53 protein-coding genes and 3 tRNA genes (2 of these 56 cut by a window edge) are annotated in these 55109 nt (G+C 63.5%); 30 read left to right on the top strand and 26 right to left on the bottom strand.

The window, feature by feature from the left end; translation table 11 throughout:
* On the bottom strand, window positions 1-464 hold the 5' portion of the coding sequence (locus tag QMG80_RS04725; RefSeq protein ID WP_245299895.1) for a DUF1134 domain-containing protein. It extends 142 nt beyond the left edge of the window; the window shows 464 of its 606 coding nt (coding positions 1-464); the start codon lies at window positions 462-464; its stop codon lies off the left edge, out of view.
* 57 nt (window positions 465-521) lie between these two features.
* Window positions 522-1379 (bottom strand): 3'(2'),5'-bisphosphate nucleotidase CysQ, encoded by an 858-nt coding sequence (gene cysQ / locus QMG80_RS04730; protein ID WP_349775650.1) that lies wholly within the window; start codon window positions 1377-1379, stop codon window positions 522-524.
* Window positions 1380-1476: 97 nt separating this feature from the next.
* Here cysQ and QMG80_RS04735 point away from each other — a divergent pair, with 97 nt between their 5' ends.
* From QMG80_RS04735 to QMG80_RS04750, 4 genes are all read left to right on the top strand, one after another.
* A complete protein-coding gene (locus QMG80_RS04735; protein WP_085771772.1) occupies window positions 1477-1959 on the top strand; it encodes a DNA polymerase III subunit chi in 483 nt (160 codons plus the stop codon).
* Complete coding sequence (locus QMG80_RS04740) at window positions 1926-2648, top strand: class I SAM-dependent methyltransferase (protein ID WP_085771773.1); 723 nt, start codon at window positions 1926-1928, stop codon at window positions 2646-2648. Before QMG80_RS04735 ends, QMG80_RS04740 begins: the two co-directional genes overlap by 34 nt.
* Window positions 2649-2741: 93 nt before the next feature.
* Window positions 2742-3164 carry a putative toxin-antitoxin system toxin component, PIN family gene (locus QMG80_RS04745; protein ID WP_085771774.1) on the top strand — a complete coding sequence of 141 codons (423 nt, stop codon included), beginning with the start codon at window positions 2742-2744 and terminating at the stop codon, window positions 3162-3164.
* Window positions 3161-3412 (top strand): toxin-antitoxin system HicB family antitoxin, encoded by a 252-nt coding sequence (locus QMG80_RS04750; protein ID WP_085771775.1) that lies wholly within the window; start codon window positions 3161-3163, stop codon window positions 3410-3412. The genes QMG80_RS04745 and QMG80_RS04750 overlap by 4 nt, the downstream gene beginning before the upstream one ends.
* A gap of 158 nt (window positions 3413-3570) precedes the next feature.
* On the opposite strand, the gene ettA is transcribed toward QMG80_RS04750, so the two are convergent.
* The gene (gene ettA / locus QMG80_RS04755) at window positions 3571-5223 is read right to left on the bottom strand and encodes an energy-dependent translational throttle protein EttA (RefSeq protein ID WP_085773680.1); all 1653 of its coding nucleotides are present in this window, start codon (window positions 5221-5223) and stop codon (window positions 3571-3573) included.
* A gap of 179 nt (window positions 5224-5402) precedes the next feature.
* Here ettA and QMG80_RS04760 point away from each other — a divergent pair.
* The 5 genes from QMG80_RS04760 (at window position 5403) to rfbA (ending at window position 9434) form a co-directional block, all read left to right on the top strand.
* Window positions 5403-5487: transfer RNA gene (locus tag QMG80_RS04760), tRNA-Tyr, on the top strand.
* 412 nt (window positions 5488-5899) lie between these two features.
* The gene (rfbB, locus tag QMG80_RS04765) at window positions 5900-6949 is read left to right on the top strand and encodes a dTDP-glucose 4,6-dehydratase (RefSeq protein WP_085771777.1); all 1050 of its coding nucleotides are present in this window, start codon (window positions 5900-5902) and stop codon (window positions 6947-6949) included.
* A 150-nt stretch (window positions 6950-7099) separates the two neighbouring features.
* Window positions 7100-7654, top strand: a complete 555-nt coding sequence (gene rfbC, locus QMG80_RS04770) for a dTDP-4-dehydrorhamnose 3,5-epimerase (RefSeq protein WP_085771778.1) — start codon at window positions 7100-7102, stop codon at window positions 7652-7654.
* Between the two features lie 5 nt (window positions 7655-7659).
* Entirely contained in the window at window positions 7660-8541 is an 882-nt protein-coding gene (gene rfbD, locus QMG80_RS04775) for a dTDP-4-dehydrorhamnose reductase (protein WP_085771779.1), read from the top strand.
* Window positions 8542-8561: 20 nt separating this feature from the next.
* Window positions 8562-9434 (top strand): glucose-1-phosphate thymidylyltransferase RfbA, encoded by an 873-nt coding sequence (rfbA, locus tag QMG80_RS04780; protein WP_085771780.1) that lies wholly within the window; start codon window positions 8562-8564, stop codon window positions 9432-9434.
* A gap of 59 nt (window positions 9435-9493) precedes the next feature.
* On the opposite strand, the gene rfaE1 is transcribed toward rfbA, so the two are convergent.
* The 7 genes from rfaE1 to QMG80_RS04815 all read right to left on the bottom strand — a co-directional run bounded on the left by rfaE1 (window position 9494) and on the right by QMG80_RS04815 (window position 16739).
* Window positions 9494-10942 carry a D-glycero-beta-D-manno-heptose-7-phosphate kinase gene (gene rfaE1 / locus QMG80_RS04785; RefSeq protein WP_085771781.1) on the bottom strand — a complete coding sequence of 483 codons (1449 nt, stop codon included), beginning with the start codon at window positions 10940-10942 and terminating at the stop codon, window positions 9494-9496.
* Between the two features lie 28 nt (window positions 10943-10970).
* A complete protein-coding gene (locus tag QMG80_RS04790) occupies window positions 10971-12158 on the bottom strand; it encodes an AGE family epimerase/isomerase (RefSeq protein WP_085771782.1) in 1188 nt (395 codons plus the stop codon).
* Window positions 12159-12331: 173 nt separating this feature from the next.
* Window positions 12332-13864 carry a hybrid sensor histidine kinase/response regulator gene (locus QMG80_RS04795; RefSeq protein WP_085771783.1) on the bottom strand — a complete coding sequence of 511 codons (1533 nt, stop codon included), beginning with the start codon at window positions 13862-13864 and terminating at the stop codon, window positions 12332-12334.
* Between the two features lie 208 nt (window positions 13865-14072).
* Window positions 14073-15335: an MFS transporter gene (locus QMG80_RS04800; RefSeq protein ID WP_281926166.1), complete on the bottom strand. Its 1263-nt coding sequence runs from the start codon at window positions 15333-15335 to the stop codon at window positions 14073-14075.
* Complete coding sequence (locus QMG80_RS04805; protein ID WP_085771784.1) at window positions 15332-15661, bottom strand: hypothetical protein; 330 nt, start codon at window positions 15659-15661, stop codon at window positions 15332-15334. Before QMG80_RS04805 ends, QMG80_RS04800 begins: the two co-directional genes overlap by 4 nt.
* Window position 15662: 1 nt before the next feature.
* A complete protein-coding gene (locus tag QMG80_RS04810) occupies window positions 15663-16229 on the bottom strand; it encodes an isochorismatase family protein (protein ID WP_085771785.1) in 567 nt (188 codons plus the stop codon).
* 57 nt (window positions 16230-16286) lie between these two features.
* Complete coding sequence (locus QMG80_RS04815; RefSeq protein WP_085771786.1) at window positions 16287-16739, bottom strand: MarR family winged helix-turn-helix transcriptional regulator; 453 nt, start codon at window positions 16737-16739, stop codon at window positions 16287-16289.
* Window positions 16740-16923: 184 nt separating this feature from the next.
* On the opposite strand from QMG80_RS04815, the gene QMG80_RS04820 reads away from it, so the two are divergent.
* From QMG80_RS04820 to QMG80_RS04830, 3 genes are all read left to right on the top strand, one after another.
* Window positions 16924-17013, top strand: a tRNA-Ser gene (locus QMG80_RS04820).
* Window positions 17014-17287: 274 nt separating this feature from the next.
* A complete protein-coding gene (locus QMG80_RS04825) occupies window positions 17288-18400 on the top strand; it encodes a DUF3734 domain-containing protein (RefSeq protein WP_085771787.1) in 1113 nt (370 codons plus the stop codon).
* A gap of 63 nt (window positions 18401-18463) precedes the next feature.
* Window positions 18464-20236, top strand: a complete 1773-nt coding sequence (locus tag QMG80_RS04830; protein ID WP_158658727.1) for an outer membrane protein assembly factor BamB family protein — start codon at window positions 18464-18466, stop codon at window positions 20234-20236.
* Between the two features lie 135 nt (window positions 20237-20371).
* Here QMG80_RS04830 and QMG80_RS04835 read toward each other — a convergent pair whose 3' ends face one another.
* The 5 genes from QMG80_RS04835 to QMG80_RS04855 all read right to left on the bottom strand — a co-directional run bounded on the left by QMG80_RS04835 (window position 20372) and on the right by QMG80_RS04855 (window position 24313).
* The gene (locus tag QMG80_RS04835) at window positions 20372-20707 is read right to left on the bottom strand and encodes a chorismate mutase (protein ID WP_085771789.1); all 336 of its coding nucleotides are present in this window, start codon (window positions 20705-20707) and stop codon (window positions 20372-20374) included.
* Window positions 20704-22200 (bottom strand): Asp-tRNA(Asn)/Glu-tRNA(Gln) amidotransferase subunit GatA, encoded by a 1497-nt coding sequence (gene gatA, locus QMG80_RS04840; RefSeq protein ID WP_085771790.1) that lies wholly within the window; start codon window positions 22198-22200, stop codon window positions 20704-20706. Before gatA ends, QMG80_RS04835 begins: the two co-directional genes overlap by 4 nt.
* A 149-nt stretch (window positions 22201-22349) precedes the next feature.
* The gene (gene gatC, locus QMG80_RS04845; RefSeq protein WP_085771791.1) at window positions 22350-22637 is read right to left on the bottom strand and encodes an Asp-tRNA(Asn)/Glu-tRNA(Gln) amidotransferase subunit GatC; all 288 of its coding nucleotides are present in this window, start codon (window positions 22635-22637) and stop codon (window positions 22350-22352) included.
* A gap of 83 nt (window positions 22638-22720) precedes the next feature.
* Entirely contained in the window at window positions 22721-23509 is a 789-nt protein-coding gene (locus QMG80_RS04850; RefSeq protein ID WP_085771792.1) for a M48 family metallopeptidase, read from the bottom strand.
* Window positions 23510-23665: 156 nt separating this feature from the next.
* Window positions 23666-24313, bottom strand: coding sequence for an SCO family protein (locus QMG80_RS04855; protein WP_085771793.1), 648 nt, complete (start codon window positions 24311-24313; stop codon window positions 23666-23668).
* Between the two features lie 324 nt (window positions 24314-24637).
* On the opposite strand from QMG80_RS04855, the gene QMG80_RS04860 reads away from it, so the two are divergent.
* Window positions 24638-25669, top strand: a complete 1032-nt coding sequence (locus QMG80_RS04860; protein ID WP_085771794.1) for a nickel/cobalt efflux transporter — start codon at window positions 24638-24640, stop codon at window positions 25667-25669.
* A 46-nt stretch (window positions 25670-25715) separates the two neighbouring features.
* Here QMG80_RS04860 and QMG80_RS04865 read toward each other — a convergent pair whose 3' ends face one another.
* On the bottom strand, window positions 25716-26603 hold the full coding sequence (locus QMG80_RS04865) for an SDR family oxidoreductase (protein ID WP_085771795.1): 888 nt from the start codon (window positions 26601-26603) through the stop codon (window positions 25716-25718).
* Window positions 26604-26643: 40 nt separating this feature from the next.
* The gene (locus tag QMG80_RS04870; protein ID WP_158658728.1) at window positions 26644-26925 is read right to left on the bottom strand and encodes a hypothetical protein; all 282 of its coding nucleotides are present in this window, start codon (window positions 26923-26925) and stop codon (window positions 26644-26646) included.
* Window positions 26926-27254: 329 nt separating this feature from the next.
* Between QMG80_RS04870 and purS the strand changes: the two genes are divergently transcribed.
* Both purS and purQ read left to right on the top strand, forming a co-directional pair.
* The gene (gene purS, locus QMG80_RS04875; protein WP_085771796.1) at window positions 27255-27491 is read left to right on the top strand and encodes a phosphoribosylformylglycinamidine synthase subunit PurS; all 237 of its coding nucleotides are present in this window, start codon (window positions 27255-27257) and stop codon (window positions 27489-27491) included.
* Window positions 27492-27503: 12 nt separating this feature from the next.
* Window positions 27504-28190, top strand: a complete 687-nt coding sequence (gene purQ, locus QMG80_RS04880) for a phosphoribosylformylglycinamidine synthase subunit PurQ (RefSeq protein ID WP_085771797.1) — start codon at window positions 27504-27506, stop codon at window positions 28188-28190.
* Between the two features lie 302 nt (window positions 28191-28492).
* Here the strand turns inward: purQ and QMG80_RS04885 are convergent, their stop codons facing one another.
* The gene (locus tag QMG80_RS04885) at window positions 28493-29638 is read right to left on the bottom strand and encodes a serine hydrolase domain-containing protein (RefSeq protein WP_085771798.1); all 1146 of its coding nucleotides are present in this window, start codon (window positions 29636-29638) and stop codon (window positions 28493-28495) included.
* Between the two features lie 294 nt (window positions 29639-29932).
* Window positions 29933-31789, bottom strand: a complete 1857-nt coding sequence (locus QMG80_RS04890; protein ID WP_085771799.1) for an extracellular solute-binding protein — start codon at window positions 31787-31789, stop codon at window positions 29933-29935.
* Window positions 31790-32106: 317 nt separating this feature from the next.
* On the opposite strand from QMG80_RS04890, the gene QMG80_RS04895 reads away from it, so the two are divergent.
* The 5 genes from QMG80_RS04895 to QMG80_RS04915 all read left to right on the top strand — a co-directional run bounded on the left by QMG80_RS04895 (window position 32107) and on the right by QMG80_RS04915 (window position 38461).
* On the top strand, window positions 32107-32787 hold the full coding sequence (locus tag QMG80_RS04895; RefSeq protein WP_085771800.1) for an invasion associated locus B family protein: 681 nt from the start codon (window positions 32107-32109) through the stop codon (window positions 32785-32787).
* 385 nt (window positions 32788-33172) lie between these two features.
* Window positions 33173-33385, top strand: coding sequence for a hypothetical protein (locus tag QMG80_RS04900; RefSeq protein WP_158658729.1), 213 nt, complete (start codon window positions 33173-33175; stop codon window positions 33383-33385).
* A 79-nt stretch (window positions 33386-33464) separates the two neighbouring features.
* On the top strand, window positions 33465-34889 hold the full coding sequence (locus QMG80_RS04905; protein WP_085771802.1) for a bifunctional enoyl-CoA hydratase/phosphate acetyltransferase: 1425 nt from the start codon (window positions 33465-33467) through the stop codon (window positions 34887-34889).
* Between the two features lie 5 nt (window positions 34890-34894).
* Window positions 34895-36085, top strand: a complete 1191-nt coding sequence (locus QMG80_RS04910; RefSeq protein ID WP_085771803.1) for an acetate/propionate family kinase — start codon at window positions 34895-34897, stop codon at window positions 36083-36085.
* Between the two features lie 18 nt (window positions 36086-36103).
* Complete coding sequence (locus QMG80_RS04915) at window positions 36104-38461, top strand: DUF3141 domain-containing protein (RefSeq protein WP_245299896.1); 2358 nt, start codon at window positions 36104-36106, stop codon at window positions 38459-38461.
* Window positions 38462-38519: 58 nt separating this feature from the next.
* Here QMG80_RS04915 and QMG80_RS04920 read toward each other — a convergent pair whose 3' ends face one another.
* From QMG80_RS04920 to QMG80_RS04935, 4 genes are all read right to left on the bottom strand, one after another.
* The gene (locus tag QMG80_RS04920; protein WP_085771804.1) at window positions 38520-39632 is read right to left on the bottom strand and encodes a M14 family metallopeptidase; all 1113 of its coding nucleotides are present in this window, start codon (window positions 39630-39632) and stop codon (window positions 38520-38522) included.
* A gap of 166 nt (window positions 39633-39798) precedes the next feature.
* A complete protein-coding gene (locus QMG80_RS04925; protein ID WP_085771805.1) occupies window positions 39799-40377 on the bottom strand; it encodes a GNAT family N-acetyltransferase in 579 nt (192 codons plus the stop codon).
* Window positions 40374-42746: an Orn/Lys/Arg family decarboxylase gene (locus QMG80_RS04930; protein WP_085771806.1), complete on the bottom strand. Its 2373-nt coding sequence runs from the start codon at window positions 42744-42746 to the stop codon at window positions 40374-40376. The genes QMG80_RS04925 and QMG80_RS04930 overlap by 4 nt, the downstream gene beginning before the upstream one ends.
* Window positions 42747-42803: 57 nt before the next feature.
* Complete coding sequence (locus tag QMG80_RS04935; protein WP_158658730.1) at window positions 42804-44147, bottom strand: glycosyltransferase family 4 protein; 1344 nt, start codon at window positions 44145-44147, stop codon at window positions 42804-42806.
* Window positions 44148-44382: 235 nt separating this feature from the next.
* Between QMG80_RS04935 and gph the strand changes: the two genes are divergently transcribed.
* The 3 genes from gph (at window position 44383) to QMG80_RS04950 (ending at window position 46031) form a co-directional block, all read left to right on the top strand.
* Window positions 44383-45057, top strand: a complete 675-nt coding sequence (gene gph, locus QMG80_RS04940; RefSeq protein WP_085771808.1) for a phosphoglycolate phosphatase — start codon at window positions 44383-44385, stop codon at window positions 45055-45057.
* Window positions 45058-45292: 235 nt separating this feature from the next.
* Window positions 45293-45826: a hypothetical protein gene (locus tag QMG80_RS04945; RefSeq protein WP_085771809.1), complete on the top strand. Its 534-nt coding sequence runs from the start codon at window positions 45293-45295 to the stop codon at window positions 45824-45826.
* Between the two features lie 130 nt (window positions 45827-45956).
* Window positions 45957-46031: transfer RNA gene (locus QMG80_RS04950), tRNA-Val, on the top strand.
* A gap of 62 nt (window positions 46032-46093) precedes the next feature.
* On the opposite strand, the gene QMG80_RS04955 is transcribed toward QMG80_RS04950, so the two are convergent.
* Window positions 46094-46363: a hypothetical protein gene (locus tag QMG80_RS04955; protein WP_085773682.1), complete on the bottom strand. Its 270-nt coding sequence runs from the start codon at window positions 46361-46363 to the stop codon at window positions 46094-46096.
* A 653-nt stretch (window positions 46364-47016) separates the two neighbouring features.
* Here QMG80_RS04955 and QMG80_RS04960 point away from each other — a divergent pair.
* Window positions 47017-47571, top strand: a complete 555-nt coding sequence (locus QMG80_RS04960; protein WP_085771810.1) for a hypothetical protein — start codon at window positions 47017-47019, stop codon at window positions 47569-47571.
* Between the two features lie 105 nt (window positions 47572-47676).
* Here QMG80_RS04960 and QMG80_RS04965 read toward each other — a convergent pair whose 3' ends face one another.
* Complete coding sequence (locus QMG80_RS04965) at window positions 47677-48096, bottom strand: hypothetical protein (protein WP_158658731.1); 420 nt, start codon at window positions 48094-48096, stop codon at window positions 47677-47679.
* Between the two features lie 441 nt (window positions 48097-48537).
* Here QMG80_RS04965 and QMG80_RS04970 point away from each other — a divergent pair, with 441 nt between their 5' ends.
* From QMG80_RS04970 to QMG80_RS04995, 6 genes are all read left to right on the top strand, one after another.
* Window positions 48538-50178 (top strand): inorganic phosphate transporter, encoded by a 1641-nt coding sequence (locus QMG80_RS04970; protein ID WP_085771812.1) that lies wholly within the window; start codon window positions 48538-48540, stop codon window positions 50176-50178.
* Window positions 50179-50446: 268 nt separating this feature from the next.
* On the top strand, window positions 50447-51127 hold the full coding sequence (locus tag QMG80_RS04975) for a phosphoribosylanthranilate isomerase (protein WP_085771813.1): 681 nt from the start codon (window positions 50447-50449) through the stop codon (window positions 51125-51127).
* 101 nt (window positions 51128-51228) lie between these two features.
* Window positions 51229-51390, top strand: coding sequence for a hypothetical protein (locus tag QMG80_RS04980; protein WP_158658732.1), 162 nt, complete (start codon window positions 51229-51231; stop codon window positions 51388-51390).
* Entirely contained in the window at window positions 51387-51881 is a 495-nt protein-coding gene (locus tag QMG80_RS04985; RefSeq protein ID WP_085771814.1) for an NUDIX hydrolase, read from the top strand. Before QMG80_RS04980 ends, QMG80_RS04985 begins: the two co-directional genes overlap by 4 nt.
* A 124-nt stretch (window positions 51882-52005) precedes the next feature.
* A complete protein-coding gene (locus QMG80_RS04990; RefSeq protein ID WP_085771815.1) occupies window positions 52006-52263 on the top strand; it encodes a zinc-finger domain-containing protein in 258 nt (85 codons plus the stop codon).
* Window positions 52260-53450: an FAD-dependent monooxygenase gene (locus QMG80_RS04995; protein ID WP_085771816.1), complete on the top strand. Its 1191-nt coding sequence runs from the start codon at window positions 52260-52262 to the stop codon at window positions 53448-53450. Before QMG80_RS04990 ends, QMG80_RS04995 begins: the two co-directional genes overlap by 4 nt.
* Window positions 53451-53475: 25 nt before the next feature.
* Here QMG80_RS04995 and QMG80_RS05000 read toward each other — a convergent pair whose 3' ends face one another.
* Window positions 53476-55109 carry the 3' portion of a carbon-nitrogen hydrolase family protein gene (locus tag QMG80_RS05000; protein WP_245299897.1) on the bottom strand. The gene runs 307 nt beyond the window's last position, so only the last 1634 of its 1941 coding nucleotides appear in the window; the start codon falls outside the window, past its right edge; its stop codon occupies window positions 53476-53478.

Consider the following 55109-nt stretch of genomic DNA (forward strand, 5'->3'; position numbering starts at 1 on the left):
ATGAAGAAAGCCGAGCCGTCGATGCCGGCGAAGCGCTGGTGAATCGCCTCGACCGCCGGGAGGTTATAAACGAGCATCATCGTGCGGTCGCCGTCGGCGCCCGCGTCGAAGCCGAGCGACGGGCCCTCCCAAAACACGCGCCGCCGGCCTGCGTTGCGGGTGTACATCTCGCCCTCGCCATAGCGCAGGCCGCCGATAAAGGCGCCACCCGCCTCCTGGCCGAGAATATAGGCGTTGGGGCGCCCCCACTTGCTCGTCAGGGTCTCGACGCCCTCGCCGAGGCCGCGCGAGATCGCGCCGAAGAAGCGGTGGCCGCTGTCGACGACCTCATTGTTGGAAAAGCTTTCCGGCTGCGAGGACTCGGCCATTGCGAAAGCCCGCGGCGCCGAGAAGGCGAGGCCGCCGGCCGCCAGACGCAGCATCGAGCGACGCGAGAAGGACGAAGAGGAATCAGGCTTGCTCATGTCGATGGCCTCTCGGCGCGGAACGCGCCGCCTTTGCGCGAGCTTGGTCCTCGAAGGTTAAAAAAATCTTGCGATGCTCCTGTCGCCGCAGGCGACATAGGGGCCGTTGCAGTAGTTTTGCGCGGCCTTGCCGTAGACGAAGGGGTCGCCTCCGGGCGTCAGAACCGCGCCGCCCGCGGCGCGCAAGACCGCGTCTCCAGCCGCCGTGTCCCATTCATGGGTCGGCCCGAAGCGAGGATAGACGTCGGCGAGCCCCTCCGCGATGCGGCAGAATTTCAGCGAGGAGCCCGCTTGCATTTGCGCCTTGATCGGCAGGCGGGCGAGAAAGCTTTCTGTCGCGGCGTCGAAATGCGAAAGGCTCACCATCGCGACGAGGCCGTCCTTCGGCTCTGGGCGTGCTGCGAGCCGCCGCCATTGCGCGGCTTCGGGCAGCGCTTCGCCGGGCTGCGCCCTGACATGAAACGCCGCCTCGCCCCCAAACCAAAGCTCGCCCAGCGCCGGGGCATAAACGGCGCCGGCGCGCGGCTCGCCTTGCTCGACGAGCGCGATGTTGATCGTGAACTCCAGTCTTCTGGCGACGAATTCGCGCGTGCCGTCGAGCGGGTCGATCAGGATGAAAGCGCCATTTTGCGTTGGCGTCTCCCCGCGCGCGGCGCTCTCCTCGGCGATGCAGGGCGTGTTCGGCATAAGCCGCGCGAGCTCGGCGAGAAGATAGGCTTCGACGGCTTCGTCCGCCTCGGTGACGGGGCTCGCATCGTCCTTGAGGCGGGCGCCCTGATCCTCGCGGTTGAAAACGTCCATCGCGAGCGGACCGGCCGCAAGGCAGAGCTTTGCGAAAAGGATTGCGACCGCAGAGCGGTCGTAGGGCGGGAGCAGGGGGGGGATTGCGGCGTCCTTCGGATTGCATTTCGGCAGAGCGGGTGCGTTCCTTCCATAGCGCGCAGCCCTTGAGACGACCAGAGGCCGACCGCAAAGGCATGACCCGCGTGTTTCCCTTCAATAAGATGTCGCCATGCTCGAAGTCCGATTCTACCATCTCACGCGCCGCAGCCTCGAGGAGGCGCTGCCCCGCCTGCTCGAAATGTCGCTCGAGCGCGCGTGGCGCGTTGCGGTGCAGACAGGCGACGGGACCCGTCTCAAAGCGCTGGACGATCACCTGTGGTCATACGATCCCGAAAAATTCCTGCCGCACGGAACCAAGAGCGACGGGGAGCCCGAGACGCAGCCGATTTATCTGACCGCCGAGGGCGACAATCCGAACGAGGCCGATGTGCGCTTCTTCGTCCATGGCGCCTCCGCCGTCCCGCTCCTCGGCGATCCCGCGGCGGCGCCGAGACTGCGCGCCGTCGTGATGTTCAACGGCTCGGATTCGCAAGAGCTCTTGGAGGCCCGCGCGCAATGGAAGGCTTTGCGCGAGACGCGCCATGAGCTTGTGTATTATCAAGAGGACGAGAACGGAAAATGGATCGAGAAGTCCCGCCACAAGAACGCTTGACGCCCGATTTCGCAGCGCGCCGCGACGCCGCGCGCGCGCGGCTCGACGCGATCGACCCGCATCGTCGGGAGGGCGGGGCTGACGCCGATCCGCTGCGGCGGGATTGGTTCGAGGCCGTCTATCGCCTCGCGGAAGGCGACGCCGCTTGCGTGCCCTGGGGCGACCTGGCGCCGCATCCGCTGCTCGTCGACTGGCTCGCGGGGCAGGGATCGCTCGCGGGCTTGCGCGCGCTCGATGTGGGCTGCGGGCTCGGCGACAATGCGGAACGGCTTTCCGCGGCCGGCGCGAAGGTTGTGGCCTTCGATTTCGTGCCGACGGCAGTCGACTGGGCGGAGCGGCGCTTTCCGACAAGCGCCGTCGACTATCGCGCAGCTGACCTCTTTGCGCTTCCCCCTGAATGGCGCGGCGGTTTCGACCTCGTGCATGAATGCTACACGCTGCAGGCGCTGCCCGAGGCGCTGCTTGGGAGAGCGGCGGAGGCTCTGGCCTCGACGGTCGCGCCGGGCGGGCGTCTGCTCGTCATCTCTCGGGCGCGGGACGAAAGCGAGAAATTTTCCGGCCCGCCCTGGCCGCTGACGCGCGCGCAAATCGAGGCGGTGGCGATGGGCGGGCTGAGGCTCGCGTCGGTCGAGCCGCGTTCGGCGAGAGGAGACCGGCCGCATTGGCGGGCGGTGTTCAAGAGGGACTGATTCCATCGCTTCGTAGTGTTAAGCTGGAGTCCTAAGTAACGCCCAGCTCCGGCTCCAAGGGCTTGAGCGGAAATTGCGCAGTGAAGGAATGTTGTGAGGCTGGTTCTCGACACGAGCGTCGTCGTTGCTGGGCTGCGAAGCCCAGCCGGGGCGTCGGCGGAGTTGCTACGACGCGCGCGGCGGAGCCAGTTTCAGCTCCTGGCCAGCGTCCCCCTTGTCATCGAATATGAGGCCATCTGTGGACGCGAGGAGCATCGGCTGGCCGCGGGGCTGTCAAAGAACGACATGCAGGAATTTCTGAACGCGATTGTTGATCTTGTGGAGCCGGTCGAAATCTGGTTCCTTTGGCGTGCTGGACTCAAAGATCCCGATGACGAGTTCGTCGTCGAAGCGGCAGTGAACGGACGAGCCGAAGCGATCGTGACCTTCAACGTTCGAGACTTCGGCCCGGTGAAAACGTGGTTTGGGATCGATGTCATGACGCCTGGAGACCTTCTGGCAAGGCTGAAAAAATGAAAACGGAAATGTCCACGCATGAGCTGCTGCTGCCCGCCTCGATCAAGGCCGAGGCAGAAAAGATCGCGGAGGAATGCGGGACGACGTTGAACAACTTCGTCGCGAGCGCGGTCGCCGAAAAGGTTTCGGCGATGCGCGCGGCGAGCTTCTTCCTGGAGAAAAAGGGCAAAACCGATTGGACGGCGTTCGACCGGATCATGGGTCGGTCCGGCGGGGAGGCTCCGCAGGCAGGAGACGAGGTGGTCTAAATTGCCATTCTGAGTTGCATTAAGGCAAAGAGTGGTGAGGCCATAATCATAAAATGGCTTGGAATGGCGGCCCAGACGAAGCTGTTTTCGAGCACGAAAAAGCTTCTATAGTGATCTGAGGGCGTTAGCGTAGAACTGCCAACGCCCCGAACCGACGGTTATCGGCTGAACTTCTTATACTTCAGCCGATGCGGGATCACGGAATCCATCCCCAGGCGCCGCTTCTTGTCCTCCTCGTAATCCGCGAAGTTTCCTTCAAACCACTCCACATGCGAGTCGCCCTCATAGGCCAGCATATGCGTGGCGATGCGGTCGAGGAAGAAGCGGTCGTGCGAGATCACCACGGCGCAGCCGGCGAAATCGACGAGCGCTTCCTCCAGCGCGCGCAGGGTTTCGACGTCGAGGTCGTTCGTCGGCTCGTCGAGTAGCAGCACATTGGCGCCGCTCTTCAGCATCTTGGCGAGATGCACGCGGTTGCGCTCGCCGCCCGACAGGCTCCCGACCTTCTTCTGCTGATCGCCGCCCTTGAAGTTGAAGTTCGAGCAATAGGCGCGCGAGTTGATCTCGCGCTTGCCCAGATAGATGACCTCATTGCCGCCGGAGATTTCCTCCCAGACGGTTTTCTTTCCATCGAGCGAGTCGCGGGACTGATCAATGTAGCCGAGATGCACGCTCTCGCCCACCGTGATCGAGCCCTTGTCGGGCTTCTCCTGGCCGGTGATCATGCGAAACAGCGTCGTCTTGCCGGCGCCGTTCGGGCCGATCACGCCGACGATGCCGCCCGGCGGCAGCTTGAAGGAGAGATCGTCGATGAGCAGCGCGTCGCCATAGCCCTTCGACAGATGCTCGAAGTCGATGACATTGCCGCCGAGCCGTTCGGCGATCGGAATGATGATCTGCGCGCTGGTCGGCGCCTTCTCGCTCGACTTTTGAACGAGCTCCTCATAGCGCTGGATGCGCGCCTTATTCTTGGCCTGGCGCGCCTTGGGCGAGGCCGCGATCCACTCGGACTCGGCCTCCAGCGCGCGCTGGCGGGCCTTGTCTTCGGAGGCCTCCTGCATGAGCCGCTTCTGCTTCTGCTTCAGCCAGCTCGTGTAATTGCCCTCATAGGGAATGCCCTTGCCGCGATCGAGCTCGAGAATCCAACCCGTGACATTGTCGAGAAAGTAGCGATCGTGGGTGACGATCAGGATCGCGCCCGGATAGTTGCGCAAATGGCCTTCGAGCCAGTTGACCGTCTCGGCGTCGAGATGGTTCGTCGGTTCGTCGAGAAGCAGGAGATCGGGCTGCTCCAGGAGCAGCCGGCAGAGCGCGACGCGGCGCCGCTCGCCGCCCGAGAGCTTGGTCACGTCGGCGTCGTCCGGCGGGCAGCCGAGCGCCTCCATCGCCTGATCGACCTGGCTGTCGAGGTCCCAGAGGTTCTTGGCTTCGATCTCGTCCTGCAACCGCGTCATCTCGTCGGCGGTCTCGTCGGAATAGTTCATGGCCAGTTCGTTGTAGCGGTCGAGGAGATCCTTCTTCTCCTTGACGCCCAGCATGACGTTGCCGCGCACGTCGAGCTCCGGGTCGAGCTGCGGCTCCTGCGCCAGATAGCCGACGCGCGCGCCCTCGGCGACGAATCCCTCGCCGACGAACTCCTTGTCGATCCCCGCCATGATGCGCAGAAGCGTCGATTTGCCCGAGCCGTTGATGCCGAGCACGCCGATCTTGGCGTCCGGGTAGAAGGAGAGATTGATGTTGTCCAAAACCTTTTTGCCGCCGGGCCAGGTCTTGGCGAGGCCTTGCATGTGATAGATGAACTGACGCGCCATGAGATTGTGGGTCCCGCCGTTGAGAGAATCTTGGCGGCTCTTTAGCGCCTTTCCTCGCGCCAGGGGAAGGGAATTCGCCGCTTGGCGCGGGCTTGCAGAGCTCGGCTTTTCGGCCGGCTTGACAGCACCGGGGCTCATTCTCCATAAGCCGCGCTTCATGGCCCGCTCGCGCGGTCCTTGGGGGAATGTCCCGAGCGGCAAAGGGGGCGGACTGTAAATCCGCTGGCTAAGCCTTCGTAGGTTCGAGTCCTACTTCCCCCACCATCCGGCTCCCGGATTTTGGCGCGCTTGTCCCTTTTAGATTCGGAAATCGGGAGGCGGAGCCGCGCCCGGTCGTTCGTCCGCGAGCGGCCCATGCGACAAAGCCGAGCCAGGGCCATAGTTTAGCAGGCGTTCGGGAGGCGGCCGACGTTGACGATCGGCTCGCAAGACAGTTTGGGCGCGGCCCGAGCGGATTTTGATAAAACGAATTGACTCTAATTGCCGATTGATCACAAGAAAGGCGTCAAATCGATGGCGCATTCGTAGAATAGCCGAAACGTCCATATCATCGTCGAGGCGATCTTCACGGCGGGTCGTCTTGAGGATCTGTCGTCATGAGGATCTCATGGAGCCGCTTGAGACGCCTCCCTCGTCTCGAGCGGTGGGGTCCACTCGAACCTTTTAGAATGGACACATGCGCATTCTGATCACCGGCGGCGCCGGGTTCATCGGCTCCGCCGTCACCCGCCGCATAATCCAGCAGACGGACGACGAGGTCTGCGTTGTCGATAAGCTCACCTATGCGGGCAATCTCGACTCGCTCGCGCCCGTCGCCGAGAGTCCACGCTACGCCTTTCGGCGCGCCGACATCTGCGACCGCGAGGCCATCGACGGCGTCTTCTCCGAATTCGAGCCCGACGCCGTCATGCATCTTGCGGCGGAAAGCCATGTGGATCGCTCGATCGACGGTCCTGCGGCCTTCATCGAGACGAACGTCATCGGCACCTTCACCATGCTCGAAGCGGCCCTCGCCCATTGGCGCGGCTTGGACGCCGAAAAAGCAAGACGTTTTCGATTCCACCATATCTCGACCGACGAAGTGTTCGGCGCCTTAGGGCCTGACGGGCTTTTTCGGGAAGATACGCCTTACGCGCCGAACTCGCCCTATTCGGCGTCGAAAGCCGGGTCCGACCATCTCGTGCGAGCCTGGCGCGAGACCTATGGCCTTCCGACAATCACCACCAACTGCTCGAACAATTACGGCCCCTATCACTTTCCAGAGAAGCTCATTCCCCTGACGATCCTTAACGCGCTGGAGGGAAAGCCCCTGCCCGTTTATGGGCGCGGCGAGAACGTGCGGGATTGGCTCTTCGTCGAGGACCATGCGGCCGCGCTGATCCTTGCGCTCCGCCAAGGCGTCGTCGGCGAAACATATAATGTCGGAGGCCGAAGCGAGCGGCGCAACATCGACGTCGTCACGACGATCTGCGATATTTTGGATGAAATCCTTCCGTCCGCGGTTTCTCGGCGGGAGCTCATCACCTTTGTCACCGATCGGCCCGGCCATGATCTCCGCTATGCGATAGATTGCTCCAAGATCGAGCGTGAGTTGGGCTGGCGCGCGCAGGAGACCTTCGAGTCCGGTCTGCGCAAGACGGTGCAGTGGTACATCGACAATCCCGCCTGGTGGGGCGCGATACGCTCCGGCAAGTACCGCGGCGAGCGCCTGGGCCAAATCACTTAGCGCGCTTCCCGCCCGAACGGAATCGTTCGAGCGATAAGGAATCGCGCTAAAACAAAAGGGTGGAGCATGTCCTGACCGGAAAACCGCTTCGCACTTTTCCGGGACATGCTCTAGAGAGCGATCCTCTCGCAACTGAAATCGGCAGGTTCCATGATCGTTGAGGATACAGCGCTAGACGGGGTCAAAATCATCACGCCGAAGAAATTTGGCGACGAGCGCGGATTTTTTTCCGAGACCTACACGCAGTCGAAGTGGGATGCAGCCGGACTGCCCTTTCGTTTCGTGCAGGACAATCACTCGCTCTCGGCCGCGATCGGCGTGATCCGCGGCCTTCACTTCCAGAGCGCGCCTTTCGCGCAGGACAAGCTCATACGCGTCTTGCGTGGAAGAATATTGGACGTCGCCGTCGATATTCGCCGTTCATCGAAGACTTTTGGAAAGCATGTGGCGCTGGAGCTCTCCTCTGACAATTGGCGGCAATTGCTCGTGCCGATTGGATTCGCCCACGGCTTTTGCACGCTGGAGCCGAACACAGAGGTCTTTTACAAGGTCACCAATTACTATTCGCCGCAAAACGACAGAGGCCTCGCCTTCGACGATCCGGACCTCGGCATAGAATGGCCTTTCCCGATCTCTGACGTTCAAGCGAATGCGCGCGATCGCAGCTGGCCTCGTCTGCGCGATCTGGTCGACATGTTCGAGTGAGCGAGATGCGCGTCGTCGTCACAGGACGCCAAGGCCAGGTCGTGACCTCGCTGCTCGAACGCGCCGCGGAGCGGGCGGAAGTCATCGCGCTCGGCCGGCCCGATCTCGACCTCGAGGACGAAAAGAGCGTTTTGGCCGCGCTCGAGAGCGCCAAGGGCGACGTCATCGTCAACGCCGCCGCCTATACCGCCGTCGATAAGGCTGAGCAGGAGCCGGAAAAGGCGATGCGCGTCAACGCGGCGGGCGCGGGTTTTGTCGCGGCGGCCGCGGCGACGCTGAATACGCCGCTCATTCAGCTCTCCACGGATTACGTCTTCGACGGCGCTCTCACGAGGCCCTATCTCGAGAGTGACGCGACCGGTCCGACCGGCGCCTATGGCCGCTCGAAGTTGGAGGGCGAGGCGCGCGTGCAGCAGGCGCAGCCCAATGCGGTCATCTTGCGCACGGCGTGGATTTATAGTCCTTTCGGCGCGAATTTCGTGCGCACCATGCTGCGACTTGGCGCATCCCGCGACGAGGTCGGAGTCGTCGCCGATCAGCTTGGCAACCCGACCGCCGCGCTCGACATCGCCGACGGGGTGCTGGCGATCGCCGCTCGCCTCCGCGACGATCCGACGCCGGAGCTGCGCGGCGTCTTCCACATGACCGGCGCTGGCGAGGCAAGCTGGGCCGACTTCGCTGAAGCGATTTTCGCCGCCGCCCAGCGTTGCGGCCGCAAAGCGGTGCGCGTCAAGCGCATTACGACAGCGGACTACCCCACGCCGGCGAAACGGCCGGCGAATTCGCGCCTCGATTGCGGCAAGCTCGCGCGTCTGTATGGCGTCGCGCTCCCGCACTGGCGACAATCGCTCGACGCTTGCGTCGAACGCCTTCTCTCTTCGACGTAACCGGAAAATTGGAGAATCACATGCGGGGCATCGTGCTGGCGGGAGGAAGCGGGACCCGGTTGCATCCCATGACCGTTGCAGCGTCGAAGCAGCTTCTGCCCGTCTACGACAAGCCGATGGTTTATTACCCGCTGAGCGTCCTCATGCTCGCGGGCATTCGAGAGATTCTCCTCATTTCAACGCCCGACGATTTGCCGTCCTTCAAACGCTTGCTGGGAACCGGCGCGCAATGGGGAGTCTCCATCTCCTACGCTGAGCAGCCGCGGCCAGAGGGGCTGGCTCAGGCCTATATCATCGGCGCGGAATTCGTCGAAGGGCGCTCGTCCGCGCTGGTGCTCGGCGACAATATCTTCTACGGCCACGGCCTCGTCGACTTGCTGAGCGATGCGGGCGTGCGGAGTCGCGGCGCATCGGTCTTCGCTTATCACGTGCGCGATCCTGAACGCTATGGCGTCGTCGAATTCGACGCGCGCGGCAAGGCGGTGTCGCTCGAGGAAAAGCCGAAGCAACCCAAGTCAGACTGGGCCGTCACCGGACTCTATTTCTACGATGAGCGCGCGCCTCAGTTTGCCGCGAGCCTGCGGCCTTCGGCGCGCGGTGAGCTTGAGATCACCGATCTCAACAAGGTCTATCTCGAATGCGGCGAGCTCAACGTCGTGCGGCTCGGGCGCGGTTTTGCCTGGCTCGACACGGGCACGCCGTCGGCCTTGCTCGAAGCCGCGGAATATGTGCGGGCCGTCGAGCAACGACAGGGACAACGCATCGCCTGCCTCGAAGAAGTCGCCTTCGTGAACGGCTGGATCGACGCCGATTCTCTGCGCGCCGCGGCGGCGAAGTTTCAAAAGAGCGACTACGGCGCTTATCTCCTCCGCGTGCTGCGCGAAACGCAATGAGGGATCGCTAACGGCGCCTGCGCCGATGACGAGTTCATCGAGGCTTTCGCAAGCAACGGCTATCGGGCCGCCGACTGCAATATGCGCGTCGTGGACTGACCTTCGGTGAGATTGGCGCGGACGATCTTGCCGCCGCGCGCGCGGACGACGTCGGCGCCGACGATCTGCTCTTCCTGGTAATCGGCGCCCTTGACCAGAACGTCAGGCTGCAACTGCTCGATGATCCGCTGAGGCGTGTCCTCCTCGAAGAGCACGACGACATCGACTCCCTTGACGGCGCCGATCACTTGCGCGCGCGCAACCTCGTTCTGCACGGGGCGGGTCGGGCCCTTGAGGCGCTTGACCGACGCATCGGTGTTGAGCGCGACGATGAGCCGGTCGCAGGCGGCGCTCGCCTGCGCGATGAGCGAGACATGGCCCGGATGCAGCAGGTCGAAGCAGCCGTTGGTGAATCCGACCGAGTAGCCTTGCGCCTCCCAAAGCCTGCGCAGCTCTATCGCCGTCTCCGTGTCGACGAGCCGCCCATCCTGGACCTCCGTCATGTGCGAGGCCGCGATCGACGCGGCCAGCTCCTCCGAGGTCAGCGTCGCTGTGCCGAACCGGCTCACGACAACGCCGGCGGCGTGGTTGGCGATTTTCATCGCCTCGATCATCGGCAGGCCAGCGGCGAGTCCGACGGCGATCAAGGCCACCACCGTATCGCCGGCGCCCGACACGTCGAAAACGGACTTTGCCGTCGTCGGCAGATGGATCGCTTCGCCTTGCGCGGGGAAGAAGGACATGCCCTTCTCGGAACGGGTCAGAAGAACTTCGGCGCCTGTCGCCTCGCACACGCGCCGCGCGGCGGCTTCCGCCTCCGCGTCCGTCTCGCAGGGCATTCCTGTCGCCAGGGTCAGCTCGGCGCGATTGGGCGTGAGGATCGCGGCGCCGCGGTAATCGCTCAGATCGCGGCGCTTCGGGTCGACGAGAAGTATTTTGCCCGCCTGCCGCGCGCGCGCGACGCAAGCCGCGATGACGCGATCGTTCAGCACGCCCTTGGCGTAATCGGACAAGACGACGATGTCGCCGCCGTCGATCGCCTCGATCGCTCTCGCGATGAGGCGGCGCTCGATCTCCTCGCCGAGAGGCCGATCGTCCTCGTGATCAATGCGCAGCATCTGCTGGTTGTGGCCAACGACGCGGATTTTCTTGATCGTCCTCCGGCTCTTGTCCGCGATGACGCCGTCGGAGCCGATCCCGCCGGCGCGCAGGAGCGCGAGTAGCTGATCGCGATCGGCGTCGTCTCCCGAGAGTCCGACCAGCGCGACCGAGGCGCCGAGCGACGCGATATTCGCCGCGACGTTGCCGGCGCCGCCGATGACCGCCTTTTCGGATTTCCACTTGATCACCGGCACCGGCGCCTCGGGTGAGATGCGCGTCACCCCGCCGTGCAGATAGGCGTCCAGCATGACGTCGCCGACGATGGCGACCTTGCAGCCCGCCAGCCGCTTCACGAGCTCATAGGGCATCGGACTCCTCTCTCGGCGGCGAAGGCCGTCACAATACAGCTTGCGGGGCCTGCCGGGCGCGGAAGCGATGGACTTCGCGAAAGGCGCCATAAAGATGGTAGAGGCTGCTCGCGGGCACGTGGTCGACGCTCGGCTCGAGATTGGCGTCGAAGCGGTCTATCCAGCCTCCGGCGAATGGGCCTGCGAGGAACAACTCGTTCAAGCTCTGCAACATCTGCTCGCAAAAGCTCAACCCTTGCGCTTCACCCGCAGCGAAGCGCGCGACGCCCGCCTTCGCGCCTTCCGTGTGCGGCCAGAGCCGGGTTGATCGCTCAAGCGGCCGTCGATCAAGGCCGACGCTATCGTAGCATCGTCCCCGCGCATCCAGGCCGCAGGCCAAGGCCAACTCCCAGAGTCGCTCCTCCGCCGGCGCGCCCGCACGCCCCCCGAGCCGGCGAAACCGGTCGAGCAGCCAGATCCATTCGAAATGATGCCCGGGCTCGAAGTAGGCTGCAACGGCAGGATCGAAGGACCAATCGGCGGCGAAAATCTCCGGCAGCGCGCCAATGCCCCACTGGAGCAGGCGGCTCTCGAACAGCCGAACGACGCTCTCCGCGCGCTCCAGATAGGGGCCGTCCGGCGCGGCCTCGTGCAGCGCAAGGCAGGCTTCCAGAAAATGCATGAGGGGATTCTGCCGCTTCACCGTTTCAGGCGAGGGTTGGCGGTCGAGCAATCCGCCATGATCTTTGCAGACGAGATGGCGGTCGACAAATTGGAGCGTCAATTCCGCCGCCGACAAAAGCCGCTTTTCGCCCGTCAGCTGATAAAGCGACGCGAGAGAGAACAGAGCGAAAGCGTGCGTGTAGGAATCGCGGACCTGCGAGACGCGATTTCCCGTCGCGTCGATCGAAAAGGCGAAACCCGCGCGGGGGTCGTTGTCGTCCAGATAGAGACGCAGGAAACTGTGCATCGCGCGGTCGGCGAGGTCGGCGCCGTTCCGGAAGACCCCGTCCTTGTCGGCGGCGCTATAGACATAGATTTGCCGCGCCTGAACCATGGCGCGGCGCGGAACGGTCGGACAGTCCTGTCCCGAAAAGTCCAGACGCTCACGAAAGACGCCACCATCTCGGTCGAAGCCGGCCTCGGCCCAGAAAGGCAGGATTTCTTCGCAAATCCTCTTCTGGTATCCCTGAATATGATCGATCCGATCCACCTCGACTCGCGCTGCGTCTTGCATCCGTGGGGCCAGAAGGAATTTTGAGCAACTGAAGCTTACGCCGCCACTATTCCGATGCGAGCCTTGAGGCAAGGACTTTTTGACCCTGGCCGACCTCTCCGCGATCGGCGGAGCGTCTCGCGCCGACGCTGCGGAAGCAATTCCTCCAAGGGCGTATAAAAAGCGCTGACTGATCAACAGCAAGGCAAAGCCTGTGTAGATCTGGCGAGCAGTGCCTTGAGAGCTTCAACGGACACAGGTTTCGTGAGGTGAGCGTCGAACCCGGCTGCTGCGGTCTTCGCGCGATCGCCTTCCTGGCCCCAACCGGTCAGCGCAGCGATGAAAATTGTCCTACCTTTTTGGCTTTCGCGAAAAAGGCGGGCGGTCTCAAAACCGTTGAGGCCCGGCATGCCAAGGTCTATCAAGGCTATGTCTGGGTAGGTTTGCTCGGCGGCGGCAAGGCCGGCGCGTCCATCGTAAGCGACACAGACGGAAGCGCCGAGCGAGTTAAGTAGCATCGCCAAGGAATCGGCCGCGTCGCGGTTATCATCAATGATGAGAACCCGCTTAGAGGAGGAAAGGCTGGACTGAGCTGATGGTTCGGTGATCGCAGGCGACGTCGTTGTTTGAGCTAATGGAATGGAAATCGTAAAGGTGCTTCCTTGGTTGGGACCGGCGCTGTCCGCTGTGACCGTGCCCCCATGCGCTTCTATGATTTCTCGAACCAAGGCCAGTCCTATCCCCAGCCCAGTGTTCGCCTCGCCAGGCGGGGCGACTTGGACGAAGACGTCAAAGATATCTGCGAGAGCGGTTCTCGGAATTCCCGCGCCGTTGTCGCTTATCGCGACCATGGCGTAGCCGTTCTCTGAAAATGCTGACACGCGGACCGCGCCATTTCTCGGCGTGTAATTTACCGCGTTGTCTAGTATGTTTGCGAGCGCTTGCGTGAGCCGGGTAGGGTCCGCAAGCACTGGCAACGTCGGCACTGAGAAATTAGTGGTTAGAGAGAGATTTTTGTTCCCAATGCGATCTTGGCAGGCTTCCAGCGCGGCCCCTAAGATATCTAATAGCTCGATGGGCTGCTTTCGAAACTCTAATTTTCCTTGCGTAATGCGCGAGATTTCTAGGAGATCGTCAACTAATCTCACAAGAAGAGATAATTGGCGGTCCATGATGTCGATCACAGCCCGGCTGCTGGGCGTGCTAATTTGTTCTTCTCTTTTGAGAACGTCTAATCCTGTTCTGATTGGAGCCAGAGGATTTCTCAATTCATGCGCTAGCACCGCAATGAATTGATCTTTACGCTTGTTGGCGGTGCGCAGCGCATCTTCGCTTTCCCTGAGCTTTTTCTCTACTTTCTTACGCCCTGTAATATCCCGATTTGCTTCAATAATTGCAGCGTCTCCGTCTATCTGAAAGAGCTCCATGCGGCTTTCAACAATAATTTCACGTGCATCTTTTGCGGTGTGATACAACTCGCCAAACCACATTTTGTTTTGGAGCAATTCCGTCTCTATTTCCTTTAAAGGAACTGGAAAACGGGTCTTCAAAAGTTCATGGCTAACGCGCCCGACAGACTCTACCTGTCCATAGCCGTATAGACGTTCACAACCCTTGTTCCATTTCACAATTCCTCGCTTGAAGTGCCATACAAAGATGGGCTCAAAGGCGAGGTCAACCAACTGGATAAACAGGTCTCTATCGTCGTTGGTGGTCTCGTTGCCCATCGCTTGCGCACCTCACCACGACGCGTTCACCGCCTCAAACTCCATCCTTTTCGGCGCTTTGTCTAGCTTAGCGGTGATAAAGGGCCGCGGCTTCGGCAGTGCGCCACAGCGCCCGACGAAGATGAGCACTATGTCTACGCTATAGCCTTCTACCGCCGCACGCTCCGTTTGACTGTTCGATCCATCGAAGTTCTCCGGACATTCCGGACTATAGGTGTAGCTGCGGGCCGCCAGCCGGCTTGCGAGACGATCCGGGGCCACCGAGCCCGCGCATCACAGCATAGATCCCAAGGAGCGCGGCCGCGAAGCCCGAAGCGGCGCCCACCCCTAGCGCCCAGCGCGGCCCGAAATTGTCTGCCGTCCATCCAATGATAGGGGCGCCGATCGGCGTGCCCCCAAGCGCGATGCCGATGCGCAGCGCCATCACCCGTCCCCGCATCGCTGGCTCGGTCGAAAGCTGCATCAGGCTGTTCGTCGTGTTCGTGAACGTCAGGGCGGCAACGCCGATGACGACGAGCGCGATCGCGAACACCCAGTAGCTCGGCGCGAGCGCGGCGAAAGTGCAGCCCAGTCCGAACAGGCCTGCGCCGGTCACCAGCAGGCCGAACCGCGCCTCGGCGCGACCGGCGCTCAACAATGCGCCCGCGACCGTCCCGATCGCCATGATCGACGACAGCAGGCCATAACTGCGGGCGTCGGCGTGGAAGACGCCGACCGCCATGGTCGAGATGAAGATTGGGAAGTTCAGGCCGAAGGTCCCGATCAGGAAGAGCATCACTAAAATGGCCTTGAGGTCCGGCCGTCCCCAGGCGAAGCGCAACCCTTCGATGAAGCTACCTTTGGCGTGGGGCGCCCGGGCATTTGGACAAAGCTCGGCAACGCGCAGGAAGGCGAGAGAGACCAGTACCGCGACGAAGGAGAAGCCGTTTAGCAGGAAGGCCCAGCCGGCGCCGATCGCGGCGATGAGCACGCCCGATACGCCCGGCCCGATCATCCGCGCGGCGTTGAACGAGGTCGAGTTGAGCGCGACCGCATTGTGGAGATCCTCGTCCCCGACCAGTTCGGCGACGAAGGTCTGGCGCACGGGGGCGTCGAACGCCGCCGCGCTGCCGAACAGGAAGGCGAAGACATAGACGTGCCAGAGCTGGACGATCCCGGCGACGGTGAGGATCCCCAGCGCCAGCGAGAGGCCGCCCATCGTCGCCTGTGTTGCGATCAGCAGCTTGCGCTGGTTGAAGCGGTCGGCTGCGGAGCCTGTCCAGGGCAGGAGGAGGAACTGCGGCGCGAACTGCAGCGCCATCACCAGGCCGATAGCGGACGCGTCGTGATCAGTCAGCTCAGTAAACACCAGCCAGTCCTGCGCCGTCCGTTGCACCCAGGCGCCGACATTGGAAACGAAGGCGCCGCCTGCCCAGAGCCGATAATTGAACCCGCGCAGGGACCGGAAGACGCCCGAAAACGGGGCTTTCATGGCTGCTCGGGCCTATTGCCGCCGTGGAAACGACCGAAATGTCGGGCGGAAAAGAGCGCGATCAGGAGCGCGCCGGCCCCGCACGCAAGCGCGTCCGCCGTGTTTCTCAATCCGAAATCGCCGACGCGGCACACAAGGACATAGCCGACGACGAGATTGAGAAAGCCCCAGAGCACATTGACGGTCGACGTCGATAGCCCTTCTCCCGGCGGCCTGGCGAACGGGCTCTGGAACGGCCTGCCCATCATGCCGCTGACGAAATGGGGGATCGCGTTCGCCAGGAAGACGCCGCCGAAGAAGTAGGACAGGAGAGAAAGCCACGGCATGTCATGCGTTCCTTTTCGGCAGGAGGTCGATGATCTCCCGCGTCGCGCCGGATTCGCCGAGGCGCGGGAAGACCTTGCCGATGCTGTAGTCATGCGCCTCGGGCCGCATGTCGGTCATGGCGTCGGTGGTGAGGGTGACGTTGAACCCCTGCTCGTAGGCCTGGCGCGCGGTCGCCTCGACCCCCGTTCCCGTCGCGACGCCGGCGATCACCACCTGGGTGACGCCGCGCGCTTTCAACCGGACTTCGAGGTCAGTATTGGCAAAGGCGCCCCAGCTCCGCTTCGTCACCACGATATCGCCGGGTTGCCGGTCCATCTCAGGGATGAGGTCGGTCCAGCCTTCCGGAAAGGCGCCGGTCTGGCGGAGCGGCTGTTCCGTCCGGCCCGGGGCGACGCCGGCGACGTTGACGAGCGCCACCGGCAGCCCGCAGGCGCGGAAAACCCCGGCCAGCGTGCGGGCGTTTTCCACGACATCGCGGATCGCCGGGAGGCCCGGCATGCCGACGATCCCCTTCTGCAAATCGACGATGATCAGGGCGGTGTTCGGGTCGAGCGTGGTGAGCGCCATTGGGAGTATCCTTTCGCATGCTGGATGGCTCGCTCGGGCGTGAGCCCGGAGAAATTTTCAATCGTCGACAAGCCGCCTGAGCAGTTCGACGGCCTCCGTCAGCTGGTTCTGCTCCTGCGGCGACAGCCGCGCCTGGAGCCTTCGGGTCAGCCAGTCCTGCCGCGCAGCACGCCCTTCATCGATCCATTTTCGGCAAGCGTCGGTGAGCGACAGAAGAGTCTGGCGCCCGTCCGTCGGGTCCGGGGCGGCGATCACCAGGCCCGCCGCCTCGAGCGGAGCGATCACCGCGCCCATCGATTGCGGGCGCATTCCTTCAAGCCGGGCGAGGCTCGACGTTGTCGCGGGTCCTTCGCGTTCGAGCCGCAGCAGGACCGACACCTGCGACGGCGTCAGGTCGCCGGGAGTGGCCTGTTCCCGCAGACGGCGCTTCAGCTTGCCAACGAGGGCCCGGATTTCTGTCGCAAGGGCGGAAGCGCGGGCGATCTCGGAGTCACGGGAAGCTGTGGACATAACCCATCGTTGCATAATAAAGGCAAACTGTAAAGTTTAACTTCATATATGTGGGTAGCTAGGTCTTCTGGCGATGGGCGCCGTAGCCAGTTTGGCCAGCTTCACCCATCGGGGCCGGATACAATCTTGAAATGCCCGCGCCGCTTTGGCATAGAGGCCCTTCCGCGCCCGTTCGGCGCGATGCGGAGACGTGGCCGAGAGGCTGAAGGCGACGGTTTGCTAAATCGTTATAGGGGAAACCCTATCGTGGGTTCGAATCCCACCGTCTCCGCCAACTACCGATTACACGCCATGACGCGGTGACGACCTTGAAGCCGGCACGCTCGTCCGCGCGGGCGATCCAAGCCGGCGCGGCTGCGGATCCCCGCCGCGAAGCCTTCTGGTCCCGTTTCTCCAAGCCCGCCGCGGCGCCAAGTCATTGAAACGCCCACCTTTTCAAAGCGGGCGCCGTTCCGCGTCAAAACCGGGAGGGCCCAATTTCCCCTTGGCGGTGGAATCGGCGATCGCCGAGCCTAAGTATTCACCTGGGCGAAAGGGCAGGGGGAGAGATGAGCGGAAGCGGCGTCGAGCTTTCAGCGCTCGTGCTGCAGGGCGGTGGCGCGCTGGGCTCATATCAAGCCGGCGCCTATGAGGCGTTGCTCGCCGCGGGCCAGCAGATCGATTGGGTGGCCGGGATTTCCATCGGCGCGATCAACGGGGCGATCATTTGCGGCAATCCGCCGGAGCGCCGCGTCGAGCGACTGGCGGAGTTCTGGCGTCGGACCTCGAGCGTGGTCACGATGACGCCGCTCAATGGCCAAGCGGGGATCGTCAAGATTTTCGACGAGTCGAGCGCGGCCGTCACCGCGACCTTCGGCGCGCCGGGATTCTTTCGTCCGCGGCTGCCGCCGACGCTGCCAGGCTTTCCTCATCCGCCAGAGCTGTTGAGCGTGTACGACACGGAGCCTTTGCGCCAGACGCTGCTGTCGCTTGTCGATTTCGATCTCCTCAACTCCGGGGCGGTTCGCTACAGCGTCGGCGCGGTCAATGTGAAGACCGGCAATTTCCGCTATTTCGACACGGCGCGCGAGCGGATCGGCCCCGAGCATGTCATGGCCAGCGGCGCGCTGCCCCCGGGCCTGCCGATGATCGCGATCGAAGGAGACTATTACTGGGACGGGGGCGTCGTCTCGAACACGCCGCTGCAATATGTGCTCGACTACGAGCGGCCGCTACGGGACATGCTGGTGTTTCAACTCGACCTTTTCAGCGCGCGAGGCCAGCTGCCGGAGACTTTGCTCGAGGTCGCTCAGCGCGAGAAGGACATTCGCTATTCCTCGCGCACCCGCATGAACACCGACCTGATGTGCCGGTTGCATAATCTCAGTCGCGCCATCGCGCGCCTCGGCCCGAAGGTGGCGGAGACGCTAAAGGATGATCCGGACTGGCGCATATTGAACGAAGCCGCGCATGAGGACTCGACGACCATCGTGCATCTCATTCATCGACGCGCGGTGGGCGAAGGCGCCTCGAAGGATTACGAATTCTCTCGTTTCACGATGGAGCGCAATTGGGGCGACGGCAAGCTCGACGTGCAGAAGACGCTCAACCATCCCGATTGGCTCAATCGCAAACGCGCCCCAGGAGAGGTGGTGACGCTGGATTTGACGAAAGACGAATAGAGCCGAAATCTCTCCAGGCGCCCGATGCGGGAGTCGAGATCGTCACGGCCAAAGGAGTTTTCCATGAAGAAGGCGGTGAAATGGGCTCTCGGGATCACAGCCGTCGCCGGCGTCGCAGCCGCGGGCGCGATCTACGCGAATTGGAACGACTTCGTTCCGGTCGCGGCCATGGGGATCAATTATGTGCGCTATCTCAACGCGCCCAAAGGCGAGTTGACAGTCGAGACCGCGCCGGATTTCAGCGGCGCGAAAACATCGACCGCCGCCCCCTCTCTTCCCCCGGACGACGGCCTCTGGCCGAGCTACAACAAGACGCTCGCCTCCGATCGCTTCTCGTCCCTGAAAGAGATCAACCGCGAGAACGCGGGCCGGATAAAAGTGCTCTGCACTTATGACACAGGCCAGCACACGGGCTTCAACTCAGGCCTCCTCATGGTGGATGGCGCGCTGCTCTTTGCAACCGAATTCGACACGTTTTCGATCGACCCGATCACCTGCCGCGAGAACTGGCGCAAGCATGAGAGCTATGCGCCAGCGACGCCGCAAGCGGTCAATCGCGGCGTCGCCTATCTCGACGGGCGCGTATTCCGAGGCACGCAGGACGGGCGCGTGCTCGCCTATGATTTCAAGAGCGGCGAACGGCTGTGGCAGACCGCGATCGCTGACCCGAAGAGAAGCGAGAGCGCGCCCGCAGCCCCCATCGCCTGGAATGGCCTCGTTTTCATCGGCAACGCTGGCGGCGATTTCAAAGGCGTGAAGGGCCGCATGTATGCGCTCGACGCGGCGAGCGGGCGCATCGTCTGGGAATTCTATCTTGTTCCCAAGCAGCCGGGCGATGAGACCCGCGGCCCAGACGGCGCCTCTCCGCTCGACGTCTCCACTTGGGACGTGAGCAAAGGCTCGCCGATCTCGGGCGGCGCGACCTGGACCTCTTACTCGCTCGATCGCGAGAAGGGGCTGCTTTATGTGCCGGGCGGCAATCCCGGACCGGATTTCGCCGCCATGCTGCGCGGCGGGGCCAATCTTTACACGGGCTCGGTCGTCGTTCTCGACGCGAAGACCGGCGCCTATCGCAGGCATTTCAAAATCGTGCCCAAGGATTGGCACGACTGGGACGTCTCCAGCGCGCCCGTGCTCGTCACCTCCGCCTCCGGCAAGCGGTTGATGGTCGTCGCGCCCAAGGACGGACATCTCTACGGCTACGACCTCGACACGGGAGAGCAGCTCTACCGGCTTCCCGTGACCAAGGTCGAGAACGCCGACGCCCCCTTCTCGATTGGCAAGAGCGTGCACTTCTGCCCCGGCTCGGTCGGCGGAAACGAATGGAACGGACCGGCCTACGACCCTGAGAACAATCTCATCCTCGTCGGCGAGGTGCAGTGGTGCACCTCCGTGAAGCTGGAAACGGAAAAGAAACTCGAAGCTTCCGCGAAATTCACGCCCTGGTCGGGGGAGGATTCCATGAATCCCTTCAACATGTGGGGTCACGCCGATCCCGTCTTCGACTGGGCGGGATGGCTCTATGCGGTCGACGCCGACAGCGGCCAGTGGCGATGGCGCGCCAAGACCAACTATCCCGTGCAGAGCGGCGTCACGCCCACCGCGGGCGGCGTCGTTTTCTTTGGCGACATGGCCGGCAATCTTTATGCTCTCGATACAGACACGGGCCGCAAGCTCTGGGGCGAGAAGATCGGCGGCGCGGTGGGCGGCGGCGTCATCACTTTCGCCACGCCGCAGGGTCAGCGCGTCGCCGCCGCGACGGGACTGACGGAAGTTCTGTGGCCGACCGAGATCACTACGGCCAAAGTTTCGGTGCTTGGCCTCGCTGAGCATTGAGGGCCGCCCGCCGGCGCGTAGGGCGATCGCGAACGAAGACGGGTCCTATATCTCCTTCATGACCTGAGCATAGGAAATCAGCGCGAAGCGGCCAAGCGGCGGAAAAACAGGGAAAGACGGGAGGAAGCGCGCTCGCTACTTTGGAGGCTTGGCGGAGCGGGCCCCGCCCATCAGCCTTTCCTCGTAGCCGATCGACCATTCGATGATGCGCGTCCAGAGCTCGGTCGACAGCTCCCCGGAAAGCCCATCACGCTTTGCCGCCTCGAGCACCCGCGCCAGCACCTCGTCGATGCGCTCCGGGACGCGCGCCGGAAGTTCAAGCAGCGGCTTGACGCGCGCGGCGCGCTCGATCTGACGCTGGCGCCTGGCCAGAAGCGCGACGATCTCATCGTCGAGGGCGTCGATTTGCCGCCGCACCTCCGCCATCTCGTCCTGCGGCGAAAGCGCGCCGTCGCCGGATGGTCTCTTCATCGAGCCCACCAGGCCTCGGGCGGCTCGATCTTCGGCGCCGCCTGCTCCATTGTCGAGGCCAGCGCAAAGAGGCTCTCCTCGTCGAAAGGCTTGCCGATGAGCTGCAGCGCGAGCGGCAGGCCGTTCGAGGAAAGTCCCGCCGGCAGGGCGAGGCCGGGAAGCCCGGCCATATTCACGGTCACCGTGAAGACGTCGTTGAGATACATCTCGACCGGGTCGGCCTTGCCCTTCTCGCCAAAGGCGAAGGCCGGAGAGGGCGTCGCCGGCGTCAGCACCGCGTCGACCCCCGCCTCGAAGGCCTGGTCGAAGTCGCGCTTGATCAACGTGCGAATTTTCTGCGCGCGCACGTAATAGGCGTCGTAATAGCCCGCCGAGAGCACATAGGTTCCGATCATCACGCGTCGGCGCACTTCGGCGCCGAAGCCCTTGGCGCGCGTGTTCTCATACATCTCGTTCACGTCGCGGCCTTTCTCGCGCAGGCCGTAGCGCACGCCGTCATAGCGCGCGAGATTGGACGAGGCCTCGGCTGGCGCGATGATGTAATAGGCCGGCAGGGCGTAGCGCGTATGCGGCAACGAGATCTCGACGATCTCGGCCCCGGCGTCCTTGAGCCAGCGCGCGCCCTGGTCCCAGAGCGCGGAGATTTCGTCGGAGAGCCCGTCCAGCCGATATTCCCTGGGAATGCCGATGCGGCGGCCTTTGACCGAAAGGCCGATCGCCGCTTCGTAGTCCGGCACGGGCGCATCGACGCTCGTCGTGTCCTTGGGATCGTGGCCCGCCATGGAGCCGAGCAGGATCGCCGCGTCGCGCACACTGCGCGCGATAGGGCCGGCTTGGTCGAGCGAGGAGGCGAAGGCGACGATGCCCCAGCGCGAGCAGCGGCCGTAAGTCGGCTTGACGCCGACCGTGCCGGTGAAGGCCGCCGGCTGGCGGATCGAGCCGCCCGTGTCGGTCGCCGTGGCGCCGAGGCAGAGCCTGGCGGCCACCGCCGCCGAGGACCCGCCCGAGGACCCGCCGGGAACCATTCTCGCATCGTCGAAAACGCCGTTCTTTTTGCGACGCCAGGGCGAGACGACGGGACCAAAGGCGCTGGTCTCATTCGACGAGCCCATCGCGAATTCGTCGAGATTGAGCTTGCCGAGCATCAGCGCGCCATCGCGCCGAAGATTGCCGCTGACGGTCGATTCATAGGTCGGCGTGAAATCGTCGAGGATGCGGCTCGCCGCCGTCGTGCGCACGCCCTGCGTGCAATAAAGATCCTTGATCCCGAGCGGCAGGCCCTCGAGCGGGCGCGCCTCGCCCTTCGCCAAACGCGCGTCGCTCTCCTGAGCTTGCGCGAGCGCGAGTTCCGGCGTCTTGGTGATGAAGCAGTTGAGCAGATCGGCGCGCTCGATCGCTTCGACATGGGCTTTCGCGAGCTCGCTCGCCGAAAGGCGCTTCGCGCGCAGGGCGTCGCGCGCTTCACTCAGGGAAAGATGCGTGGGATCCGACATGAAGTTATTCCGATCGCGGCGCTAGCGCGCTTGTCCCTCGACCACAATCGCTCGAGGACCAACAAATCGCGCCAGATGAAAAGGGTCGAGCGAATTCTGATCGCAAGAGTCCGCTCGCTTCAGCGGAACTTGTTCGAGAACGCCGCCCGTCATTCGACGACCTTGGGCACGACGAAGAATTGATCCTCGCGCTCCGGCGCGTTGACGAGAATGTCCGAAGCCTTGCCGCCGTCGTTGACGACGTCCGCACGCTTTTTCATCTTCATCGGCAGCACCGAAGTCAGCGGCTCGACTCCCGAGACGTCGACGGAGCTCAGCTCCTCGACGAAGGCGAGAATGGCCGAGAGCTCACGGCCCAGCCGCTCGACCTCGGCTTCCTCGACCTTGATGCGGGCGAGATGCGCAATGCGATGGACGAGCGCCGGGTCGACCGTCATGAGGGGCTCCACTCTGGGGTTTCTGGCGCTATAGCATCGCCGCCTTTCACGGCGCAATGCGGCGCGGACGAATGGGGCGGCTCTTAAGCGTTCGCGCCGAATTTGTGCAATTGGGCCCCTTGGCGCGTCAACCAGGCCTCGGCATGGTCGACATCGCTCGAGAGAGACCGGGTCAGCGCCCAGAAACGTGGCGAGTGGTCGAGATGCACGAGATGCGCGACCTCGTGAGCGGCAAGGTAATCCAGCACAAAGGGCGGGGCCATGATGAGACGCCACGAGAAGTTCAGCGATCCCGTGGCGGAACAGGAGCCCCAGCGGCTTACGGGATCACGCAAGCCCACGCTCCTCGCGGGGAGGCCGAGGGTCTGGCTGTGGCGGGCCACGGCGGCCTCGAGGTCGTGTCTTGCTTCGCGCTTGAGAAAATCGCACACGCGCCTGTGCATGTGTTCGACTGAGCCCGTGACGCAGAGCGCGAATTGCGGACCGTCGCTCGATTCGAGCAATGTCTCGGACGCGGCCAGCGGCTCGGTCCAGACCACGCCGCGCGCTTGCGGCCGATGCGTCAGCACATGGTCTACGCCCCTGAGCGGCGCGACCGCGCCCGGCGCGAAGGGGATCGCCTCGGGCAGCCTGCGCAGACGCGTGGCGATCCAGGCGGCGTGTCGTTCGGCGAAGGCGCGCGCGTCGCGCAGGGACCCGCGCTGCGGCATTGTGAGCACGGCGTCGCGGGCGGCGAAGCGAACGCGCAGGGTGTAACGTCGGGCCGCGCGCGAGCGACGCAGCGCAACGACGATTGTCTCTCCCGCGTGACGGAGCACGAGCTGCGAGGAAGTTGATTCGGACGCGCCCTCGGCGCGGAAGAATCGAAGCATGATCTATGCTAAAGCGCGCGGCGAAAAAGGGGAAGCCGGTTTTTCGCGCCGGGCGCTCTCGCGCCTCTCGCTCGAACGGTCGAGCGAGAGGAAATCGCGTCCCATCAGAAGGCTCGTTCCCACCGCAGGAATCTGCCGACTCTCACGAGATTCGCTCTAGAGATAGCGTTGCAGCTCGCGGGCGGCGTCGGCAGGCTTGCGCGCCACGTTGAAGATCGTCACGAAGCGTCCGTCCTTGTCCATCAGATAGACGGCCGTATTGTGATCCACGCCGTAATTGCCGTTCTCGACGGGCGTCTTCTTTGCGTAGATTTTGTATTCCTTGAGCATGGGGTCGAGGGCCTCGTGACCGCCGGTCAGTCCGAGAATGCGCGAGTCGAAGCTTTCGAGATATCGCTTGAGCTCTTCGGGCGTGTCGCGTTCGGGATCCACCGTGACGAACAGTCCGCCGATCTTCGCGTCGGGGCCCAGCGCCCGCATGATTTCGGACATTTCGAACAGAGTCGTGTGGCAGACGTCGGGACAGTTCGTATAGCCGAAGAACACGAGATGAGGTTGGCCGAGCATGTTCTTGTCGGAGAAGCTCTGGCCGCTCTGTGTCGTCAACTGAAACGGGCCGCCAATGACGGGCGGCGGGACCGGTTGGCTCGTATAGGCGACGAAAGCGCCAAAGAGCAGGGCGGCGGCGACCCCCATGCCGATGAGCGATCGGGTTCCAAGTCCCATCGGCTTTGCTTGCGTCGGGTCGCCTTTCCTTGCCGACCGGTCGGAGTTGGGTTTCCCTTTGCTCGAAACTCTCGACATGGATTTCCTTCCTGATGCCTCTTGCCGCTGACTTTCCATTAGAAGCGGATCGGAGCTTCCACGGCTCTCTTCTTGGCCATGTTTCGGCGCGAGCTTGCGGCGCGACCGGATTTCCCGAGGTGTCCGATGAATCTAGACCGCTTGCGCAGCTTCGCCAAGGGCCGACATTGAGACCGGCCTTCGATCGCCATGCGGCTTGCTCTGGCCTCGCCGGAAGGCGTAAGGGTGGCTGGCTTCGGGCCGAGAAATGGGGGCGGCGTCGAATGACCCATGGGACCGATCCTGGGTCGGCGAATAAAGCGAACGAAGAGGCGCTCAGCCGAGATGTCCAACCTGGCCCAAATCCTCAATGTCGGAGCGGGTAACGCCTGGCTCTTCGCGCCCAGCGCAATTTTGCTCGGCGCGTTGCACGGGCTCGAGCCTGGCCATTCCAAGACGATGATGGCGGCGTTTATCATCGCCATTCGCGGGACCGTGGCGCAAGCGATCTTGCTTGGCCTGGCCGCCACTCTTTCCCACACCGCGATCGTCTGGATCATCGCGCTCGGGGGTCTCTACTTCGGATCGCAATGGACGGCCGAAGGCGCCGAGCCCTATCTGCAAATCGTCTCCGGTCTGCTCATTCTCGGCGTCGCCGGCTGGATGGTCTGGAGGAACTGGCGCGATCATCGCGACCACGCGAATCACGCCATCAGGACTCACGCTCACCCTCATCACGACCACGAAGGCCATGATCACGAGCACGATGACGCGCACGAACATGATCACGGCCACGATCATGATCACGGGCGCGAGCTTGATCACGGGTGCGAGCTTGATCACGGCCACGTGCATGCGCATGATCCGCATGACCATGGTCATCAGGGGCATCATCACCGCAACTTCGGCCATCCGCGTCACGAGCGGCCGCATCGGCGATCCCCAATGGCCAAGGAAGCGCGGTTCAAAGAAGATCTGCTGCTCGTCGACCCCGAAGCCGTCGCCGACGCTCATGAGCGCGAGCATGCGCTGGACATCAATCGGCGCTTCGCTGGCCGCAAGGCCACGACGGGCGAGATCGCGCTTTTTGGCCTGACCGGGGGGCTCATACCATGCCCGGCGTCGATCACCGTGCTGCTGCTCTGCTTGCAGCTCGGCAAAATCGCGCTGGGCGCGGCGCTGGTTCTTTGCTTCAGCGTCGGTTTGGCCTTGACAATGGTGTTGGTCGGCGTCGCCGCGGCTTTGAGCCTCCGCCATGTCTCGACGCGTTGGAAGGGATTCGAGGCCTTCGCGCGCCTCGCGCCTTTCGTCTCGGGCGCGCTTGTCGCGGCTCTTGGGCTCTATACGCTCTATCTCGGCGTTGCGGGGCTGGCCTGATCGCGTTTCAGAGCATGTCCCGGAAGAGTGCGAAGCGGTTTTCCAATCAGGACTCGCTCTCGTCCGAAGGCGGAAAGCCGCTCGGGCTCACCCCTTTGGTGAAGGGCTTCTCGAGGAAGAAGTCGAGCAGCGCGTCGACGCTCGGGTCGACGGCATAGGCCGAGAAATCTCTGACGCCCTCCTCGCCGAGCACGAGGCTGTCGATGAAGAAGTTGCCGGTCGTCTCTCGAGACGGGCGCGTCAGGATCGCATGCGCCGCATCCGCGACGATCTCGGGCTTGCGCGAGCGTCGCAGCGCCCCTTCGCCGCCTAAGAGATTGCCGACCGCCGCCGTGGCGATGGCGGTTTCGGGCCATAGAGAATTGACCGCCACGCCGTCGCGAACGAGCTCGCGGGAAAGGCCCAGCGTGAGCAGGCTCATCCCATATTTTGCCGTCGTGTAAGCGAGGTTGGGGGAGAACCATTTCGGGTTCAGATCGAGCGGCGGCGACAGCGTCAGAATGTGCGGATTGGCGGTTTTCTTCAGATGCGGCAGAGCGAGCTTGGCGCAGAGATAGGAGCCGCGCGCATTGACCTGCTGCATCAGATCGTAGCGCTTCATGTCGAGCGTCTCGATCCCCCGCAGATCGATTGCGCTCGCATTGTTGACGAGTATGTCGATGCCGCCGAAGCGCTCGACCGTCGCCGCGACCGCCGCGGCGACCTGTTCCTCGAAGCGAATGTCGCATTGTTGCGCCAAGGCCTTGCCGCCCGCCGCCGCGATGGCCTCGGCGGCGGTGTAGATCGTGCCTGGAAGCTTGGGGTGCGGCTCGACGCTCTTCGCCGCGATCGTCACATTGGCGCCGTCGCGCGCGGCGCGCAGCCCGATGGCGAGCCCGACTCCGCGGGAGGCGCCGGTGATGAAGAGGGTCTTGCCCGCGAGGGATCGAGTCATGGGGACAAGGGATCGAGTCATGGGGAAATGAGCGCCTGTCTCACGCGGTCTCGAGCCGCATCCACTCCCTTTCGAAGTCGGCGCGGTAGCGCGCGCCCTCTTCCTCCGGCAGGAAATGCGTCATGTCCGGGAAAATCTTCTGATAGACCAGCTGGATCGAGAAGTCCCAGGCCATTTTCTGCTCGCCGCGCATCTCGGCGAGAATGGCCTCCAGACGGCGGCGAACGCGGTCTGGGTGGGGCTGAAGCTGCGGCTGTTTGGAGGCGCCGGCGCACAGGGTTTCCTGAGCCGGAGCTCCCCGAGACGTGCATGGCCTATGCATAGCGGCCTCCGAATCGAGTACTTATACATATATCACTTGAGTCTTTACGTTGCCACTCTTAGAGCACTTTATCCACGGGGAAATGTGAAAAAATAATCCTGCGGAGAAATGTCTCTCGTAAGCGCTATCCAAACTTTCAAGCTACAATTATTGCTTCAGCTCGCGCTGTTTTTGCTCTCGACGGCGAGAAAATTTGTCTTCGGAAGCACGGACATTGGCCTGACGAAAGCTTATCAATTGTTTCGGCGCCCATTCCACCATCGATCCTTGCGCTTTCGGCGCTGGCCCGGTAACGCTGCGGCTCCTCAGACATCAGCGGAATGGAGCCGATGAAAGCCCGCGTCGTCGTCACCTTGAAACCCGGCGTCCTCGATCCCCAGGGAAAGGCTATCGAGGGAGCGCTCGGCTCGCTCGGCGTCAAAGGCGTCGCGAGCGTGCGGCAGGGCAAGGTTTTCGACGTGGAGCTTGCCGCCGGCGACCCGGCCGAGGCGAGAGCGAGCCTGGAGGCGGCCTGCCAGAAGCTCCTCGCCAACACGGTCATCGAAAACTATTCGATCGACGTTTAACGGGCTAAGCTCATGAACTGCGCTGTCGTCACATTTCCGGGCTCCAATCGCGAGGGCGACATGGCGCGCGCGCTGAAAGCGGCGACGGGCCGCGCGCCCGCCATGCTCTGGCACGACGACCATGAGCTCCCCGCCGGAACCGATCTCGTCGTGCTGCCGGGCGGGTTCAGTTACGGCGACTATCTGCGCTGCGGCGCCATCGCCGGACACAGCGCGATCATGCACGCGGTGCGCGCGCACGCCGCGCGCGGCGGGCTCGTGCTCGGAGTCTGCAACGGTTTTCAAATCCTTTGCGAAAGCGGGCTCCTGCCTGGCCTGCTGATGCGCAACGCCAATCTGCGCTTCGTCTGCAAGATGCAGCATGTGCGCGTCGAACGCGCTGACACGGCCTTCACGAGCCGCTACGCGAAGGGCCAGACGATCAAGGTCGCGATCGCCCATGGCGAGGGCAACTACGAGGCCGCGGATGAGGAGATCGACCGGCTCGAGGGCGACGGGCTGGTGGCCTTCCGCTATTGCGACGAGTCGGCCCGCCTGGGCGGAGAGGCCAATCCCAACGGCTCGCGCAACGATATCGCGGGCATTTATTCGCCAGGGCGCAATGTGCTGGGCCTGATGCCGCACCCGGAAAATCTCATCGATCCGCTGGTCGGCGGCGTCGACGGACGAGGGCTTTTCGAGAGTCTCGCGGCGGCGTAGCGACGGATGTCATGCAAGTCGATGGGAGGTTCCCCCTCCCGCGCTATCGCGGGAGGGGGGGCAGTCTCGGGGCGTCTAGTTAGAGCGCGATGCGAAAAAGGAGAAACCGGTTTTTCGTACAAATCTCCGCTCTAAACTTTTGGAATCAATCGCATTTTCTGCTTTCGAGCGATCCAGCCTGAACGCGGCATGATCTAGCCCGCGTTATGCCGATCGTTGGGGTCCCCTCTCCCGCGACAGCGGGGGAGGGACAGGGAGGGGGTCTTTCTGTGACGCAATCGATGAGCGCGTCCGTCTGAGCCTCAATCCCCGAGCTCGCCCACGGCGGGCCAGCCATAGGCCTCGGCGGCGCGGCGAATCAGCGCCGATATGAGCGTCGATCCATTGTCGGAATTGCTCATCGCGACGATCCCTTGCCCCGTCTGCGGAAAGATCAGCAGATAGGACTGATAGCCGGGATTTTGGCCGCGCTTCTCGAAGGCGAAGACCTCGCCCGTTCCGGAAATTCGGACGCCCAAGCCATAGGGGCCGCGGTTCTGCGCCGTGAGCATTTCCCCCGCAGCGCGCGGCCCGAGCAAGGGAGACCGCTCGCCGCGGGCGGCGCGGCTGATCTCGATGGCGAGCCGCGCCATGTCGCTCGGCGTTGACCACAGCCCGTCGGCCGCAAGCTCAGGCATGGTTCGCCAGCCGCCGGGAAGCTTCTTCCCCGCGGAGTCGTAGCCAAAAGCGACGCGTCCCTTCATCCCCTCGCCGGGCGGCTGATCAAAGACGCTGTCCTTCAAGCCGATCTGGCGGAAGACGAGATCGGAGGCCGCCTGGGCGAAGGGCGTTCTCGTCTTGGTCTCGACAAGCGCCTGCACGATTTCGAAGCCGCCGTCCGAATAAGAGAAGACGCTGTCCGGCCGCTCGACAACATCAACGGCCGGCGAATTCGACGGCGGGTCGCCATTCAAGATCTGGGGCAGCGTCGGAATGGCCGCGCCCGGCTCGTAGCCCGAATAGCTCGGGACATTCACGCCGCCCGTCATGCTCAGCAGGTTGCGCAGCGTGACCGGATGTCCGGCTGTTAGATCGTTCTCGGGCGCGCGCCAGATATACTGGTCGTCGTTGACGCTGCGATCGAGATCCAGCGCGCCGAGCTCCGCGATTTTCAACGCGGCGACAGCCGCGACGATTTTTGAGAGCGACGCCGCCTGATAGAGCGTTTCTGGCTTCGCTTGGCCCCAGGCGTGGGCGTAAGCGATGCGCCCGTCGGCGATCAGCGCGACGCTCAGGGACGGGACCTTCAGCGCCTTCATGGCGGCCTTGAGGTCCATCCGCTCGGCGGCCTTGGCGCCCGGCCGGTCGATCTCCAATCCGCGTTCGAGCGGCGCCCAATTCGCCGTTTCGCGCGCAAACGCCGAGGAAGAGCCGAACAGGAGCGCGAGGAGGAGAGCGAGCTGTTTCATTGCTGATCCTCGCCTAGAGCATGTCCCGGAAAGTGCGAAGCGAATTTCCGGTCCACGCGATCAGGACGCGCTCTAGCGCGATTTCCGCTCGAAAGGACTCGTGGGAGTGACGAAGGATCGGCGCGGCGGCGGCTTCGTGAAACCCTCGCGGCGTCGATTGCGACCGCCAATTCCATAGAAACCGTCCGGCCTTGGTTTTTATAAACAGTATTCCCTCTTATGACGATGAAAGCGTCGAGGCGCAAACCTTTTCCGCGCGCGCAGGCGTATCCCTGCCGGACGGGCGGTCGCCCGTCATTTTTCTCGCCACCACGTGTCGAGCGTCGCCGGGAAGATCGGGGCGCCATATCGGGGCAGCCGTTCTGGCCGCTTCAAGCCGGAATCATGCGCGGTCCACTGATCGGCGGCGTGAAAGAAGGGGACGATGTAAAAGCCGGAGAGCAGAACCCGGTCATAGGCCCGCACAGCCGTAACGAAGTCCTCCCGGGTCTTGGCCGAGAGAATCGCCTCGATCAGCGCGTCGAGCGCCGGCGAGGCGGCTCCGCACAGATTGTAGCTCGCCTCTTGTGTCGCGCTCGCCGAACCCCAGCGCATGCGCTGCTCGTTGCCGGGCGAGGCGGAGGCCATCCATTGGCCGGGCATCATGTCGAAGTCGAATTTCTGGCGTCGTCGCTGATATTGGACTTCGTCGACGACGCGCACGCTCGCTTCGACGCCGATGCGCTTGAGCGAGGCGGCGTAGTTCAGCGCGAGCCGCTCTTCGGCGCGGTCCTTGACCATGATCTCGAAGGAAACCGCAACGCCGTCCTTCTCGAGCCGATCGCCCTCGAGCCGATAGCCGGCTTGCGCCAGAAGCGCGAGCGCGCGTCTCGCCATCTCCCGATCGCGCCCCGTGCCGTCGTTGACCGGCGGGCGCCAGGCGCCGTCAAGAATGTCCGGGCGCACAGCTCCGGGAAACGGCGCGAGCAGCGCGCGCTCCGCCTCTGACGCGGGGCGTCCTGTCGAGGCGAGATCGGACTGGTCGAAGAAGCTCTTCGTGCGCGTATAGAGGCCGTTGTACAGATTGGCGTTGATCCATTCGAAATCGAACATCATCCCCAAGGCCTCGCGCAGGCGCGCGTCCTTGAAGACCTCGCGGCGCAGATTGAAGGCGAAGCCCTCCATCCCTTTGGGGTTGTCGTTGTGGAGCGTCTCTTTGACGATCCTGCCGTCGCGCGCTGCGGGAAAATCATAGCCGTCCGCCCAGCGCGTGGGGTTCGCCTCGTCGCGGTAGTCGACGAGCCCGGCCTTGAACGCTTCGAAGAGCGCGTTGCCGTCGCGAAAATAGTCGATGTCGATCTCGTCGAAATTGTAGAAGCCGCGCTGGCTGGGAAGCTCCGCGCCCCAATAGTCCTCGTTGCGCTTCAACACGAGCCGCGCGCCCGGCCTGACCTCGACGACCCTGTAGGGACCCGAGCCGAGAGGCGCTGCGAGCGTCGCGTCCTGAAAATGCTCGACGTCCGTCGCATGTTTCGGCAGCACGGGCATCAACGCCAGGATCAGCGGCAGCTCCCGGTCCTTCGCGCCCGTGAGGTCGTAACGCACGGTGTAGGCGTCGGGCGCCTCGATCGATTTCACGAGCCCATAGGCGATGCGCTGCTGTGGGCGCCCTTTCGCTTTCAAGAGCTCGAAGGTGAACATCACGTCGGCCGACGTCAGCGGCGCGCCATCCGAGAAACGCGCCCGCGGGTCGAGATGGAAGACGAGTCGCGTGCGGCCGGCGTCGAGATCCAGCGATTTGACGATCAGCGGGTAGAAGGTGAAAGGCTCGTCCTGCGACCGCATCATCAGGGTCTGGAAGACGTTGCCGGCAAGGCCTTGCGCCGTCGAGCCCGCCTTCAGGTTGAAGGGATTGAGGCTGTCGAATGTGCCGGGCAGGCCGATTCGAAGCCGTCCCCCCTTCTTCGCCTTTGGCTCCGCATAGGGAAAGTGATCGAAATCGGGCGGGAGGAGCGGGGCCCCGTGCATCGCCACGCCATGCGTGGGCCCCTGCGCCTCGCCGCCGCTCACGACCGGCGCTGCGCCGAGGAGGAGCGCCAGGCAGAGACCCGCGCGAAGCCCTTTCAGGTCTCGCGCCCACGAGAGAAGTTGGCGAATCGGAAATCCTTGCATGCGCGCAGGATAGACTCCCTCTGGGAGAAAAAAACGGCGGAGATCGGCTTTTTGCGATTCTCGGCCCCCGGGCGCTGGAATTTGCCTCGCCGACCATGTATGACCTCCGGCGCCGTCACGCTCCCGACTCCGAGGGCGAGAACGTGACGCGCTCTGCGCCGCGACGTCCCTCGCTCTCCGGAATGGCGGGCCCGTCGGCTCCACGCACTGCTGAAGCGCGCAAAGGCGAAAATGGGGCGCCCCCCCGTGGCGTCGGCGAGAACCCCTTCGTTAGGAAAGCAGCCCCAACATCTAAAAGGCACTCGAAAGGAATTCCAATGTCCTTCAACATTCTGCGTTCCTGCGTCGCGGCTGCGGCGCTTTTGACCGCCGGCGCGGCCATTGCTCAGCAGGCCCAGCCCGCGCAGCCCGGCGCCGGCGCCCAGCCCGCGGCTCCCCCCGCTCCCGTCGTGCAGGAATTCGTCGCCGTGGATCCGGAGTGGAATAAGGTCTGCTTCAACGAGCCGCAGACCCAGAAGCAGATTTGCCAGACGACGCGGCTGTTCGGCGATCGCGCGGAGAACCCGGTTCTTTCGATCCTCGTGACCGATCCGGGCGGAGCCGACAAGGCCATCCAGGTCCTCGCGCCGATGGGCGTCGCCCTGCGTCCGGGCTTCCGCATTGCGGTCGACAAGGGAGCGCCGGAAGGCGGCGCTTATGAGCTTTGCACGCCGCAAGGGGCTTATGGCGGGCTGCATGTGAAGCAGGCTTTCGTCGACTCGATGAAGAAGGGCGAGAAGCTCGCCGTCTCGGTCAAGACGATCAATGGCGCGGAGTTCATCTTCAACCTGCCGCTCGCCGGTTTCGGCAAGGCGTTCGACGGCCCCGGAATCGACCCCAAGGTCGCCGAGGAGCGTCAGCGCAAGCTGCAAGAAGAGCTCATGAAGAAGGCCGAAGAGGAGCGCAAGAAGCTCGAGGCGAACAAGACGGGAGCCGCGGCGCCCGCGAAGCCGAAGTAAGCTCCAGAGCGAATTCCGCAGATTGGTTGCGCGGCGCGTTTTCCTCCCGTCACGGGAGGGGCGCGCCGCAGCTTTTTTTGCTTGCATTCGCGCCCGCCGAAGGGGCCCGCCGGCCTATCGCGGAATATGCGCTCAAAACTTTTGCAGCCGGATCGCGCCTTCTGCGCTCAGAGCATGTCACGGAAAAGCGCGAAGCGGTTTTCCGGTCAAGACAGGCTCCACCCTTTTGATTTGGCGCGATTCCTTATCGCTCGAAGGATTCCGTTCGAGCGGGAAACGCGCGAGACGGTTTCGCGCGAAGGTTCTTTTTTCATCCTGCGTGGCTGCGAGCGGCCTCGACCGCTCGACGACCTCCGCGGCTCGGATTTTCGCCGCAAGCGTTTGTATGCGCGGCGCGACCCTTCACATCAACGTCACGCTGGATTGGGATAAAAGCTACGGAGCGCGACGGTCCCTCCTCTCGAGAGAAGCATGGGTCGCCAAATTCGAACCCGTCGCAATCAAAGCGATGACGCCGGGCGCCGCCAATGGCCGCCGCATGGCCCGTCTCTCGGGGCTCGAGTCGCCAGTCATCACCCAGTTCCACTTCGAACATTGACGAGCGCGAGAACGCGTCGTCTGCGGATGACGAAGGCCACATTCCCGAATGATCCAAATTGGCAGGGGGCTAAGCGGCAATGACGACGAAACCGTTTCGCAACACCACATATGACGAGCTCGTCATTGGCGCTACGGCGAAAATCGAGCGCGTCTGCCGCGCCGACGACATGCTGCTCTTCGCGCATGCTTCCGGAAATCTCAACCCGTTGATGCTGCCGTCCTCGAATAGTCTCGACGACTGCCACGCCATCGCCCCCTCGCTCTGGGTCGGATCTCTTGTCTCGGCCGTTCTCGGCAATCTCCTTCCCGGCGCCGGCACGCTCTATCTCGCGCAGAATTTCCGTTTCGGCGCGCGCGTCTCTTGCGGCGACGCGCTCACGGTCGAAGTGCGCTGCACCGAGAAGCGCGAACGACCGGTGGCGCTCTTCGACGTTCGCGTCACGAAGTCGGATGGCGCAATCGCCTGCGAGGGCGTTGCGGAAGTCGCGGCGCCCTTGGAGCCGATCGAGACGTTCCCCGAGGATCTGCCCCCCATGCTGCTGGGTCGGCACGAGAATTTCGCGCAATTGATCCGGCGCGCCACGGGCTTGCCCCCGCTCGCGACCGCGGTCGTCTGTCCGGACGATCAGAATTCCCTGGGCGGCGCTCTGCTTTCGGCGGAGTATGGTCTGATCGCTCCGATCCTCGTTGGCGAGCGGGCGTCGATCCAAAAGGCCGCGGAAGCGGCTGGCGTCGATCTCTCGCCCTACAAGATCGTCGAGGCCGCGGACGATCAGGAAGCTTGCGCGCGCGCTGTCGAGCTCGTCGTGCGCGGCGAGGCGCAAGCCCTCATGAAGGGCAATGTGCATTCCGACGCGCTGCTCGCCGCCGTTGTCAAGAAGGAAGGAGGCCTGCGCGGCCCTCGGCGCATCACCCATGTGTTCGCCATGGATGCGCCGGCGCTCGATCGCCTTCTCTTCGTGTCCGATGCGGCGGTGAACATCGCCCCCGATCTGACGACGAAAGTCGACATCGTCCAGAACGCGATCGATCTCGCGCGCGCCTGCGGCGTCGAGACGCCGAAGGTCGGCGTGCTCTCGGCGGTCGAGACGGTCAATCCGGCGATCCCCTCGACGCTCGATGCGGCGATCCTGTCGAAAATGGCCGAGCGCGGCCAGATCATCGGGGGCATCGTCGACGGTCCCTTGGCGATGGACAACGCCGTCGACATCGGCGCCGCGCGGACCAAAGGGATCTCTTCCCTCGTCGCTGGCCACGCCGATATATTGATCGCGCCCAATCTCGAGGCTGGCAACTTGCTCGCCAAGGAGCTGACCTTCGTCGCCCACGCCGAGGCCGCAGGCCTCGTGCTGGGGGCCAAGGTCCCGATCATGCTGACGAGCCGCGCCGACAACGACCGCGCGCGCCTGGGCTCGAGCGCGCTCGCGCAGCTCTATCGATATTGGCGTAAGACCGGCAAACCCCACGGCAGCGCCAAGCCTCTGGCGCAGGCGGCGGAGTAAGGTCCATGGTCGACCACGTCCTCACGCTGAACGCGGGGTCTTCCTCGATCAAATTCGCGTTGTTTGAGGCGGCGGCGCCTTGGCCGCGCCTCTTGGCCGAGGGCCAAGTCCAGGGCCTCGGCGCGCAGCCGAGCTTCGAGGCCGCGACCGTCAGGGGCTATCCCGTCAAGAGAGCGATGGTCGGCGAAAATCACGCGGCCGGACTCCAGCAGATCTTGCAGTGGCTCAGGGAAGCTTATCCGGAGATCGCGATCAAGGCCGTCGGCCATAGAGTCGTGCATGGCGGCGTGAGCTACGCCGCGCCGACGATCGTCGACGACCGCGTGTTGCAAGAGCTGCGCGATTTGGAGCCGCTCGCGCCGTTGCATCAACCGCATAATCTGACGGGAATCGAGGCCGCGCGAGCGGTTTTTCCTTCCGCCCCGCAAGTCGCCTGTTTCGACACCGCATTCCACCGCGGCCATAGTTTCGTGAATGAGGCCTATGCGCTGCCGCGGGAATATTATGAACGCGGGGTGCGGCGTTTCGGCTTTCACGGGCTCTCTTACGAATATATCGCGCTTCGCCTGCGCGAGATCGACCCCGTGCTCGCTTGCGGCCGAGTGATCGTTGCGCATCTCGGCAATGGCGCTTCGCTCTGCGCGATGAAGGATGGACGATCCGTCGCCTCAACGATGGGCTTCACCGCGCTCGAAGGCCTGCCGATGGGCACGCGATGCGGCGAGATCGATCCAGGCCTCCTTCTCTATTTGCTCCAGCACGACAAAATGTCGCCCGAAGCGCTCAGCGGCCTGCTCTATGAGCAGTCCGGACTGAAGGGCCTTTCGGGGATCTCGCAGGACATGCGCGCGCTCGAGGCGAGCGAGAATCCGCACGCGCGCGACGCCATCGCCTATTTCACCCATCGCATCCGCATGGAGATCGGCGCTCTCGCTGCCGCGCTCGAGGGTCTCGACGCCCTTATCTTCACCGCCGGCATCGGTGAGCATTCCGCACGAGTCCGCGCCAATGTGCTCGAGGGAATGGGCTGGCTCGGGCTGACCCTCGATCCGGCGGCCAATGTTCGAAACGACATGCGCATTTCTGTCGCGCAAGCGAAAATTCCGGTCTTCATCGTCGCCGCCAATGAAGAGGCGACGATCGCCCGCCACGCCATCAAGACGGCCGGCCTGAATCAGATTCCCACCGCTGCTTGATTCGAATGGAGAGAGTCCGTGGAGCCTTCCTTCAGCCCCGTCGACGCCGCCGCCCGCTTTGCCGAGCAACAGGGAGAGCTTGGCCTGCAGAGCCGCCGCGTGATGCTCGCCCTGGGACGTCATTTGGAAAAGATCGCCCGTGAGCACGGCGAGCGCACGCACGCGCTATGGGCCAAGACGAGCGAATCGACTCGACAGTTCGCCGACAATGAGCGCCACAAATTATTCGACGACGCGGTCGACTACGCCGTCGACGCGGCGCAGCGCGGCGTGCTCACGCTCGACGCCCTGTGGCAGCGCGCGGAGAACGACAGGCAGCATGAGGCCGCCGGCACGCCGCCCGTCCTCATCTATGATTCGGAGGTCGTCCTCGACGGAAGCCGCCTGTCGCGCCCCGTCAATTATCTCTTGCTGCGGATTCTGCCGCCGCCGGGCGTGGAGGTGTTCGAATGGAAGCGCCCCTACATGATCATCGACCCGCGCGCAGGCCACGGCGCCGGAATCGGGGGCTTCAAGCCCAATAGCCAAGTTGGCGTCGCCCTTCATGACGGCCATCCCGTCTATTTCGTCGTTTTTCGTCCAGAGCCCGCGCCCGGGCAAACAATCGCCGACGTCACAAACGCCGAAGCTGAATTCGTTCGCGAGATCGCGCGCCGCCATCCGAAGTCGCCGAAGCCGATCGTCGTCGGCAATTGCCAGGGCGGCTGGGCGACCATGGCGCTTGCCGCCGCAAACCCCGACATCACCGGCCCGCTCGTCGTCAATGGCGCGCCGCTTTCCGCCTGGTCGGGAAGGCTGGGCGAAAACCCGATGCGTTACAACGGCGGACTGTTCGGCGGCGCGGCGCAGGCGCTGCTGCTCTCCGATCTCGGCTACGGCGTCTTCGACGGCGCCTGGCTCGTGAGCAATTTCGAATTGCTCAACCCGGGCCGCAATTTCTTCGGCAAATATTACGACCTCTTCGTCGACCCGGAACGCGGGCGTAATCGCTTCCTCGAATTCGAGCGCTGGTGGGGCGGCTTCCATTACATGAATGAAGCCGAGATCCGCTGGATCGTGGAGCAGATTTTCGTCGGCAACAAATTGTCGCGCGGCGTGGCGCAGATCGAGCCCGGACGCACGCTCGACTTCAAGACCATCCGCTCGCCAATCATCGTCTTCGCAAGCTGGGGCGACAACATCACGCCGCCGCAACAGGCGCTGAACTGGATCCCAGACACCTATGTCGACGAGCACGAGATCCGCGTCCGCGGGCAACGCATCGTTTACATGATCCATGAAAAGGTCGGGCATCTCGGTATTTTCGTCTCCTCCTCGATCGCCAAGAAAGAGCACGCCGAGGTCACCTCGACGATGAAGACCATCGAAGCGCTGGCTCCGGGCCTCTACGAAATGATGATCGAAGAGCAGATCGGAGAAGGCGTCGATGCGCGTTTCCGCGTGAGCTTCGCGGCGCGCAAGGTTTCCGATATTTTGGCGATCGATGACGACCGCAGCGACGAAAAGAGCTTCGCGGCGGTGGCGCGTCTCTCCGAGGCGACGGTCAACGCCTACGATCTTTTGCTGCGTCCCTTCGTGCAATCCGTGGTGACGCCCCAGGCGGCGCGCGCCTTCCGCGAGGCGCATCCGGCGCGCGTGCAACGGCGCATCTTGGGCTCTGCAAATCCGTTTCTCGGCTGGGTTCCCGCGACAGCCGAGAACGCCCGAACGCACCGCCGCGCCACCGCCGCCGACAATCCATTCCTACTCGCGGAGCGCCTTTGGGCCGACGGCCTCTCCCAGACCTTCGACTTCTGGCGCGACGTGCGCGACGCCATGGCCGAGGCGACATTCCTTACAATCTATGGTTCGCCGTTCATGCATTGGGTCGGCCGTCCCCTCGACTATCGCCGCGCGCAATTGCGTCCTGAGCAATTGCGCTACTTGCCTGTCGTCGAGGCGGCTTTGCGCCATGTCGACCAGGGCGGCTTCTGCGAAGCCGTCATTCGCATGATGCTCATGCTCAGCGACGCGCGCGGCGCCGTGCGTCGCGATCGCCTCGAGCGTTCCGCCCACATGCTGTCGCATGACAAGCCCTTCGCCGGTCTCGGCCCGGAAAAGCGAACGCAGATCATTCAGGACCAAACGACTATCGTCGAATTCGTCCCCGAACGCGCGCTTCAGACGCTGCCAAATCTCCTGAAAACGCCACAGGAGCGTCTCGACGCGATCGGCGCCGTGGAATTCGTCGCCGGCGCCGTCGAGGAGATGGAGCCGCGCACCTTGGCGATGTTGCAGAAAATTCGGGCCGTCCTCGAGTTGCCGCCGCTTGTGGCTAATCTCGCCCAGCAGGACCCGCTGAGCGTGGACGAGAAGGCCATCGACGACGCGGCGTGAGGCATTGGCGCGCGCTTGATCACGCTGCGTTCGGGCGCAGCGTGGCTTCCATCTTTCGTCACGCGCTATAAACGTCAGGCTGGAGGGAAAGCCCAGCCAGGGCCTGTCGGCATGCGAGCAGCGATTGTCCTGCAACCATGCCCTTCCAGAAGTCCGTTTCGCAATAAAACGCGGCGCGCAGCTCGGCTTTGATTTGTCGTCCTTGCTCAGACTCCGGATCGCCATGGGCATGGAGCCAGGCGTCGGCGCGAAGCGCCTGCAAGACGCGCGGCGGCGGCGCCGTTCCGACTTCAAAGCAGATCGAGGTGATCTCGGCGTTCGGCAGCAGCGCGGACGAGCCGATGATGCTGTCGCCGCTCACGTCCTTCGAGGCGGCGGTTCCGCTTTTTGTCGATGTGACCTCGGCTCCAAACCACTTCGCCGCGCGCTTGTGCCCGGCTTCCTCAGGCGCGTAGATCGTCAGCCGTTCTGCATAGCCGCAGGGTCCGAGCCCGGTGTGATAATCGATGATCCCGACGCGTCTCGCGCGCGAGAGGTATTTTTGAAAGATCGCCGTTTGCGTCCGCCGCGACCACGAAGGCCCATGGCCGCCGAAGAACAGGCCGAGCGGGTGAGAATATTGGCCGCCCGCGACGGCCTGCCAAAACTGGTCCAGCCCCTGCGCTCCGCGCGACGCCCGCCATTCTTCCATTTTGCGGGCCGTCTCCTCTTGCGCCTTGGATGTCCATTCCGCGGGGCAGAGCGTTTCCGCAAGCTCGACATAATCGGGATTGGGCGGTGGCGGCAGGGAGAAATCAAGCCAATTGCGATTGAGATCGACATTGTCTTCGTTGGTTCGCCGCGTCCACGCGAAGCCGTAAGGATTGATCGCGTGGATCATCAGCACGCTGGCGCCGGCCGGGATATCCTCGAATTCCTTTCGGCGTAACCAGTCGACTTGAGCGCCTGATCCGCAATAACCCTCGACGCCGTGAACGCCGGAAATCAAGACGAGCGTCCGCGACGCGTCCGAGGGACCGAACCAGGCGGCGTCGGTGGCGAGCTCCTCACCGCGGGGACCGGAACAAGGGTGCTTGAAGCTCTCCACCCTGACGTCGGCGGCGGAGACGGCCTCCAAGAATTTTTCGCGCGCTTCAGAGTATGAACTGCTGAAGCTGTCGGCGCCGGTCATCCGTCTCTCCCGAAGTCTTCGATCGTTCTGCGGCTTCTGGCGGCCTCGGGGTCTTTCGGTCAGAAAAGGCTCCGAGATTTGATTTGGAGCTTAGTCCTCATCGATCGCGTAATTCGACGCGATCGGTGCGCGCTCTAACGTCCAAGAAGACTGCCAGCAACAACCTCTAATTCCACACGCCCGGCGCGGTGGCGCCGCCAGGTCCGAGCGAGCGCTGCATCATCATCGAATCCGTCCACTTGCCAAATTTGTATGCCACCTGCGGTAGATAACCGACCTGACGGAAGCCGAAATTCTCGTGAAGCTGAATCGAGGCGCGGTTCTCCGCGTCGATGTAAGCGATCATCTGACGATAGCCCGCCACGGCGCAGGTGTCGATCAACGCGGAGAGAAGCAGCCGTCCGATCCCGCGCTGCAGATGTTCGTGATGCACATAGATCGAGTGCTTCACGACATAGCGATAGGCCGGCCGTTTACGGAATGGCACGGCATAGGCGTAGCCGACCACCGTCCCGCCGAGGTCCGCGACGAGATGCGGCAGCTTGTGCTTTTGCATGTTCTTGCGTCGTCGCTTGATGTCCTCGGCGTCAGGCGTCTCGATGTCCTCGTGTTGCGAGGGATCGACGCCGTATCTGATATGGTGCAGATAGATGGCGAGCATCGCCGGCACGTCGACCTCGCGCGAGGCGCGCACCTGAACCCCCAGCGGATGGGCGGAAGCCGACCGTCGCTCGTAAAGGCTCATAAAGCTGAACCCTCCTCGCGTGCGACATAGGTGTAAAATCTAATGGCGCCATTGGCGTCGACCTCACGATAGAGGCCCTGGATTTCCGCTTCGAAGCCAGGGAAAAGATTGGCGGCGCGCTCGAAGGCCTTGAGATAGTCGATCATGGGCCGGGCTCTGTCGCCGAGACGCTCGCCCGGCACGATCGTCGCGATCCCCGGCGGATAGATCACGAAGAGCGTTGTCGCGATGCGGCCTTCGATCTCGTCAATCGGCAGATAGTCGACGTCGTTCCTCACGAGATAACGCGAGGCGGCGCGCGGCGTCATGACCATCTCGGGCAGGTGCTCGGCGCGGAATTGCGCCTTCTGCAAGGCGCTGATGTTCGCCGCGCGAAAGAAGGAGTGCATCTCGCTGCAAAGATCGCGAAGGCGCTTGCCCTTGTAGCGCAGAGGCCGCTTGGCGACAAATTCCGGCATCACGTCGTCGAGGCAGGCGTTATCGTCATGCAGCCGCTTGAAAGCCACGAGCGCGGAGACCAGCGTGCCCGCCTTGCTCGACTCGACGCCGGGCGTGAGCAGAAAAAGCAAGGAATTGAGATCGTTCTTCTCCGGCACGACTCTGTTCTCGCGCAGATATTGCGCGACGATCGGCGCCGGAACGCCGTGATCTTCATAAGCGCCGGTCTTGCGATCGAAGCCCGGGGTAAGCAAGGTAAGCTTTGCCGGATCCGTGATGGCGAAGCCTTTCTCGACCTTGGCGAAGCCGTGCCAGTCTGCGCCCGGCGAAAGCTCCCAGAACTTCGCATGACGCGCGAGCTGGTCCGTCGGCGTGCTTTCCCAGGCGACTTCGTGAAACCCGCCTTCTCGCGCGGCGTCTGGAATCGAGACGCGATCCGGCACGAAAGGATCGAAAAACCAGCGCCTGGCCGGATCGCGCTCCTTTTCCTCGAACTCGCGACGGATCGCTCGAAGCTTCTTGCGCAGCTCGATGCCCAGACGGATCGTGTCATCCCAGAGCACCTCGCCGCTGCGGCCTTTCATCATTTGCGCGCCGACGTCGAGCGAGGCGAACAAGGGGTAGAAGGGCGAGGTCGAGGCGTGCTGCATGAAGCCTTCGTTGAAGCGCTTATGCTCGACTCGGCGCCGTTGTCCCGTGAGGTGACGGTCGCGCACATGGATCTGCGAAGCCTGCGAGAAGCTCGCAAGCTGCTTATGCGTCGATTGGGTCGCGACGATGCCGGGCGAGTGAGGTCCGAGATTCTTCAAACCCATCGCAAAACGGCGCTCGTAGATCGGGTGGAACTTCATGAAGCCGGCCCAGGCCTCGTCGAACAGGATATAATCGCACAAATGTCCGATGCGCTCGACGATCGTCTCGGCGTCGTAGATTGTGCCATCGTAGGTGCATTGCTCGAGCACAGCGGCGCGGAATGGCCGCTCTTTTTTCCAAGCTTGCTTGTCCTTGACGAGCGGATTGTCGCGGATGCGCTCGCGCAGAGCCGTCTCGTCGAAGTCGAAGAAGCGCGTGGGGCCGATGAGTCCATGCGCATTGCGATCGGCAGGCAGGAAGATTGGAATGCCGCCGCCGAGCAGCAGCGCGCCATGATGCGCGGCCTTGTGGTTGTTGCGGTCGAAGAGGACGATATCGTCCTCGGCGACGAGGTTGCAGAGGACGATCTTGTTGGAGGAAGACGTGCCATTGAGCACGAAATAGGTCTTTTCCGCGCCGAAAATCGCGGCGGCGGACTTTTGCGCGGCGAGCGCCGGTCCCTCATGCGTCAGGAGATCGCCGAGCTCGAGGACCGAATTGTCGAGGTCGTCACGAAAGATCGCCTCGCCGAGATGCTCCCTGAAGATGCGGCCGATCGGACTGCGGCTGTAAAAGATCCCGCCATTGTGGCCGGGGCAGGTCCATAGCTGATTGCCTTCCTCGGCGTAATCCACGAGGGCGCCGAAGAAGGGCGTCTTGAGCGTTTCGGCATATTGCTTGAGGCGGCTGACGAGATTCTTGGCAATGAACTCGGGCGTCTCCTCGGCGAGGAACACATAGCCGTCGATGAAGTCCAGCACTTCGACGGGAATGTCCTCGAAGCGCTTGCGGCGCACGAGAATCACGATCGGCATCTCGAGACCGCGCGAGCGCATCAAATTGATGAGCGAGGCGGCCTTGCCCTCGATACCCTTCTTGCCCCAGTCGACGACCATGCAGCCGATCGCGGCGTCCGTTTGGACGGCGAGCTCGGCGTCCTCGAGGCGTCTCGCCTTCACAACCTCGAAACCCATCCGCTCGATGCTGGCGATAATCTCCTTGACGCGCATGCCCTCGAGATCGTCGGCGTCGAAGATGGGCGAGGAGAAGAGGAAGGTGAATCGCTGGGAGAAGTTCATGGCTTGATGCTCCTCGGCTCGAGTGACGAGCAGTTGCTTTTCTTTGGGGGCGTGGCGTCAGGTGCCGCGCAGCGGATAGTCGGCCTGGCGGATCACTCGAACCATTTCCGCCGCCGACTCGCGCCAGCCGATCGTCGCGATCTGAGGCGAGCGGCGGGGCTCGGCAAGCGTCGCCTCGATTGCGGCGGCGAGGCTCTCTGGAGCGAGCAAGTCGAAATAGCGGGCGCCGCTTCCTCCCACCTCGCGGAATATCGGTATGTCGCTCGCGATGACCGGCGCCCCGTGCATCGCCGCTTCGACCACCGGCAAGCCGAAGCCCTCGGCGACGGAGGCGTTCACCGTTCCGCGCGCCTTTTCGTAAAGCAGGTGCAAGTCGGCGTCACTCGCTTGATCGAGCCAGTTCAGTCGACGCCCCGCTTCCGGATGTGTGCGCAAGCGCTCCTGCAGCGCGGTCGTGTTCCAGCCGGGGCGTCCGACGATCGTGTAGCCGATGTCGACGCCCTTGGCCCAGAGCCGCTCGAAAGCGCCGAGCGCCGCCGGATAGGCCTTGCGCGGCTCGAGCGTGCCCACGCTGAGGAAGTAAGGCGCCCCTTCCGCGATGCGGTGCGCCTTGGCGCTCGGCGCGCCCTTGGCGGACTTGGAGAAATCCGCGCCGAGCGGCCACCAGCCCACCCGCAGAGGCTTTCCGCTCGGAGCCGCGGAGAGATAATCGACGACGCTTTCCGCCGTCGAGCGCGAGATCGCGATCGCCGCGTCGGAGGCGCGAACGATCTCGTCGAACCAGCGCGCGAAATCGCCGCCGACCTTGCGATTGAACAGTGGCGGGTGCAGGAGCGGCAGAATGTCGTAAATCGCGACGACGTTAGTTCCGCCTTTTTCCTTCATGCGGCGCATGGCCGGGGGATAGAGCGGCGCTTCATTCCAGGCGGCGTCGAGCAGCAGAAGAATGTCGCCCGCCTCGGGCTCGATCTCTTCCGAGAGGCCGGCGACCGGATAGCGGCGCAAAAATCGCCCATCGTCTTGGATCGTGATCGGCGCGCCGAGACCCTGCAGGGCGCATTGGCGCGCAATTTCGCGCACGACGCGTTGAATGCCGGTCCGGGCGCCTGAGCGCACGGTCGGCGTCATGTCGATCAACAATTGCGGCTTTTGCGCCGGTTCCGGAACCTCGCCGTCTAGGTCGTCCGGAAGCTCCGTTTTCTTGACGCCGCGCAGCTGATCGACGCTCTCGCGCAGAGAGCGCAGCGCCCGCGAGCTCGTCCAATAGAACTCGAGCGCGCGCACATAGAGCCATTTGCTGTAGGGGTCGATCGGGTAGCGGTTGAGCGCGTCGAGCTCGGCGCTGAGGTTCTCCAAAAGATAGGCGTCGATCTTCCGCCGTTGCGTTTCGATGTCGCTCATAACGCCGCATTTAGCCTCGGTTAATGACGCTCGTAAGCGAATCGCCGCCCTGGCGTCGGACGCCGACGGCGGCCTTTTAAGGCATGTTTTCCAAAAGCGCGAAGCGCTTTTTCGGAAAGGACACGCTCGATCAACAAGATGCGACTGCTTCTGGCTCCAGCTTAAAACGAAAGACAAGGGATCAGCTTGTCGCAGCCTCGCTTGCGCCCGATCGCCGGCAAGGTTAGGCCACGCTATGACTGAACGCGCCCCGACCATCGTCTTCGACCTCGACGGCACCCTGGCCGACACGGCGCCCGATCTCGTCGCGACGCTCAATACGTTACTCCTGCGGGAAAATCTCCCCCCGCAGAGGATCGAGACGGCGCGCCCTTTCGTCGGCGCCGGAGCAAGAGCGCTCCTCGAAAGGGGCTTCGCCGCCGCCGGCGCCCCGCTTGGCGAGATGCGCGCTTCCGAGCTCCTCGCGGAGTTTCTCGAGTTCTACGAAGCGCAAATCGCCGACGAGACTCGGCTCTTCCCCGGCGCCGAGCGGTCGCTCGATCGCTTTCAAGAGGCGGGCTTCCGGCTCGCGGTCTGCACCAACAAGACCGAGCGCCTGGCGCAACGCCTGCTCAAGCGGCTCGGCGTCGCCGACCGTTTCGGCGCCATATGCGGGCGTGAGACCTTCGCGCATATGAAGCCGGACGGCCGTGCGCTCCTCTCGACGATCGGGCGCGTCGGGGGCGATCCCGCGCGCGCGGTCATGGTCGGAGATTCGCAGACGGACGTGGCGGCGGCCCGTAACGCCGGCGCGCCGGTCGTCGCGGTCGATTTCGGCTACAGCGACCCTCCGGTCGCGACTTTTCGCCCCGATCGGCTCATCTCGCATTTCGACGAGCTATGGGACGCGGCGGCCGGGCTCTTACGCTAGATCGCGCTGCTTTGAGCGGAACCGCTCAAACGTAGATAACGCGATCGATTCCAAAGTTTTAGAGGACGATTCGCGCAAAAAAACCGGTTTCCGCTTTTTCGCGTCGCGATCGAGCGCGCGCGGCGCCCCCAAGCCCTTTACTGGCGCGGATTTTCTCGGCGGCTGTCCTAATTCCGCCCGATTGTTAACGAAATGCTAAATTAAGGTGATACAAGCGCAACCGTTGGAGTGTGAAATGAATTCCATCGATGTTAACCAACTCGCCAGAAAGATCGTGCCTCGAGACGATGTCGGCGTTCATTCGATGGACGTCGATGGCCATGAGCGGGAGTCGGCTTCCTCGAACGACAAGGCTGCAGTAGCGTTGGAGATGGTGTCGGAAGCCGCCGCGGCCATTAGAGAGCTCGAAGAGCAGTCTGCGCAGGCGGTCGCCCGCGCGCAAGACCTCGCCAACTCGATCGTCAATCAGCTGGAGGCGGCGGAGGCGCGGGCCGAGCGCGCCGAAACCGCACAGCGCGACGCTGAAACGGCGGTGCAGGAGCTATCCGCGGCGCTGGCGCGGACCCGATCCGATCTCGAGATCGCCAGGCGGCAGCTCGCGAAAAAATCCGAGGAATTGTCCCAGACCGAGGATCGTCTCCGCCTTAGTGAGGCGGATGCGCGTGCGGCGCATCAGCGGTCCGCCGAAGCGAACGCCAAAATCGAGCAAATCTTCGAAGCGATTCGGACCCAGCTCCCGAGCCGCGAGGATCTGTCCCCGGCGAACTGATTTTGCTTGGGCGACGTCGCGGCGCTCCGCGGCGGGAAGCGACCCATCGGCCTCGCTTCGGGACGCTTGCGCCCCGAGAGACGACCGATTATACCCCTGCGGCGCGCCCGTCCCGACCGGCGCGCGAAGAGGGCGCGTAGCTCAGCGGGAGAGCACTTCGTTGACATCGAAGGGGTCACAGGTTCAATCCCTGTCGCGCCCACCATCAGCCTCACACGAACGTAGCGGTCTTCGCCGGAGGACCGCGTCTCGATAGAGCGCCCAGCCTCAAGCCGTAGAGACCGGGCCGCCTTGCGCGGCCTCGAACAAGACCAGCTCCGCGACTCGAAAATCATGAGAGGCTTCGCAGTTCGGACAGGCGGCGCGAAAAGCCGCGTCTCCTGCAAAGCGAATCTGGCCGCTGCCGGTTGGATCATCCATGATCGCAAAATGCCGGCGACAGTTTCGACAGGCGAAGCCGATATACCAACCGCCGGGCCGCATGCCAGGTAAACTGTTGACGTCGAATGTTCCCCGAAAGGCCATTTCGTTATCCATCGCAAGCCTCGCAGCTTTTCTTCCTTTCGTCTCGCCTTGATCATCACGAAGAGCGCTTCGATCGCGGCGCCGAATGCGGAACCGAGCGCGCGCGTAAATGTTCCCGCTTGGCGCAAAGCTTATGTTCGCAAGCACAGGCCTTCAACGCGTTCGTGCCCGATGGCCTTCTTGGAGAGTGTATTGATAAAAAAAATATATCATACTTACTTGATCGCGGCAGAAAAGGAGCTTGAGGATTTGGCAATGACCTCCAAATGGGCCTGCGACCCCGTCTCAAGGTCAACATATAGGCCGAGGGGGTAGCTTTGCACCTAGAGTTTTCATCGTGAATCCTGGGATGCTACCGCCTAGCCGGCCTAGTGCGAAGCCTGTAACGTTTGCGTCATAATAGCGGACGGCTCATGTCTATTGGAAATCTCTCGATCTTCCTGATTATGTCATAGATGCGACAACGATTTTCTGTAATGGTTGCAGCCATGCGGAACGGTGGCGCTGAAGGTGGCGGGCGTTCGAATTGACGAGCAGGCTTTACGGTTTCGACCGAGACGGTCGTGCCGACAGAGGCGGAAGATGAACGCAAAGCGTCATTTGCCGCGCGCGTCGAAGCTCTGCGGAAACGACTGCAAGTCTCTATCGAATAGAGGGCATAGAGGATGAGTCTCGACGTCGCTCTAGTTATTTCTTTCGTTGTCTGGTTGCTTTTCATTTTGCCAGATTTGCGCTCACTCGCAGCGATGATCAGTATTGTTGTGGCCATCGGCGTCGCTGTTATGCTTATAATAGACAAGAGAAGCTCCCATGCATGGGTTGAGCTCCAGGAGACGGAGCGCCAAGCCGAGCGGCAAAAGGAGACAGCGCGAGCGGCTGCTGTCAATCTGAACGCGATCGAATTGCGGCATGAGACGATTACAAAAAGCAGCTACGGATATTCTAATGGAGATCAAGGCTTCACATTCAAAGCGAACGTCAAGAATAATGCGGCAACACCCATTAGCGCGCTTGTCATCGCTTTCACAGCCTATGATTGCCCTACCGCGACGGTTCCCGTCGTGGAGTGCGAAGCCATCGGCCACAACTCCAGCCAAATCGAAATCGACGTTCCGCCCGCCGAAGTGCGCGCGGTCATGTTCTCGTTTCAGATGAAGAACTTCCCCTCGACCCGCGGTGTGTTGACATGGCGCACGCAGGTTGCATCGATGCGCAGATAGAAAAGTTCTTCTCGCTAAATATCCCATATGGCGACAGAGGCTCGTCCCCTCTGTCGCCACCGCGGCGTTTCAGGCCTCGCTATGCTTTCCCCGGGCTCTGACCGATCACTTCTTCTTGGACGGCGTATCCGGAGCGATCTCTGTCGTGAGAATGTAGAGCCTCGGCGCGCCGCCCTTGGGCGCTTGAGGGTACCAGCTCAGCTCTTTAAAGCCATCGCCGAAATTGTCGATGAGCATCCCCTTCGATGCGACGCCGCAAGCCTTATCGGGCTTCTTGCTATATTTGCACGCCCTGAGGCCGCCAGCGGGATCGCTCACCTGGCAGTAGACTTTCGCCACTTTAAAGCCCGGCGGTATGTTGGCGTCCACCTCTCCGACCCCCGAGTTCTGCACGAGCATGCCGCCCAGCAGCGGAACCGCCGGCGGATGCTTGCCCGAGCACACGACTTTTGAATTGGTCACCACTCCCGCCTGCGCGGCGATGGTAGTGAATAGTATTGCCGGGATGGTCACTGTGATACGCATGACGTGGGCCCCTTCTGACGGCGCGTTGATGCAGAGCATGAACGCAAAGCGATCCAATTCGTTCCGTTTACGCGCCCTTTTGTATGTTACATTTTTATGAACTTGAGGCGGTGGCGTAATAAATCTTCCGAGCCACATAATTAGGGTGGCCTGACTGAGGGAAAACGAGCGTATAGAACGGAATGCTGCTCCCCTCTCCAGCCTCCCGAAAGCTCCACTTCCGCCTGCAACCGGTCGTCGAAGCGCGAAGCAAGCTGGCGGCGGCGGCGAGCGGCCCAAAGCCCACAAGCGAGAGCGCGGCGCTAGGCGCACCCCTCGCGATGGCGGCATAAGTTTCTGATTATAATCGGGTACATACGAATCACCATTGTCATATTTCTGTGAAATGTACGTAGCAGCTCTCCGTTTGAATGAAGGCCCGTCGTCAACGAGGAACCCAAAATGACGTCCGTCACTTCCGGCGCCGACATCGACTTGAAGGTCGACCACGAATCCCCCAAGCCTAAGCTCGACCATAACACGAGCATCCAGAGCATCCTGCTCTTCCTGGCGATCCTGGCGCTCGGTCTGGGCTTCACCGCCTACAGCATTTGGCGGGACGTCCAGGAGACGGGCGCTCCGGTCACGACTTATCTGCCCTTCGTCCTGCTCGGCGTGGCGCTGCTGATTGCGCTCGGCTTCGAATTCGTGAACGGTTTTCACGACACCGCCAATGCGGTGGCGACCGTCATCTACACCCATTCGCTGCCCGCGAATGTCGCGGTCGTCTGGTCCGGATTCTTCAACTTTCTCGGCGTGCTGTTCTCGACCGGCGCGGTCGCTTTCAGCATCGTCTCGCTGCTGCCGGTGGAGTTGATCCTGCAGGTCGGCTCCTCGGCCGGCTTCGCGATGGTCTTCGCACTGTTGATCGCGGCGATCATCTGGAACCTCGGCACGTGGTGGATGGGTCTGCCGGCCTCGAGCTCGCACACGCTGATCGGCTCGATCATCGGCGTCGGCATCACCAACGCCCTCATGCGCGGCCGCGACGGAACCTCCGGCGTCGATTGGCACAAGGCGATGGAGGTCGGCGAGGCGCTCCTGATCTCGCCTCTGGTTGGCTTCCTCTGCGCGGGCGCGCTGCTTCTCCTCATGAAGTTCGTCGTTCGCAACCCGGCGCTCTATTCCGAGCCGAAAGGGCAGACGCCGCCGCCGTGGTGGATCCGCGGCCTGCTCGTCCTGACCTGCACCGGCGTGTCCTTCGCGCATGGCTCGAATGACGGACAGAAGGGCATGGGCCTGATCATGCTGATCCTGATCGGCACGGTGCCGACCGCCTATGCGCTGAACCGCGCGTTGCCCGAAAGCCACATCGCCAGTTTCGCGAAGGCGTCGGCTGCCGCGATCAAGGTCGTCGAGGCGAAGGAGGCCGGCCATCGCATGCTCGGCAATCCGCGTCCCGCTGTCTCGACCTACATCACCTATCATGGCGATGCGGGCTTCAAGCCGTCGGAAGGTACCTATGTCGCGCTGGCCGCGCTGATGCAGGAGATTTCGCATGAGATCCAGGAATATGGCTCGATCTCGAAAATCCCCTTTGCGGCGGTCGGCAACACCCGAAACGACGTCTATCTCGCCTCCGAGGCCTTGCGCTTCCTCGCCAAGGACCAAGCCGCCGAGCTCAGCGACGGCGAGAAGAAAATTCTCGCCGATTACAAAAAGGAAATCGACCAGACGACGAAATTCATCCCGACCTGGGTGAAAGTCGCGGTGGCCGTCGCGCTCGGCCTTGGCACGATGATCGGCTGGAAGCGCATCGTCGTGACCGTCGGCGAGAAGATCGGCAAGGAGCATCTGACGTACGGCCAGGGCGCCGCCGCGGAACTCGTCGCCATGTCGACGATCTTCGCCGCCGACGCCTACGGCCTGCCGGTCTCGACCACCCATGTGCTCTCTTCGGGCGTTGCGGGAACAATGGCGGCGAACGGGTCGGGGCTGCAAGCAGACACGGTGAAGAGCATCGCGATGGCCTGGGTTCTGACCCTGCCTTGCGCAATGTTCCTCTCCGGCGGGCTCTACCTCCTGTTCACCAAGATCTTCTGACCGCCTAACAGGAAACCCGCTTCAAGCGAGCTTGCGATCGAGGCGCTGTCCCTAGGGGACGGCGCCTCGATCCCATTCGGGACCCGAGACGGCCGGGTCCGATTTATGCGGTCATCGGCGATGCAGGTGGGACGTAGGCTTGGTTCTTCCAGCCATTTTTTCGCCAGCGGCGCCCCAAAGCGCTATGGGGCGTCGGGGCTAATCCGTGTCGGTTTGAATGGCTGTCTCGCGTGCCGCCGGGCTAGATCGGAGGGCGGAAATTCGTCCCATGAGAACGCGGATAAAGATTTGCTGCATCGCCTCGATAGAGGAGGCGCGTCTCGCGATCGGCGCCGGCGCGGACGCGCTTGGTCTCGTGGGCGCAATGCCGTCAGGGCCAGGCCCTATATCCGACGAGACGATATTCGAGATCGCGGCTTTCGCGCCCCCGCCGATCGCGCCCTTCTTGCTGACTTCAGAGCAGACCGCGGATGCGATTTCCGCGCACCTCCGACGGACGCACACGTCGACCGTTCAGATCGTCTCGCAGATTGATCCGGCGGAATCGGCGAAATTGGTCGAGCTCGAGCCGAATGTCCGTCGCGTGCAGGTGGTGCATGTGGAGGGACCTTCGGCCCTAGACCTCATGACCGCCTACGCCCCTCATGTGCACGCGTTTCTGCTCGACTCCGGCCGGCCGAGCGCCGGCGTGCCCGAGCTGGGCGGTACCGGCCGTCAACACGACTGGGAGGTGAGCGCCGAATTCGTCCGCGCTTGCGCGCTGCCTGTCTTTCTGGCAGGCGGCCTCTCCGCCGCTAACGCCGTCGACGCGATCACGCGGGTGCGCCCCTTCGGCGTGGATCTGTGCTCGGGCGTGCGGACGAATGGGCGTTTGGACGCAGCCAAGCTATGCGCCTTTGTGCAGGCTGTGCGGCGCGCGGACCAAGAACTCGCGCCCAGAGGGAATTGAGGCATGGAAATGCAGACTGAGTCGCCGCCTGGAAGCCTAGCAAGTCGCAGCGGCTCGACTCTCGCTGTGGCTGGCGCGTCGCGCCCACAAAGGGCTCGAAGATGACCAAGCTCGCGGAGATGCAAGGCGTCTGCGCCGCCCCGCGGGTTCCAGCCCTGGGCGGGGATATTGCAAAGGATGTCGTGACGGCGTGGGTGATCGCCACGTCGACGGCGGCGCTTATCGCGGGCGTTTTCAGCGTGTTGGCGGGGGGTGTCGCGTGAAAGAGCCCAAGGCCGTCGACCTCGCCGAGGGGAGAGAGCCGCATGCGCAATATGGGGCGCTGCCGTGGCGCATCTCCGACGAGCTCGAGATCATGCTGCTGACCTCCCGCGGCACGAGGCGGTGGGTGATTCCCAAGGGGTGGCCGATGAAGGGGCGCAAGCCCAACGCGACCGCGGCGGTCGAGGCTTTGGAAGAGGGCGGCCTCCTTGGAAACATCGGGAAGAAGTCGATCGGCGCCTATCACTATCGTAAGCGCCTCAAGAACGGCGCCGTGCTGATTTGTCGCGTCGAGGTCTTCCCGCTGCGTGTCTTGCGTCAGCGCAAGAAATGGCTCGAAATGGGTCAGCGCGTGACGCAATGGTTGCCCTATAGCGAGGCGGCGAAGCTGGTCGCCGAGGAGGAGCTGAAGGAGTTGATTCTCGCCTTTGGCCGCGCCCTGTCCGCGACAGCGGAAGAGGGCGTGATCGACACGCGACCCCTCCTGGGGTAGTCGTCGTTAAACCTCGAGGCCGCCGCTAGAACATGCGGCAGGCTGCTTTCCCTTTTGCGCGACCCGCTCTATACCGGGCCGCAGCCGGCGCCCAAAAGGCGCCTCCGCCGAATGGTTGGTTCCCATGTCAGAGCACGCTACCCCGCATTTCCACAATCAGCCGGGCGTCCCGCGCATCCGCGTCGGGGCCAAGGAATTCATGTGCATCGGGGCGCTGCCGCCTTTCGACCATCCGCATGTTTTTCTGGATATGGGTGCGGCGTCCGAGGCTCTCTGCCCTTACTGCTCGACGCTGTATGTCTATGACGCCTCGCTGCACGGCGCCGCCGATCCAACTGAATGCGTCTATGAACCGGCGGAGCGCGTCGCAGCAGCCTCGTGAGCCCTTCCGCTTCGGACGCAGTCGTCGTCGCCGGCGCTGGGATTGGCGGCCTTGCTGCGGCGCTGTGTCTGGCGCGCGCCGGTAAGCGCGTGGCGCTGTTCGAAAAGGCGCCCAAGATCGAAGAAGTCGGCGCCGGCTTACAGATCGCGCCGAATGCAGGACGAATTCTTCAGGGCCTCGGCCTTTCCGCCGCGCTCGACGCCAATTCGCTTTTGCCGGAATCCATCATCATCCGCCGCGCGACCGATGGAGCCGAGCTCTCGCGCATGCCGCTCGCGGGCGCGCGGGAGCGTTTTGGCGCCCCTTTCCGCCTCTTCCATCGCGCCGATCTGCAAAATCTGCTTTTGGACGCCGCGCGGGCGAGCGAAAAGATCGCGATCCGAACCGACGCCCGCGTCGGCGATTTCGAGGAAGAGGACGGAAAACTCTTCCTGCGCGTGCATGGATCCGCTGGCCCCGAAGATATCGAGGCCGCAGGGCTGATCGGCGCCGACGGCGTTCGGTCCTCGGTGCGCGCCTTCCTCTTTCGCGACGAGCGGGACGCCCCCTTCTACTCAGGCTGCACGGCCTGGCGCGCGCTGCTTCCGGCCGAGACGGTTCCCACGGCCTTGCGCGCGAAAGAGGTCAATCTCTGGCTCGGGCGCGGGGCGCATGTCGTGCATTATCCGCTGCGCGGCGGCGAGATCGTCAACGCCGTGGTGATCGTCGAGGACGGCGAGGTCGAACCGGCCTCGAATGAGCCGATGCGGGATGGCCCGAGCCTGCTCGAGGCCGCGGATTTCGAGCGCTGCGCCCCGCAGCTGCGCGATTTGATCGCGTCTCACGACAGCTGGCGGCGCTGGCCGCTCTGGATCCGCCCGGCGTTGCGCTCCTGGACCCGCGGCGCTGTGACCTTGCTCGGCGACGCGGCGCATCCGATGGTCCCCTTCCTCGCGCAAGGGGCCGCGCAGGCGATCGAGGATGCGGAGGCCTTGGGACAAGCCTTCGCGGGCGGCGCTTCGGCGGCAGCGGCTTTCGCGCGCTACGAAGGCGCGCGGCTTTCGCGTGCGACAGCGGTGCAGACCGCCTCGCGCCGCCAGGGGCGCTTCGCGCATGCCGGCTTTCCGCTCGCGCAGGCGCGCGACGCCGTCATGTCGCTCATCGGCGGCCGCGGGATGCTGGAGCGCAACGCCTGGCTTTACCGCTGAGGGCGCGGCGAAGCGGCTATTAGGCCTATCGGCAGGGCAGGGGGCCGGCGCCTCGCCGTCGCCAGCGTTCCAGGCAGGCGTTCCCTTCCTGAAGAACGAGCGGAGCGAACCAAAGCGCCTGCTGTCCGTCAATGAGCTGGTCCTGGTTGATCCAGCTTCCCGGCGCCGGCACGGTCGTCCGGTAACGAATGGCTGGGTCTCCCGCTGTGGCCGTGAGCGTGGGCGTGGAAACGACCGGCTCCGGCCCGTAGATGGCCGCGGCGGTGTGGTCGCCCGCACGCCGTCCTCCGCTCACCAGCCAAAACTGCCCCTGCTTGGCGGCCGCGAAGGGGAAGAAGTCGGCGCGACCCGTGGGAGGATCGGGAACGGAATAGAGCGCGGGATCGGTTTCGACCTTGAGCGGCTCGGGCGGACCGGCCGGCGCCGCCAGGATGTCTGCGCGCAGCGCCGCATACAGCCCTCCGAGCTCCGGCACGGACAGCTCTTCGGCGGAGGCGAGCCCAATCCGGCCCAGCGGCGTGTCGACGACGGTGAGGCGGTCTCCAGGAGTCGCCCAATCGGCGTGCGCGGCCTTCGGATGAGTGACGCGGTAGCGCGCGAGGATGGCGCCTTGCGGTCCCGCGAGCGCCACCGTGTGGAAAACCCGATCGCCGTCACGCTCCGGATAGCTGCCGACAAGATAGCCCTTCCCCGCCTGGGCGGCGGCCGCCAGCTTCTTTTCGAAAGCCCCGTCTGCGGGCTCGGCGCGAGATTTGATCTCGTCGGCGCCGATGCCGGAAGGGAGTCCCGACAGTTCCGGCAAGACCATGAGCTCGCCCTCGGCGGGCGTGGCGCCGCTGAGAAGCGACGGTCCCTCCGGCCATTGCGCCGCGGCCAGGGATACGCTGTGCGCCCTTCCGGTGGCGTTGCCGTCCACAGGGCTGCGATGCAGCGCGAGCAGGGGCAGGTAGAGGTCGGGACGGCGCAGCGCCAGGCGGGTCGATCGGCTTCGGTCGGCGTCCGCGGGCCTGATGGTCGCGGTGATGAGGCTCCTAAAGCCCGGGGGCAGGACCTCCGGCGGCGCGACGCGCGCCTGGGCGAGCTTGCGCCCCTCGGGGGACCAAATGCTGGAGCCGCCGTTGTAGTACAACTTCCCGCCGGTGATCGGATTTGTCTCGATGCCGCTGCGCGTGGCCCCGATGACCCAGACCCCATTCTGGGCGCTCATATATTGCGTGTTCGCCACGGTCGAATGGTCGCCTTTGGCCTCGGCCGGCGGCGTGCCGGGCATGACGCGATCGGAGACGGAATGCCAGGCGATGATTTGCGCGCCCCGCAGCGCTGCAAGCCGCGCATATTGCCAATAGGTGTCGTCGTAACAAATCGTGAGCGCGATGCGGCCGATGGGCGTGTCGAAGACTTCGACGCCCGTGTCGCCCGGAGCAAATACCTTTTGATCTTGCGGGTTGAGGCCGTTCTTGCGGTATTTTCCGATGACGCCCCTGGGGCCGAGGAGCACCGCGCTGTTGTAGGCGATGCCAGTTTGCGCGTCCCGCTCGGCGACGCCGACGCTCATGTACATGCCGGCGCGCGCAAGCACGGGCAGCAGCGCGTCCGTCGTCTTGCCAGGGATCGTGTCGAGAAAAGGCGCAATCTGATCCGGGCCGCTGAACAAATAGC

The organism is Methylocystis bryophila (genome assembly GCF_027925445.1).
Lineage (GTDB): Bacteria > Pseudomonadota > Alphaproteobacteria > Rhizobiales > Beijerinckiaceae > Methylocystis > Methylocystis bryophila.

Bases quoted from the DNA above. Each gene is read 5' to 3' on its own strand.
- QMG80_RS04735 (WP_085771772.1), top strand. From the start codon at position 1,477: ATGCTCGAAGTCCGATTCTACCATCTCACGCGCCGCAGCCTCGAGGAG.
- QMG80_RS04740 (WP_085771773.1), top strand. From the start codon at position 1,926: ATGGATCGAGAAGTCCCGCCACAAGAACGCTTGACGCCCGATTTCGCA.
- QMG80_RS04750 (WP_085771775.1), top strand. From the start codon at position 3,161: ATGAAAACGGAAATGTCCACGCATGAGCTGCTGCTGCCCGCCTCGATC.
- ettA (WP_085773680.1), bottom strand. From the start codon at position 5,223: ATGGCGCGTCAGTTCATCTATCACATGCAAGGCCTCGCCAAGACCTGG.
- rfbB (WP_085771777.1), top strand. From the start codon at position 5,900: ATGCGCATTCTGATCACCGGCGGCGCCGGGTTCATCGGCTCCGCCGTC.
- rfbC (WP_085771778.1), top strand. From the start codon at position 7,100: ATGATCGTTGAGGATACAGCGCTAGACGGGGTCAAAATCATCACGCCG.
- rfbD (WP_085771779.1), top strand. From the start codon at position 7,660: ATGCGCGTCGTCGTCACAGGACGCCAAGGCCAGGTCGTGACCTCGCTG.
- rfbA (WP_085771780.1), top strand. From the start codon at position 8,562: ATGCGGGGCATCGTGCTGGCGGGAGGAAGCGGGACCCGGTTGCATCCC.
- rfaE1 (WP_085771781.1), bottom strand. From the start codon at position 10,942: ATGCCCTATGAGCTCGTGAAGCGGCTGGCGGGCTGCAAGGTCGCCATC.
- QMG80_RS04790 (WP_085771782.1), bottom strand. From the start codon at position 12,158: ATGCAAGACGCAGCGCGAGTCGAGGTGGATCGGATCGATCATATTCAG.
- QMG80_RS04795 (WP_085771783.1), bottom strand. From the start codon at position 13,864: ATGGGCAACGAGACCACCAACGACGATAGAGACCTGTTTATCCAGTTG.
- QMG80_RS04800 (WP_281926166.1), bottom strand. From the start codon at position 15,335: ATGAAAGCCCCGTTTTCGGGCGTCTTCCGGTCCCTGCGCGGGTTCAAT.
- QMG80_RS04805 (WP_085771784.1), bottom strand. From the start codon at position 15,661: ATGCCGTGGCTTTCTCTCCTGTCCTACTTCTTCGGCGGCGTCTTCCTG.
- QMG80_RS04810 (WP_085771785.1), bottom strand. From the start codon at position 16,229: ATGGCGCTCACCACGCTCGACCCGAACACCGCCCTGATCATCGTCGAT.
- QMG80_RS04815 (WP_085771786.1), bottom strand. From the start codon at position 16,739: ATGTCCACAGCTTCCCGTGACTCCGAGATCGCCCGCGCTTCCGCCCTT.
- QMG80_RS04825 (WP_085771787.1), top strand. From the start codon at position 17,288: ATGAGCGGAAGCGGCGTCGAGCTTTCAGCGCTCGTGCTGCAGGGCGGT.
- QMG80_RS04830 (WP_158658727.1), top strand. From the start codon at position 18,464: ATGAAGAAGGCGGTGAAATGGGCTCTCGGGATCACAGCCGTCGCCGGC.
- QMG80_RS04835 (WP_085771789.1), bottom strand. From the start codon at position 20,707: ATGAAGAGACCATCCGGCGACGGCGCGCTTTCGCCGCAGGACGAGATG.
- gatA (WP_085771790.1), bottom strand. From the start codon at position 22,200: ATGTCGGATCCCACGCATCTTTCCCTGAGTGAAGCGCGCGACGCCCTG.
- gatC (WP_085771791.1), bottom strand. From the start codon at position 22,637: ATGACGGTCGACCCGGCGCTCGTCCATCGCATTGCGCATCTCGCCCGC.
- QMG80_RS04850 (WP_085771792.1), bottom strand. From the start codon at position 23,509: ATGCTTCGATTCTTCCGCGCCGAGGGCGCGTCCGAATCAACTTCCTCG.
- QMG80_RS04855 (WP_085771793.1), bottom strand. From the start codon at position 24,313: ATGTCGAGAGTTTCGAGCAAAGGGAAACCCAACTCCGACCGGTCGGCA.
- QMG80_RS04860 (WP_085771794.1), top strand. From the start codon at position 24,638: ATGTCCAACCTGGCCCAAATCCTCAATGTCGGAGCGGGTAACGCCTGG.
- QMG80_RS04865 (WP_085771795.1), bottom strand. From the start codon at position 26,603: ATGACTCGATCCCTCGCGGGCAAGACCCTCTTCATCACCGGCGCCTCC.
- QMG80_RS04870 (WP_158658728.1), bottom strand. From the start codon at position 26,925: ATGCATAGGCCATGCACGTCTCGGGGAGCTCCGGCTCAGGAAACCCTG.
- purS (WP_085771796.1), top strand. From the start codon at position 27,255: ATGAAAGCCCGCGTCGTCGTCACCTTGAAACCCGGCGTCCTCGATCCC.
- purQ (WP_085771797.1), top strand. From the start codon at position 27,504: ATGAACTGCGCTGTCGTCACATTTCCGGGCTCCAATCGCGAGGGCGAC.
- QMG80_RS04885 (WP_085771798.1), bottom strand. From the start codon at position 29,638: ATGAAACAGCTCGCTCTCCTCCTCGCGCTCCTGTTCGGCTCTTCCTCG.
- QMG80_RS04890 (WP_085771799.1), bottom strand. From the start codon at position 31,789: ATGCAAGGATTTCCGATTCGCCAACTTCTCTCGTGGGCGCGAGACCTG.
- QMG80_RS04895 (WP_085771800.1), top strand. From the start codon at position 32,107: ATGTCCTTCAACATTCTGCGTTCCTGCGTCGCGGCTGCGGCGCTTTTG.
- QMG80_RS04900 (WP_158658729.1), top strand. From the start codon at position 33,173: ATGCGCGGCGCGACCCTTCACATCAACGTCACGCTGGATTGGGATAAA.
- QMG80_RS04905 (WP_085771802.1), top strand. From the start codon at position 33,465: ATGACGACGAAACCGTTTCGCAACACCACATATGACGAGCTCGTCATT.
- QMG80_RS04910 (WP_085771803.1), top strand. From the start codon at position 34,895: ATGGTCGACCACGTCCTCACGCTGAACGCGGGGTCTTCCTCGATCAAA.
- QMG80_RS04920 (WP_085771804.1), bottom strand. From the start codon at position 39,632: ATGACCGGCGCCGACAGCTTCAGCAGTTCATACTCTGAAGCGCGCGAA.
- QMG80_RS04925 (WP_085771805.1), bottom strand. From the start codon at position 40,377: ATGAGCCTTTACGAGCGACGGTCGGCTTCCGCCCATCCGCTGGGGGTT.
- QMG80_RS04930 (WP_085771806.1), bottom strand. From the start codon at position 42,746: ATGAACTTCTCCCAGCGATTCACCTTCCTCTTCTCCTCGCCCATCTTC.
- QMG80_RS04935 (WP_158658730.1), bottom strand. From the start codon at position 44,147: ATGAGCGACATCGAAACGCAACGGCGGAAGATCGACGCCTATCTTTTG.
- gph (WP_085771808.1), top strand. From the start codon at position 44,383: ATGACTGAACGCGCCCCGACCATCGTCTTCGACCTCGACGGCACCCTG.
- QMG80_RS04945 (WP_085771809.1), top strand. From the start codon at position 45,293: ATGAATTCCATCGATGTTAACCAACTCGCCAGAAAGATCGTGCCTCGA.
- QMG80_RS04955 (WP_085773682.1), bottom strand. From the start codon at position 46,363: ATGGATAACGAAATGGCCTTTCGGGGAACATTCGACGTCAACAGTTTA.
- QMG80_RS04960 (WP_085771810.1), top strand. From the start codon at position 47,017: ATGAGTCTCGACGTCGCTCTAGTTATTTCTTTCGTTGTCTGGTTGCTT.
- QMG80_RS04965 (WP_158658731.1), bottom strand. From the start codon at position 48,096: ATGCGTATCACAGTGACCATCCCGGCAATACTATTCACTACCATCGCC.
- QMG80_RS04970 (WP_085771812.1), top strand. From the start codon at position 48,538: ATGACGTCCGTCACTTCCGGCGCCGACATCGACTTGAAGGTCGACCAC.
- QMG80_RS04975 (WP_085771813.1), top strand. From the start codon at position 50,447: ATGAGAACGCGGATAAAGATTTGCTGCATCGCCTCGATAGAGGAGGCG.
- QMG80_RS04980 (WP_158658732.1), top strand. From the start codon at position 51,229: ATGACCAAGCTCGCGGAGATGCAAGGCGTCTGCGCCGCCCCGCGGGTT.
- QMG80_RS04990 (WP_085771815.1), top strand. From the start codon at position 52,006: ATGTCAGAGCACGCTACCCCGCATTTCCACAATCAGCCGGGCGTCCCG.